The organism is Streptomyces sp. NPDC087310, assembly GCF_044744405.1.
Taxonomy (GTDB): Bacteria; Actinomycetota; Actinomycetes; order Streptomycetales; family Streptomycetaceae; genus Streptomyces.
The window spans coordinates 225,550-281,576 of record NZ_JBIUYF010000003.1 but is presented as its reverse complement, the minus strand read 5'-3'; the positions used below and the strand labels follow the sequence as shown (position 1 = coordinate 281,576).

Genomic DNA, 56,027 nt, shown 5'->3' with positions numbered 1-56,027 from the left:
TGCTCTCCCCCGGCCCCGGCACCCCCGAACAGGCCGGTGTCTGCGTCGAGATGGTGCGCCACTGCGCCGCGACCGGCCTGCCCGTCTTCGGCGTCTGCCTCGGCATGCAGTCGATGGCCGTGGCGTACGGAGGGGTCGTCGGCCGGGCCCCCGAGCTGCTGCACGGCAAGACGTCGCTCGTCACGCACGAGGGCAAGGGCGTCTTCGCCGGACTGCCCTCGCCGTTCACGGCGACCCGCTACCACTCGCTCGCGGCCGAGCCGTCCGAGCTGCCGGCCGAGCTGGAGGTCACGGCGCGGACGGAGGACGGGATCATCATGGGCGTACGCCACCGTGAACTGCCCGTCGAGGGCGTGCAGTTCCACCCGGAGTCGGTCCTCACCGAACACGGCCACCTGATGCTGGCCAACTGGCTGGCGCAGTGCGGTGATCCGGGCGCGGTGAACCGCTCGACGGGACTGGCGCCGGTGGTGGGCAAGGCGCTCGCGTGACCGCACTGCGCCCCGAACACGACGCCGGTTACGGGGGCGCGTACGGCCCGGACGGGTATGACGGGTTCCAGCCGGGCGTGTACGGGGACGCCCGCGCGTTCGAGGCGGCGGTGGACGGTCTCGCCGACCCGCTGAACGATCCGCTGCCGGGGCAGGAGGCCCCGTCTCCGGCCCCGTCTCCGGGCCCGTCTCCGTCCGGGCTCCGGCCGGAGAGACCGGAGCCGTCCCGCCCGCCGGCGCAGCGGCAGGGGCGGCACCGGGGGCCGCGGCGCGACGAACCGGCGGCGCCGGGCCCCGTACCGCCTCCTGCGAGCCCCGTACCGCCTCCTCCCGGTCCCGGGCCCGGCCCCGAGTGGTCAGGGGACCACTACCGGCAGTACGCGGCGGAGCCGCCGCAGGCGGTGCCGGCCCCCGCGGCGACGCCCATATCGACGGCCGCGGCGGCGGAGTTCGTGACGCAGCCCATGCCGGCGGTGGAACCGGGGCCCGCGCAGGGCCCGGGGCCGCTGCCGCCGGCCGTCACGGCACCGTCGGCGCCCGAGCCCCGTACGGGCGGCCGTGCGGAGCGCCGGAAGGCGGCGGCCAAGGGCGGCGGCAGGGGCCGTAGGCGCGCCGAGGCGCCGGAGGACGAGGACGGCCCCGGAAGCGGCGGGAACGAGGCGGAGCACGCGGCCTCGGGCCCCGCAGGGGCGGGGCTCTCCCGGCCGATCTCCGCGCCGCTCTCGCGGGTCGAGGCGCGGCGCGCGGCGCGCGCCCGCAAGGAGAGCCCCGCGGTGATCGCGAGCCGGGCGATCGGTGAGCTGTTCATCAGCTTCGGTGTGCTGATGCTGCTGTTCGTCGGGTACCAGCTCTGGTGGACGAACATCCAGGCCGGCCAGTACGCCGGCAAGGAGGCGGACAAGATCCAGAGTGGCTGGGCGGCCGGGCGGCAGCCCGGGGCCTTCGAGCCGGGGCAGGGCTTCGCCATCATGCACATCCCGAAGCTGGACGTCGTGGTGCCGATCGCGGAGGGCATCAGCAAGCCGAAGGTCCTGGACCGCGGCATGGTCGGTCACTACGCGGAGGGTTCGCTCAAGACGGCGATGCCCTCCGACAAGCAGGGCAACTTCGCGGTGGCCGGGCACCGCAACACCCATGGTGAGCCGTTCCGTTACATCAACCGGTTGCAGCCCGGTGACGAGATCATCGTCGAGACGCAGGACGCGTACTACACGTACGACATGGCCAGCATCCTGCCGCAGACGCCGCCGTCGAACGTCAGCGTGATCACTCCGGTGCCGCCGGGGTCCGGGTTCACGAAGCCCGGCCGCTACATCACCCTGACGACGTGCACCCCCGAGTTCACCAGTACCTACCGCATGATCGTGTGGGGCAAGATGGTGGACGAGCGGCCGCGCAGCAAGGGGAAGCCCGACGCGCTCGTCGGCTGAGGCCGGCGGCGCCCGCGGGGTTCCGAGCGGCCGGAATCACGACAGGGACGGGGACGGGCGCCGTGGCAGCGAGTACCGGGCACGAGGAACAGGCCGGCGCACCGTCGTCCCCGGACCCGGGCGAGGCGCCCGCCCCGGGGCGAGCGCCTCGGGACCGACGCCCCCGGGGCCGTATCGCCGCCGCCGTCAGCGTCTTCGGCGAACTGCTCATCACGGCAGGGGTGGTGCTGGGCCTCTTCGTCGTCTACTCGCTGTGGTGGACGAATGTGCTGGCCGACCGTGCGGCGGGAAAGCAGAGCGACGACGTACGGCACAACTGGGCGCGCGAGGCGACCGGTGGCGGCGGCCCCAAGAGCTTCGACCCGGCGGACGGCATCGGCTTTCTGCATGTCCCGGCGATGGACAGCGGCGAGGTGCTGGTGAAGAAGGGGACGAACACGTCCCTGCTGAACGACGGCGTCGCGGGGTACTACACGGACCCGGTCAAGTCGGCGCTGCCCTGGGACGAGCAGGGGAACTTCACGCTGGCGGCGCACCGGGACGGGCACGGGGCGCGGTTCCACAACATCCACAAGATCAGGACGGGTGACGCGGTCGTCTTCGAGACGCGGGACACCTGGTACGTCTACAAGGTCTACAAGGAGCTTCCGAAGACCTCGAAGTACAACGTGGAGGTGCTGATGCCGGTGCCGAAGGAGTCGGGGAAGACCAAGCCGGGCCGCTACCTGACGCTGACGACCTGCACGCCCGTCTACACGTCGGACTACCGCTACATCGTCTGGGCCGAGCTGGAGCGCACGGAAAAGGTCGACAAGGAGCGCACACCCCCGCCGGAGCTGCGCTGACGGCCGGATCCCTGGAGTCCCGGAAGGGCACGGTCACGGTCACGGGAATGCCCCGGCACCCATGTGGGTGCCGGGGCATTCCGTTGAGCTGATCCGAGTCGATCCGAGCCGAGTCCGGCCGGTGCGGGCCGGGGCTCGGGGCCGGGGGGTCAGGGGTTACGAGTTCTCGGGTCGGAAGGGGACGTTGGACGGGCTGCCGAAGCCGAAGAAGCCTCCGCCGTCCCCGTCGTCGTTGTTGTCGCCGTTGTTGCCGTTCCCATTCCCGTTGCCATTGCCGTTGTTCTGGCCGCCGAAGGTGGTCAGGGTGACCGTGTCGCCCTTGTTCACTTCCTGGCCGGGGCGTGGGTCGCTGCTGATGACGATGGCGTTGTCGTCGCCGGACGAGCCGTTCGCGAGCGCGACGTTCAGGCCCTGGCCCTGGAGGGTGCCCCTGACCTCGCCGAGCCGCTTGCCGGTGAGGATGTCCGCGGGGATGGTCACCTTCTCCTGCTGCGGCCCCTTGGAGACGTCCAGGGTGACGGTGGCGCCCTGGGCGGCCTTGGTGTCGCCCGCCGGGTTCTGCTTGACGACGGTGCCCGCCGGCTGGTCGGAGTCGACCGGGTTCCGTACGACCACGAATTCGAGCGTCTTGAGCTGCGCCTCCGCCGTGTCCACGGACTGGGTGGTCACGTCGGGGACGGGGATCAGGGTGTTCGTCGCGATCGTCAGGGTGACCGTGGAGTTCTTCTCGGCCTGGGAGTTGCCCGCGGGATCCTGGGAGAGCACGGTGCCGGAGTCCCGGTCGGACTCCTCCTCCTTGTAGTCGACCTTGAAGCCCTTGTTCTCCAGTTGGACGGTCGCCTTGTCCTTCTGCTTGTCGGTGACGTCCGGGACCTCGATCTGCGGCGCGCCCTCGGAGACGACGACCTGGATCGTCTCTCCCTTGTCCATCTGCTGCCCGCTCTCGGGCGTCTGACTGCAGATGGAGCCCTTGGGCTGCTCGCAGCGCTCCGCGCCCGACTGTGTGACCTTCACGGAGGTGTTCTCCGCGAGTTTCTCCGCCTCGGCGAGGGGCTTGCCGACGAGTTGCGGGGCCGAAACCTGGCCCTTCGACTCGCCGCCGTTGCCGTCGAAGATGTACTTGCCGATGAGGATCGCGCCGACCAGGACCAGGACGCCGGCGACGGCGAGCAGGATGGTCGACGTGTTCGACTTCTTCGGCTGCTGGCGGCGGCGCGCGGGTCGGTCGTCGTATCCGCCGAAGCCGCCGTCGTCCGGGTTGACCGGCGGGAGCATCGAGGTCTGGCCGGCCGGGTCGCCGGCGCGCATCGCCGTGGTCGGCTGGTCGGCGCCGTAACCGCCGCCGTAGCCGACCGCGCCCATGGCGGCCGTGGCGGCGACGGGCTGGCCGTCGAGGCATGCCTCGATGTCGGCGCGCATCTCGTCGGCGGACTGGTAGCGGTAGTCCGGGTCCTTGACGAGGGCCTTGAGCACGATCGCGTCCATCTCGGGCGTGATCTCGGGGTCGAAGACGCTGGGCGTCTGCGGCTCTTCCCGTACGTGCTGGTAGGCGACCGCGACCGGGGAGTCGCCGATGAACGGCGGCCGGACGGTGAGGAGCTCGTAGAGCAGGCAGCCGGTGGAGTAGAGGTCGGAGCGTGCGTCGACCTGTTCGCCCTTGGCCTGCTCGGGGGAGAGGTACTGGGCGGTGCCGATGACGGCGGAGGTCTGGGTCATCGTCATGCCGGAGTCGCCCATGGCGCGGGCGATGCCGAAGTCCATGACCTTGACCTGGCCGGTGCGCGTCAGCATGACGTTGGCCGGTTTGATGTCGCGGTGGACGATCCCGTTGCGGTGCGAGTACTCCAGCGCCTGGAGGATGCCGACGGTCATCTCCAGGGTGCGCTCGGGCAGCAGCCTGCGCCCGGAGTGCAGCAGCTCGCGGAGGGTGGAGCCGTCGACGTGCTCCATCACGATGTACGGGAGGGAGACGCCGTCGACGTAGTCCTCGCCGGTGTCGTAGACCGCGACGATCGCCGGGTGGTTCAGCGAGGCCGCGGACTGGGCCTCTCTGCGGAACCTGGCCTGGAAGGACGGGTCGCGGGCCAGGTCGGCCCGCAGGGTCTTGACGGCTACGGAACGGCCGAGCCGGGTGTCATGGGCGAGGTAGACCTCTGCCATGCCACCACGACCGAGCACCGAGCCCAGTTCGTACCGGCCGCCGAGGCGACGCGCCTCTTCCATAACGTTCCAGCCCTCTCCGTCAGTCCCGACCGCACCGGCGAGTGGTCCGGCGGTGTGCTGTTCGCGCCTACGCTACCGGGCACGCCGTATGAGGTTGGCCCGTAACGGTGAGCTGATATACGACCGGTATCGCATTGTGCGGGTATGGACGTGCGTCGTGACGGGCGTCACTTCTTGCTGTCGATGACCGCCTTCATCACGTCCTTGGCGATGGGGGCCGCGAGGCCACCACCGGAGATGTCGTCACGGCTGGCATCGCTGTCGGCGACGACGACCGCGACGGCAACCGGGGAGCCGTCACCCGACTTGGCGTACGAGATGAACCACGCGTACGGGTTCTTGCTGTTGTTCTCGCCGTGCTGGGCGGTGCCGGTCTTCCCGCCCACTGTGACGTTCGGGATCTTGGCATTGGTTCCCGTGCCCTCGTCGACGACGGTCTCCATGATGCTCTGGAGCTTCTGGGCGTTCTCCTGCGAGAGGGGCCGGCTCATCTCCTCGGGCTCGGTCTTCTCCAGCACGTCGACGCTGGGCGACTCCAGGCGGTCGATCATGTACGGCTTCATCAGCTTGCCGTCGTTGGCGACCGCGGCGGCGATCATGGCCATCTGGAGGGGCGTGGCGCGGGTGTCGAACTGGCCGATGGAGGAGAGCGCCGTCTGCGAGCTGTTGATGTCCTCGGGGAAGACGGAGGCCGCGGCGCGGACGGGGACGAACTGCTCCTCGTTGAAGCCGAACTTCTTCGCGGTCTCCAGCATCTTGTCCTTGCCGAGGTCCGAGCCCAGCTTGCCGAAGACGGTGTTGCAGGAGTAGCGCAGCGAGACCCGCAGGGTGGCGTTCTCGCAGGGGATGTTGCCCTCGTTCGGGAGCGGCCTGGTGGTCCCGGGCATGATCCAGGGGAGCGGGGTCTCGGTGGGGGCGTCGACGTCGGTGACCTTGCCGTGCTCCAGGGCGGCGGCGGCGGTCAGCACCTTGAAGGTGGAGCCGGGCGGGTAGGTCTCGCGCAGCGCCCGGTTGAGCATCGGGTCGTCGGGGTTCTTCTTCTTGTCGAGGGAGACCCATGCCTCGGAGTCCTTCTCCGTACGGCCGGCGAAGGTGGCCGGGTCGTAGCTGGGGGTGGAGGCCAGCGCGAGGATCTTGCCGGTCGCCGGGTCGATCGCGGCGACGGCGCCCTTCTTCTTGCCGAGGCCCTCGTAGGCGGCCTTCTGGGCGGCGCCGTTGAGCGTCGTGACGACGTTGCCGCCCTTCTTCTCCTCGCCCGTGAACATGCCCATGGTGCGGTCGAAGAAGAGCCGGTCGTCGTTGCCGGTGAGGACGCCGTCCTCGATGGACTCGATCTGGGTGGCGCCGAACGCCTGCGAGGCGTAGCCGGTGACGGGCGCCCACATGGGGCCGTCGGTGTAGGTGCGCTTGTACGTGTAGTACGTGTCGTCGGTCTCGGCGGAGCCGGTTATGGGCTTGCCGTCGACGATGATGTTGCCCCGTGCGTTGCTGTACCGCTCGATCTGTACGCGCTTGTTGTAGTCGTGGGTGCTGAGCTCGTTCGAGCGTACGAAGCCGAGCCAGTTCTCCCGGATCAGCAGGGCGAGCATGAGGAGCCCGCAGAAGATGGCGATACGGCGCAGGGGCTTGTTCACGGTCGGACCACCTGGGTCATCTCGGCGTCGGGGGACGGGGCGGGGGCCGGTGCGGGTCGGCGCGCGGTGTCGCTGATGCGGATGAGGATGCCGATCAGGGCCCAGTTGGCGAGGACGGAGGAGCCGCCGTACGCGACGAACGGCATGGTCATACCGGTCAGCGGGATGAGTCCCATGACGCCGCCGGCGACGACGAAGACCTGGATGGCGAAGGCGCTGGAGAGCCCGATGGCGAGGAGCTTGCCGAAGGGGTCGCGGGCGGCGAGGGCGGTGCGTACGCCGCGCTCCACGATCAGCGCGTAGATCATCAGGACGGCCATGGTGCCGGCCAGGCCCAGTTCCTCGCCGATGGTGGTGAGGATGAAGTCGGCGTTGGCGGCGAAGCCGATGAGGTCGGAGTTGCCCTGGCCGAGTCCGGTGCCGAGGGTGCCCCCGGAGCCGAAGGAGAGCAGGGCCTGCCCGATCTGCTCGCAGGCGCCACTGGTCTCGTAGCAGGCGAAGGGGTCGAGCCAGGCGTTGACGCGGGACTGGACGTGCGACTCGAACGAGGCGACGCCGACGGCCCCGCCGACCGACATCAGCAGGCCGAAGACGATCCAGCTCGTCCGCTCGGTGGCGACGTACAGCATCACCACGAAGAGGCCGAAGAAGAGCAGGGAGGTGCCGAGGTCGGTCTCGAAGACCAGGATGAGGATCGAGACGGCCCAGATGCCGAGGATCGGTCCCAGGTCGCGGCCCCGGGGCAGGTAGAGGCCCATGAAACGGCGGCTGGCGAGGGCCAGGGCGTCTCTTTTGACCATCAGGTAGCCGGAGAAGAAGACCGCGATGATGATCTTCGCGAACTCGCCGGGCTGGAGGGAGCCGAGGCCGGGGAGGGTGATCCAGATCTTGGCACCGTTCTTCGCGGGGAAGAACATCGGCAGGATCAGCAGGAAGAGCGCGACGGCCATCGAGATGTACGTGTAGCGCTGCAGGACGCGGTGGTCCTTGAGCAGGATCAGTACGGCGACGAAGAGCGCGACGCCGATCGCGGAGTTGAGGAGCTGCCCGGGGGCGGACGGGTTGAAGACGCCGGACTTGGTGGCGATCTTGGCGAGCTGGATCAGCCGGGGCGACTGGTCCAGGCGCCAGATCAGCACCAGCCCGAGGCCGTTGAGCAGCGTCGCCAGCGGCAGGAACAGCGGATCGGCGTACGGGGCGAACTTGCGCACCACGAGGTGCGCGACGCCCGCGAGCAGGCTGAGTCCGGCCCCGTATCCGAGCATCCCCGCGGGAATCTTGCCGTCGATGGCCAGCCCCACGTTCAGATACGCGAACACGGGGATGGCGACGGCGAAGGCGAGCAGGGCGAGCTCGGTGTTGCGGCGGCTCGGTGCTTCGATCGCGCCGATGGTGGTCGTGTTGGTGACAACGCTCATGGTGGTGAAGGGCCCCCTACGGCCGGCTACTGCTGCTTTCCGCAGTTCGAGGCCACTTTCTGCTCCTCTTCCGAGAGGCTGGGGCCTGGAGTGGGAGTCGCGGCTTTCGGGTGGACGGTGGTGGACAAGGCGACGGACGTACCGGTCGTACCGCCGGCCTGTCCCTCACCCGTGGCCACATTGGCCTCTTTGTCGGCCGTACGGCGCTGCTCTTCCTTCTTGCACGCCGAGACCTGGGTGGCGAGTTCCTTGATCTTCTTCTGGCCGTTGGCGAGGCTGGCCTCGGCGATGGTGTCCTCCACCTGCTTGCGCTGGTACGGAGGGAGGTACTTGAGTTCGATCTCGGGGTGTTCCTTCTCGACCTTCGAGAGGGAGAGCCAGGCGAGGTCCTGGCTGATGCCCCGGTAGAGGGCGACGTGCTGCTCGCTGGCGCCGACGTAGTACTGGGTCTGGGTCCAGCGGTAGCCGCCGTACAGACCGCCGCCGACGACGGCCAGCGCGAGCACGGAGTAGAGCGATCTCTTGATCCACCGGCGGCGCGGGCGCTCCTTGGTGTAGCCGTCCGCACCGTCGTCGTAGGCGCCGAAGCTGTCGGAGCCGTTGCCGGGCGGCACCGCGCCGTACCCGTACTCGGTGTCGTCGCCGCTGCCGGGCGGGCCGAAGCCGCCCGCGCCCTGCGGGGGTACGGAGCGGCCGAGGCCGGCGGCGCGGCCGGCCGGGGTCTGCATCGCCGCGGCGTTCTCGGCGGAGCTCAGCGGGAGCTGGTTCTCGGCGACGGCGCCGACGACGACCGGGGTGTCGCTGAGCTGGTTCGCCATGGTGTCGGTGGACTCGACGTCCAGGACGTCGGCGACGATGCAGGTGATGTTGTCGGGTCCGCCGCCGCGCAGGGCGAGCTGGATCAGGGCCTGGATGGTCTCCTGAGGGCCCTGGTAGCTGGCGAGGGTCTCTTCCATCGTCTGGTGCGAGACAACGCCGGAGAGGCCGTCCGAGCAGATCAAGTAGCGGTCGCCGGCGCGGACTTCCCGGATGGAGAGATCGGGCTCGACATGGTCGCCGCTGCCCAGCGCGCGCATCAGCAGGGAGCGCTGCGGATGGGTGGTGGCCTCTTCCTCGGTGATCCGGCCCTCGTCGACCAGCCGCTGCACCCAGGTGTGGTCCTGGGTGATCTGGGTCAGTACGCCGTCGCGCAGGAGGTAGGCGCGCGAGTCGCCGACGTGTACGAGGCCGAGCCGCTGGCCGGTCCACAGGAGGGCGGTGAGCGTGGTGCCCATGCCCTCCAGTTGCGGGTCCTCCTCGACCATGACGCGGAGCTGGTCGTTGGCGCGCTGCACCGCCGTACCGAGCGAGGTCAGGAGGTCGGAGCCCGGGACGTCGTCGTCGAGCTGCACGAGCGTGGAGATCACCTCGGACGAGGCGACCTCGCCGGCCGCCTGGCCGCCCATGCCGTCGGCGATGGCCAGCAACCGGGGGCCGGCATAGCCGGAGTCCTCGTTCCCCTCCCGGATCATTCCTTTGTGCGACCCGGCGGCGAAACGCAGAGACAGACTCATGCGCACCTCGCCCGTCGGCTCGCCGGTCGACTGTCGCGCCAGCCGGTCTCGAGCCACACTGCCCACCCTCCGGTCGGGAGCCTGCTGCGGTCCGCTGTGGGGACCGCCGTGGCTCGCTCGCTCCGCTCGCTCATTGTCGTACTACTTCCGCAGCTCGATGACGGTCTTTCCGATGCGGATCGGAGCGCCCAGTGCGATCGGCTGCGGGGTCGTGAGCCGGGTCCGGTCGAGATACGTGCCGTTGGTGGACCCGAGGTCCTCGACGATCCATTGACCGTCACGGTCCGGGTAGATCCTGGCATGCCTGCTGGACGCGTAGTCGTCGTCCAGCACGATGGTCGAGTCGTGGGCGCGGCCCAGCGTGATCGTCTGTCCCTGGAGAGCCACCGTGGTGCCGGTGAGGCTGCCCTCGGAAACGACCAGCTTGGTGGGGGCTCCCCTGCGCTGCCTGCCTCCCTGCTGTTGCTGCTGGCGCTGCTGGGGCGGCGCCGCGGACTGGCGGGCCTGCTGCGGACGGGCGTCTGCGTTGCGGCGTGAGCCGCGCTGCGTGACGCGTGTTCCGAACAAGTCGCTGCGGATGACCTGTACGGCCACGATCACGAACAGCCACAGAACGGCCAGAAAACCTAGCCGCATGACCGTCAGGGTCAGCTCTGACATTGCCCCCGCTTCACCCTTCGGCTTGCCTGAAAACGATGGTGGTATTGCCCACGACGATCCGCGAGCCGTCGCGGAGCGTAGCGCGGGTGGTGTGCTGTCCGTCTACCACGATGCCGTTGGTGGACCCGAGATCCTGGATCGTGGAGGGCGTTCCGGCCCGGATCTCGCAGTGCCTGCGCGAGACTCCGGGGTCGTCGATCCGTACGTCGGCGTCGGTGCTGCGGCCCATGACGAGGGTGCTGCGGGAGATCTGGTGGCGGGTGCCGTTGATCTCGATCCAGCGGCGCGTCTGGCCCTGCGGCAGCGCTCCGGGGCCCGGGCCCGCGGGCCTGCCACCGTGGCCGCCGGGGCTTCCGGGCGGCGAGGAGGCGGGCATCGGGGGCACGGCGGAGGGCGGGTAGCCGTAACCGCCGGGGGCACCCCGGGGAGGCGAGGAGGGGGCCGCGGGACCGGAGTGGCCGACGGGGCCCGCCGGGCCGCGGTCGGGGCCGTCCTGTGACGTACTCGACGCCAGGGTCCGGCTGCGCACCCGGTACAGACCGGTGTCGAGGTCCTCGGCCTTCTCCAGGTGGACCTTGATCGGCCCCATGAACGTGTACCGCTGCTGCTTCGCGTAGTCGCGCACCAGCCCGGACAGTTCGTCGCCGAGCTGGCCGGAGTACGGGCTGAGCCGCTCGTAGTCGGGCGTGCTCAGCTCCACGATGAAGTCGTTGGGGACGACCGTCCGCTCGCGGTTCCAGATCGTCGCGTTGTTGTCGCACTCGCGCTGGAGGGCACCCGCGATCTCGACCGGTTGGACCTCGGACTTGAACACCTTCGCGAAGGTGCCATTGACCAAACCTTCGAGACGCTGTTCGAAACGCTTCATGACTCCCATGGGGCACCTCCTCCGTCGTTGCCGTCCTGGTACTGCTTACTGATCGTATCCACGCGTCGGGAAATCGGCTGGTTCCCCTTGTCTGCCCCGTCGATGAGTGTCACCTCTCACACGGATCGTAGAGGCGGGCAGAGCCCAGTGTCCCGCACCCCGGGTGCACACAGGAGGAGTGGGTGGCGGCCGTCGTCCGTTCCCTGTTCCGAGGTCGGATCGTCGAAACAAACGGATGTGATTCCACCCCCTGCGGCGTGCTAATCTTCTCGATGTCGCCAGGAGCGCACACCAGCGGAACACAGCAGGTGAAGCACCGGACGGCACACCCAATGCGCGGGTGGCGGAATAGGCAGACGCGCTGGATTCAGGTTCCAGTGCCCGAAAGGGCGTGGGGGTTCAACTCCCCCCTCGCGCACAGCGGGTAGTCAGTGACTACCCACAGCGGATTGGTCGAACCCCCGCTCCGGAGATCTTCCGGAGCGGGGGTTCTTCTGTATGTCCGCTGCACGTTCGGTGCGTGTCCGGCCAGGGGGCTCCGGGGGTTCGGGGGCTTCGGAGCGCCCGGTCGGTGTGACGCAGGTTACGGGCGGGAGGCCGGCCCGGGGGGGCTCCGGAGGTGATCCGGGCGTGATCCGGGCGTGATCCAGGGTTTTCCACAGGGGCGGGCGCCTGTTCGGATCCGGCGGTACGGTCGTGAGCGGTTGATCTCGCACGACGAGTCGCACGATGAGTCGCACGAGGAGTCATGACTCACGACGAGTACGGGGGAGGCGGCGCGCCATGGGCGATGTCGGGTCGGGGACGGCAGCCGGATCGGTACGCATTCCGCCGGTGCCGGGGTTCGCGCCGCGCGCGGCCTCGGGCGGGGCGGACGGCGCGCGGACGCCGAAGGAGCGGGGGCGCGCGCTGCGGGAGCGGGTGCCGCGGTCCTGGCACGCCGCGTCGGGCCCCGTGGCGGGGCGGCCGGACGCGGTGCGGGCCGTGGAGGAGTCCAGCCGCGGCCGGGTGGCGCGGCTGACTCCGATACGGGTGGGGCGGATGGCCGCGACCCCCTTCGCCTTTCTGCGCGGCTCCGCCGGACTGATGGCCCATGACCTGACGGGCACGCCGGTCACCGGTGTCGGCGCGCAGATCTGCGGCGACGCGCACGCGGCCAACTTCGGCCTGTACGGGGACGCGCGCGGCCGGCTCGTCATCGATCTCAACGACTTCGACGAGACCGTCGTCGGCCCCTGGGAGTGGGACCTCAAGCGGCTCGCAGCCTCGCTGGTGCTGGCCGGGCGGGAGGCCGGCGCGGACGAGGACATCTGCCGCAGCGGGGCGTACGACGCGGTGGGGGCCTACCGGCGCACCATGCGGCTGCTGGCGAAGCTGCCGGTGCTCGACGCGTGGAACGCGATCGCCGACGAGGAACTGGTCTCCCACACGGACGCCCGCGACCTCGCCGGCACGCTGGAGCGCGTCTCGGAGAAGGCGCGCAACAACACGAGCGCGCGGTTCGCGGCCCGGTCGACCGAGGCGGTGGACGCCGAGGACGGCGAGAGCGGGCAGGGCGCCGCCGGGCGGCGCTTCGTGGACGCGCCGCCCGTGCTGCGCCGCGTGCCCGACGAGGAGGCCGCGGCCGTGGCCGCCTCGCTGGAGGAGTATCTGGCCACCCTCTCGGCGGACCGGCTGCCCCTGCTCGCGCGGTACGCGATCCACGACGTGGCATTCCGGGTCGTCGGCACCGGCAGTGTCGGGACTCGTTCGTACGTGGTGCTCCTCCTGGACCACCGGGGCGAGCCGCTCATACTCCAGGTGAAGGAGGCGCGGCCCTCCGCCCTGCTGCCGCATCTGCCGGCCGTCGGCTTCGAGCGGCCCGAGGTGGCGCACGAGGGGCGGCGCGTGGTGCTCGGCCAGAAGCGGATGCAGGTGGTGAGCGACAACCTGCTGGGCTGGACGACGGTCCTGGGCAGGCCCTACCAGGTGCGGCAGTTCCGGAACCGCAAGGGCAGCGTGGACCCGGCGGCGCTCCCCGCCGACCAGGTCGACGACTACGCGCGGATGACCGGAGCGCTGCTCGCCAGGGCCCACGCGCACAGCGTGGACCCGCGTCTGATCGCCGGGTACTGCGGTAAGAACGAGGAGCTGGACGAGGCCGTGGCGGAGTTCGCGGTGGCGTACGCGGACCGTACGGAGGCGGACCACTCGGAGCTGGTCGCGGCGGTGCGCGGCGGGCGGATCTCCGCCGAACTGGGGGTCTGAGCGGCTGGTACGGGCTCTCCGGGGCGTGGGAGGGGCGGGGCCCGCTCGATCCGCCCGTAGGCTGGACGAGTGATGCACGACGCCCCTGGGGAGCCGACGATCCGTAACGACGACGAGCAGGACGTACGAGCCGTGCCTGACGCCACCGAAGCGTCCGACACGCGGCCCGAGGCGCGCCTGGAGCGGGCCGTGCGCGCCGCAGAGCAGGCGCTGATCGAGTTCGAGATCGCCCTGGAGACGTTCCGGATCGAGGTCGACAACTTCTCCCGCCTGCACCATCAGCGGCTCGGCCCGATGTACGCCCGGCTCGACGAACTGGACGCGCTGATCGCGGAGGCCCGCGCCGCCCGCACGGGCGATCCGGAGGATCTGCGCAAGGCGCGGGAGGCCCGGGCGATGGTGCAGCCGATGCCGGGCGTGGAGGAGCTGTTCCACGATTGGCTCGATTCCGACGGTCTGTCGCCGGAGGCGTCGGCGATGCTGACCGATCGGCCCGTACGGCCGCCCAAGCGGGTCCGGCCGAGCGACGAGGCGCGCAAGCTCTACCGCGATCTGGTGCGCAAGTCGCACCCGGACCTCGCGCAGGACGACGAGGAGCGCGCGCGCCGTGAGGAATTCCTCACGCGGGTCAACTCCGCCTACGGGCGCGGGGACGAGGCGCTGCTGCTGGAGCTGGCCGCCGAGTGGGCGGCGGGGCCCGCGCCGCGGCCGGTGGAGCTGAGCGAGAGCGAGGAGCTGTACGCCCGGCTGGAGTGGCTGGCGCAGCGCAAGGAGGCGTTGACGCTGGTCGCCCATGAACTGGAGCAGGGCGCGATCGGCGCGATGCTCAGGATGGCGCCCGACGATCCGGACCGGCTGCTGGAGGAGATCGCGGAGCAGCTTCTCGCGGAGGTCTCGGGGCGTGAGGCGGAGCTCGCCAAACTGGTGGAGTAGATTTCCCGGGCCCGGGCCCGGGCCCGGGTCCGGGTCCGGCTATGACGGCCGGCCACGGCGCCCGGTCCCGTGCCGGTTCAAGTCCGGTTCCGTACGAGAGAAGGCAATCCCCATGAATTTCGCCCCGCTGCCCTCGGTCGACGCCGCGGCGGTACCGGCCGACGGTCTGGTGCTGGACGTCCGTGAGGCCGACGAGTGGGCGGCCGGTCATGTCGAGGGCGCGCTGCATGTCCCGATGAGCGACTTCGTGGCCCGCTTCGGCGAGGTCACGGAGGCGGTCGCCGACGGGCGCAAGGCGTTCGTGATGTGCCGGGTGGGCGGCCGTTCCGCACAGGTCACCCAGTATCTGGTGCAGCAGGGGATCGACGCGGTGAACGTGGACGGCGGCATGCTCGCCTGGGACGGCGCCGGGCGCCCGATGGTCGCCGACAACGGCACCCCGGCGTTCGTCCTCTGACCGACGCGGCGGCCCCGGCTCAGCGGTCGAAGTCCAGCTCCACCTCCGCGGTCGCCGGGTGGGACTGGCAGGCCAGCACGTACCCCGCGTCCGTCTCCTCCGGTTCGAGCGCGAAGTTGCGGTCCATGGTGACCTCGCCCGAGACCAGGAACGCCCGGCAGGTGCCGCAGACCCCGCCCTTGCACGCGTAGGGGGCGTCCGCGCGGCTGTGCAGCACCGTCTCCAGCAGGGACTCGCCCTCCCGTACCGGCCAGGTGCCCGAACGGCCGGCCAGGGTCGCGGTCAGGGTGCTGTCCGCGGCGGCCCTGGCGCCGCGCGCGGCCGGTGCCGCGGCGGCCGACGGCGACTCGTCGACGTGGAAGATCTCCTGGTGGATACGGCCGCGCTCCACCCCGAGGCCGCGCAGCGCCCGTTCCGCGCCGGAGACCAGGCCGAGCGGGCCGCAGAGGAACCAGCCGTCGATGTCGGCCACCGGGAGCAGCGCGGGCAGCAGTCCGGTCAGCCGCTCGCGGTCCAGCCGGCCGGACGGCAGCCCCGCCTGCCGCTCCTCCCGGGAGACGACCGTGACGAGTTGGAAGCGGTCGGGAAAGCGGTCCTTGAGGTCGGCGACCTCCTCCAGGAACATCGTGGACGCCACGGTGCGGTCGCTGCGCACCAGACAGAACCGGGCCGTGGGCTCCCGTATCAGCAGGGTGGCCGCGATGGAGAGCACCGGGGTGATGCCGCTGCCCCCGACGATCGCCGCGAAATACCCGGCGCGGGGCTCCAGGACGAAGCGGCCGGTCGGCTCCATGACCTCGACCGTGTCGCCCACGGCCAGCTCCTTGAGGGCGTACGTCGAGAACTCTCCGCCCTCGACCAGCCGGATGCCCACCCGCAGGGCGGGGTCCGGGCCGGCGGGGGCGCAGATCGAGTACGTACGTCTGATCTCCTCGCCGCGCTCGGTGCGGCGGCGCAGGGCGATGTGCTGGCCCGGGGTGTGCCGGAACGCCTCGTGGAGCTCGGGAGGGACGGCGAGGGTGACGGCCACCGCGTCGTCCGTGAGCGGTTCGACCTCGCTGACCCGGAGCGGATGGAACATCTACAACTCCTTGAAGTGGTCGAACGGTTCGCCGCAGGCCGTGCAGCGGCGCAGCGCCTTGCAGGCGGTGGAGGAGAACCGGCTGAGCAGTTCGGTGTCGGTCGAGCCGCAGTGCGGGCAGCGCAGGGCGAGCGTCAGCGGCACCGGACCGCCGGCGCGGCCCGGTGTGGCGCCCGGGCGGGGCGGGGCTATGCCGGACTCGGCGAGTTTGCGGCGGCCCTCGGCGCTGATGTCGTCCGTCGACCAGGCCGGGGAGAGGACCGTGACGACCGAGACGTCCGGCACCCCGTGGTCGTGCAGGACGCGCTCGATGTCCGAGGACATCGTTCCGATGGCCGGGCAGCCGGTGTAGGTGGGGGTCAGCTCCACGCGGACCCGTCCGGGGCCCGCGAGGTGGAGGCCGCGCAGCACGCCCAGCTCGGCCAGGGTGAGCACCGGCAGCTCGGGGTCGGGCACGGCGCCGGCGAGGGCGCGCAGCTCCTCCTCCAGCGCCGTCGTGCCCGCCGGTGCCGCCGGGGCGTGGTCGCTCACCATGACGCCCCCGGGTGGCTGCGGTGGAGGTGCTGCATCTCGGCGATCATCCGTCCGAACGGCTCCGTGTGCAGCCCCTGCCGGCCCGCGCCCGTCGTCCAGGCGCCGGAGCGGGGGCCGTCCGGTACGGAGAGGGTCGCCCGGTGCAGCACATCGGTGACGGACGCGAGCCAGCTCTCCTCCAGCGCCTGCCAGTCGACGTCGAGCCCCGCGAGGCCGCCGGATCCGTCAGGTCCGTCAGGTCCGTCGGATCCGTCAGGTCCGTCGGGTCCGTCGGCGGGCTGGAACATCTCGCCGGTGAACCGCCAGAGCGCCCGGCAGCCGCGCTCCATCCGCTCGTGGCTCTGCGGCGTGCCGTCCCCGAGCCGCAGGGTCCAGTGCTCGGCGTGGTCCTGGTGGTAGGCGACCTCCTTGACCGCCTTGGCCGCGAGCGGGGCGAACTCGCTTTCCCCGTCCGCGAGTTGCCGGTACAGGAAGAGCTGGTAGGTGGAGAAGTAGAGCTGGCGGGCGATGGTGTGCGCGAAGTCGCCGTTCGGCTGCTCGACCAGGTGCAGGTTGCGGAACGCGCGCTCCTCGCGCAGATAGGCGAGCTCGTCCTCGTCCCCGACGAGGGAGAGCAGGAACCGCGCCTGGCCCAGCAGGTCCAGCGCGATATTGGCGAGCGCGACGTCCTCTTCGAGGACGGGGGCGTGGCCCGCCCACTCCCCCAGCCGGTGCGAGAGCACCAGTGCGTCGTCGCCGAGCGCGAGAGCCGCCGCCGCGTTCACCGCCCCGGGGGCCCGCCGGGGCGCCGGGGCGCCGGTCGTCGCCGGTACGCCGGTCACAGGTGCTTCACCCCTTCAGGGATCTCGTAGAAGGTCGGGTGCCGGTAGGGCTTGTCGGCGGACGGGGCGAAGAACGGGTCCTTCTCGTCCGGCGAGGAGGCCGTGACCGCCGAGGACTCCACCACCCAGATCGAGACGCCCTCGCTGCGCCGGGTGTAGAGGTCCCGCGCGTTGCGCAGGGCCATCTCCGCGTCCGGCGCGTGCAGGCTGCCCGCGTGGGTGTGCGAGAGCCCGCGGCGGGAGCGCACGAAGACCTCCCACAGGGGCCAGTCGGCCGTGTCGCTCATGCCGTCGCCTCCATCCGTGCCGCCCCGGGGCGGTGCTTCGCCGCGTACGCCGCGGCGGCTTCCCGTACCCACGCGCCCTGCTCGTGGGCGCGGCGGCGCTGGGTGATCCGCTGCTCGTTGCACGGCCCGTTGCCCTTCAGCACCTCGTGGAACTCCGCCCAGTCGATCGCCCCGAAGTCGTGCCGTCCCCGCTCCTCGTTCCACCGGAGGTCCGGGTCGGGGAGGGTCAGGCCGAGGGCCTCGGCCTGCGGGACGCAGATGTCGACGAAGCGCTGCCGGAGCTCGTCGTTGGAGTGCCGCTTGATCTTCCAGGCCATGGACCGCGCCGAGTGGGCCGACTCGTCGTCCGGCGGGCCGAACATCATCAGCGACGGCCACCACCAGCGGTCCACCGCGTCCTGGGCCATGGCGTGCTGCGCGTCCGTCCCGTTGCTCAGGGCGAGCAGCAGCTCGTACCCCTGCCGCTGGTGGAAGGACTCCTCCTTGCAGATCCGGACCATCGCGCGGGCGTACGGGCCGTACGAGCAGCGGCACAGCGGGACCTGGTTCGTGATCGCCGCTCCGTCCACCAGCCAGCCGATCGCGCCGACGTCCGCCCAGGTCAGGGTGGGGTAGTTGAAGATCGACGAGTACTTCTGGCGGCCGCTGTGGAGCTTGTCGAGCAGCTCGTCACGGCCCGTGCCCAGCGTCTCGGCCGCGCTGTAGAGGTACAGGCCGTGTCCCGCCTCGTCCTGGACCTTGGCCATCAGGATCGCCTTGCGGCGCAGCGAGGGCGCACGGGTGATCCAGTTCGCCTCCGGCTGCATGCCGATGATTTCGGAGTGGGCGTGCTGGGCCATCTGGCGGACCAGCGACGCGCGGTACGCCTCGGGCATCCAGTCGCGCGGCTCGATGCGCTCGTCGGCGGCCACGGCCGCGTCGAACGCCGCCTCGAAGGACTCCGCCGTCCTTCCCATCGTCGCCTCCTCGGCTGTCCCCGCGGTCCCCGTGGTCACTGCCGTCATCCGGACCCCCTACCGACCGATCGTTCGGTTCATGGACTTCAATGGTGGGTCGGCGGCCCGTAGGGTGTCAACCCTGTGGATAACTGACCGGAGTACGACGGGGATCGGGGCGGGATGGATTCGTACGACGACCAGGGCGGGAAAGCCGGTCCGCCACCCGGGGCCGGGATATCCGGCCTCTCCTTCCGCTACCAGGTGGTGGCCGCCGTGTCACTCGCGGTCATCGGGCTGCTGGCCTGCGCGCATGTCGCGATGGTGTTCCTCCACGTCGCCCCGTCCAACACGCTCACCAAGCAGTACGGCAAGGCCGTCGACGGCTGGGTCTACCCCGAGTTCGAACAGAACTGGAAGCTCTTCGCGCCCAACCCCCTCCAGCAGAACATCGCCGTCGAGGTGCGCGCCGAGATCGAGTCCGACGGCCCCGCGCGCAGGACCAGCGAATGGATCGATCTCTCCGCGGAGGACGGCGCCGCCATCCACCGGAACGTGCTGCCCAGCCATGTCGACCAGAACGAGCTGCGCCGGGGCTGGGACTTCTTCGTCGGATCGCATGACAATCAGAACCGCCCGAACGGGCTGCGCGGCCAGCTCTCCGAGAGCTACATCCGCCGGATCGTGATGCTGCGGCTGGCCGACCACGATCTGGGCGGGCCGGTGGTACGCATCCAGGTCAGGTCGGCCACCACGGCCGTCCCCTCGCCGCCCTGGGGCACGGAGAAGATCAGCACGCGCCCGTCCTACCGGGTCTATCCCTGGTGGACGGTGAACGCCACGGATCTTCCCGGCGGCGTACGGAACGGCCGTGCGGAGGCGCACCGGTGAGTGAACAGCCCGAACAGCCCGAACAGCCGGAGCAGCGCGAGCAGCCGGAGCAGCGCGAGCAGCCCGGCCAGTCCCAGCAGCCGGAGCGGTCGCAGCGGTCCCTGGAGCCCGAACGGTCCGAACGGTCCGAGGAGCCCGTACCGCCGGAGCAGCCCGTACCGCCGCCCGCCGGCCAGCCGTCCGCGCCGCCCCGGGGCCCGCGCCCCGATCCCTGGCCCACCGTGCGTCCCGCCCCGCGCCCCGCCGCGCCCGCGCGCCCGGCGCGCCCTTTCGACCAGCGGGCGGCGGGCGCGCTCCAGCGCGTCACGGCCGCCGCACTCGGCCCCTACCAGAGCGCGGTCATACGGATCGGCTTCGCCGGCACCTGGCTGCTCTTCCTGCTGCGCGAGGTACCGCACCGCCGTGAGCTGTACGGCCCCGACGGGCCCTGGAGCTGGGACATGGCCCAGCAGCTCATCGCGAAGAACAGCGCCTTCTCCGCGCTGATGTGGTCGGACAGCGTGGTGTGGTTCGAGATCGTCTTCGCCGTCGCGGTCCTGTCCAGCGCGCTGCTGATGCTCGGCTGGCGGACCCGCACCATGTCCGTGCTCTTCATGTTCGGGGTGCTGTCGCTCCAGAACCGCAGCATCTTCATGGGGGACGGCGGCGACAACGTCATCCACCTCATGGCGATCTATCTCGTGCTGACGCGCTGCGGGCAGGTCTGGTCGCTCGACGCCCGGCGCGCCGCCCGCGTGGCGACTGCGGCGCGTGCGGCGAAGACGGCGGGCGCCGCCGCTCCGGCCGTACGGGACCGGGTCGGCCCCGTCCTCTGGACCGTCACCGGTACGGCCCTGCTCATCGGCACGCTCACCGACCGGATCCAGATCGAGAGCTGGCTGCTGGTCCTGTTCTGGGGGGCCTGGGCGGGTCAGGGGCTCTGGTGGGCCGTGAACCGCCGCGCGCCCCAGGGTGAGCCGCGCGCGCTGCTCGACGTGCTCGCCAATCTGCTCCACAACGCCACGCTCGCCGTGATCATGGCCGAGGTCTGTCTCGTCTACGCCACCGCCGGCTGGTACAAGATCCAGGGGTCGCGCTGGCAGGACGGCACCGCGCTGTACTACCCGCTCAAGCTGGACTACTTCGCGCCCTGGCCCGCGCTCTCCGACCTCTTCGCGTCCAGCGCGCTCATCGTGATGGTGCTGACGTACGGCACGGTCATCGTGCAGGTCGCCTTCCCGTTCACGCTCTTCAACCGGCGCGTCAAGAACGTCCTGCTGGTCGCGATGATCCTGGAGCACGCGGGGATCGCCGTACTGCTCGGGCTGCCGTTCTTCTCGCTCGCCATGATCGCCGCCGACGCCGTGTTCCTGCCGACGGTCTTCCTGCTGTGGCTCGGCGGCCGGGTCACCGGAGTGCGCGACCGGCTGCTCGGCCGGCTGCCGGGCCGGGCCCGCCCCCGCGCCGAGGCGGCCCCGCCCGGGCAGCGGCGGGAGAGCTCCGAGCAGCCACGTACCCTCGTGTAGGTGATCAGCGAGACATCGGACGAGGGCCTGGAGCCGGTCCAGTACGACGAAGGCTACGGACCCCCGGTCGGTGTCGGACCGCACCGCGAGCCCTGGCCCCAGGGCGAGCGGTACGACCCGGAGCTGCTGGCGGCCGGCGACCGGCGCAACGTGGCCGACCAGTACCGGTACTGGACCCGCGAGGCGATCGTCGCCGACCTCGACACCCGGCGCCACGACTTCCACGTGGCGGTGGAGAACTGGAGCCACGACTTCAACATCGGCTCCGTGGTCCGCACCGCCAACGCCTTTCTCGCCAAGGAGATCCACATCGTGGGCCGGCGGCGCTGGAACCGGCGCGGCGCCATGGTCACCGACCGGTACCAGCATGTGCGCCACCATCCCGGTACGGAGGAGCTGACGGCCTGGGCGGCGGCCGAGGGGCTGCCGATCATCGGGATCGACAATCTGCCGGGCGCCGTCGCGCTGGAGCGCACGGAGCTGCCGCGCCGCTGCGTGCTGCTCTTCGGCCAGGAGGGTCCCGGCCTGACCGAAGAGGCCCGTGAGCACGCCACGATGGTCTGCTCGATCGCCCAGTTCGGCTCGACGCGCTCGATCAACGCGGGAGCCGCCGCTGCCATCGCCATGCACGCCTGGATCCAGCGGTACGCGGACATCCCGGCGCCGCCCGCGCCCTGATCCGGCCCGACCCGAACGGAACGGCTCAGGACGGCCGGCGGACCTCCACCGTGCGGAAGCGGTTCGCCACGAACGCCGCGTCGCACAGCGCCGCGTTCGCCGCCGGGTTGCCGCCCGAGCCGTGGAAGTCCGAGAACGCCGCCGTCTGGTTCACGTACACCCCTCCCGTGAGGTTGAGCGAGAGCTGCGCGGACTCCTCCAGACAGACCTCCTCAAGCGCGTGCTCCGTCTCCGGGGACGTCGTGTACCCGCCGACCGTCATCGCGCCCTGATGGCGCACCGTGCGCCGCAGCAGCTCCAGCGCGTCCTGCGTCGAGTCCACGGCGACCGCGAAGGACACGGGGCCGAAGCACTCGGTGAGGTACGGCACCTCCTCGCCGCCCTCCCACGCCTTCTCCCAGACCTTGCGGGCGCCGTCCGCCTTCACGATCGCGGGCGTACGGACCACCGCGTCCGGGAAGTCCGGATGGGCGATCTCGCGTGAGGCGAGCGCGATGTCCCCGAGCCCGTCGGCCGCCTCCAGACGGGCCCTCACCCCGGGGTTGACCAGCGCGCCCAGCAGCGCGTTGGCCCGGGTGTCGTCGCCCAGCAGCCCGGCCACCGAGGCCGCCAGGTCGGCCACCACCTCGTCGTACGCCTTCTCGCCCGCGTCCGTCGTGATGCCGTCCCGGGGGATCAGCAGATTCTGCGGCGTCGTGCACATCTGGCCGCTGTAGAGCGACAGTGAGAAGGCGAGGTTGGAGAGCATCCCCTTGTAGTCGTCCGTGGAGTCCACGACGACCGTGTTGACGCCCGCCTTCTCCGTGTACACCTGCGCCTGGCGCGCATGGGCCTCCAGCCAGTCGCCGAAGGCGGTCGACCCCGTGTAGTCGATGATCCGGACCTCCGGGCGGACGGCCAGGGTCTTGGCGATCCCCTCGCCGGGCCGCTCCACCGCCAGCGCCACCAGATTCGGGTCGAAGCCCGCCTCGGCGAGCACCTCCCGGGCCACCCGTACGGTGAGCGCGAGCGGCAGCACCGCGCGCGGATGCGGCTTGACCAGCACCGGGTTGCCGGTGGCCAGGGAGGCGAACAGCCCCGGATAGCCGTTCCACGTGGGGAAGGTGTTGCAGCCGATCAGCAGCGCGACCCCGCGCGGCACGGCGGTGAAGGACTTCCGCAGCTCCAGCGGGTCCCGCTTGCCCTGCGGCTTGGACCACTCGGCCGACGCGGGCGTACGCGTCTGCTCCTGGTACGCGTACGCCACGGCCTCCAAGCCGCGGTCCTGGGCGTGCGGACCGCCCGCCTGGAACGCCATCGTGAACGCCTGGCCGCTCGTGTGCATCACCGCGTGCGCGAACTCGTGGGTCCGCGCGCTGATCCGCGCCAGGATCTCCAGACAGACCAGGGCGCGGGTCTCGGGGCCCGCCGCGCGCCACGCGCCCATGCCCGCGCGCAGGGCGGGCAGCAGGACGTCCGGGTCCGCGTGCGGGTACTCGATCTCCAGGGCCGGCCCGTAGGGCGAGACCTCGCCGCCGGTCCAGCCGTCCGTACCCGGCTGGTCCAGCTCGAAGCGGGTCCCGCGCAGCGCCTGGAAGGCGGCGAGCCCGTCGGCGGGCGCGCTCTCGCCGTACGCCTTGGGGTGCTCGGGGTGCGGGGACCAGTAGCCGCGGGACCCGACCGTCTCAAGGGCCCGGTCGAGCGTGGGCCGGTGCTTCTCGGCGAGCTGCTGGGGGCTGAGCTGGGCGGCCATCGTGGACCAACTCCTCATCGAGTTCATCGGACATGCGGGACATGCGAGGACGTGCGCGGGCGGAGAAACGGAGGCGGCGGACGGGGGCAGGGAACGGGGCGGGGGCATGGACCGGCGGACAGAGTTAGAGTAACCGAACGATCGGTCGGGATAAGGGGATCCGGGCGATCCTGTGGACAACCGACGACGAACCGGGCGGACAGCGGTCGCCTCCCCGGCACCGCGCGCCCCACCGATACGGGAGGATTGCGGCCATGACAGCAATCGAGCCGGGCCGCGTCGTCGCGGTCGCGGGCACCGGCACGATGGGCCAGGGCATAGCCCAGGTGGCGCTGGTCGCCGGCCACCCCGTACGGCTCTACGACGCCGTGCCGGGCCGTGCGGGACAGGCCGCCGCCACCATCGCGGGACGCCTGGACCGGCTGGTCGCCAAGGGCCGGCTCGACCCGGCGGCCCGCGACGCCGCGGTGGCCCGGCTGCTCCCCGCCGCGGACCTCGCCGAACTGGCCGACGCCGCGCTCGTGATCGAAGCCGTCCTGGAAGAGCTCTCCGCCAAACGGGAGCTGTTCGCCGCGCTGGAGGACGTCGTCGCCGACGACTGCCTGCTCGCCACCAACACCTCCTCCCTCTCCGTCACGGCCGTCGCGGGCGCGCTGCGCCTGCCGGGACGCCTCATGGGGACGCACTTCTTCAACCCGGCGCCCCTGCTGCCCCTCGTGGAGGTCGTCAGCGGCTTCGCGAGCGCCCCGGACGCCGTGACCCGCGCGTACGAGACCGTGCTGGCCTGGGGGAAGACCCCGGTGCGCTGCGCCGATACGCCGGGCTTCGTCGTCAACCGCGTCGCACGCCCCTTCTACGCGGAGGCGCTGCGGGTGTACGAGGAGGGCGCCGCCGACCCCGCCACCATCGACGCGGTCCTGCGTGAGAGCGGCGGCTTCCGGATGGGCCCCTTCGAGCTGACCGATCTGATCGGCCAGGACGTCAACGAGGCCGTCACCCGCTCCGTGTGGGAGTCCTTCTTCCACGACCCGAAGTTCACCCCCTCGCTCGCCCAGCGCAGGCTGGTGGAATCGGGCCGGCTCGGCCGTAAGACGGGCCAGGGGTGGTTCCCGTACACAGAGGGCGCCGCCACGCCCCTACCGCGCACCGAAGGGCCGTGCGAGGCCCCGGACGCGGTCGGCGTGCACGCGGATCTCGGGCCCGCCGCCGTCCTGCGCGAGATGATCGAGGAAGCGGGCGTCAAGGTCACCCGCGACCGCACCCCGCACGTCTCCGACGGCTTCCTCGCCCTGCCCGGTGGTACGGCGCTGCGCCTCACCGACGGATCGAGCGCCACGGGCGACCCCTCCGGGCCGTGCATCCACTTCGACCTCGCGCTGGACTACCGCTCCTGTACGCGCGTCGCCCTCGCGCCCGGGGCCGACGCCGACCCCGGGGACCTGCGGGCGGCCATCGGCCTCTTCCAGCGGCTCGGCAAGCGGGTCAGCGTCGTCGACGACGTCCCCGGCATGATCGTCGGCCGTACCGTCGCCCTGCTGATCGACCTCGCCTGCGACGCCGCCGCCCGCGGGGTGGCGAGCGCGCGGGACATCGACACGGCCATGAAACTCGGCGTGAACTACCCTGGCGGACCCGGCGAGTGGTGCGACCGGCTCACGGCGTGGTGGGCCAGGTCCTTCCTGTCGGCCCTGGACGGCGCGTATCCCGGCGGCCGTTACGCCCCGTCCACGGCGCTGACCCGCCGCGCCGACACCGAAGCGAAGCAGGGGCGTTCATGACCACCGCCAAGCGCGACACCTACACACCCGAGACCCTGCTGGCCGTGGCCGTCCGCGTCTTCAACGAACGCGGCTACGACGGCACCTCCATGGAGCACCTCTCCAAGGCGGCCGGGATCTCCAAGTCCTCCATATACCACCATGTCGTCGGCAAGGAGGAGCTGCTGCGCCGGGCCGTCAGCCGCGCCCTGGACGGCCTCTTCGGCATCCTGGAGGAGGACGGCGCGACACGTGGCCGGGCCGTCGTCCGGGTCGAGTACGTCACCCGGCGCACGGTCGAGGTGCTGATGGCCGAGCTGCCCTATGTGACGCTGCTGCTGCGGGTCAGGGGCAACACGGGGACCGAGCGCTGGGCGATGGAACGGCGCAGGGAGTTCGACCAGCGCGTCGCCGGCCTCCTCAAGGCCGCCGCCGCTGAGGGGGACCTGCGGGCCGACCTGGACACCAAGCTGGCGACCCGGCTGCTCTTCGGCATGGTCAACTCCCTGGTCGAGTGGTACCGGCCGCACGCGGCCGGCGGCTACGACCACGACCAGGTCGCGGACGCCGTCGTACGGCTGGCCTTCGACGGGCTGCGCGCCTCCTGACGGGCGGGCCGGCCACCTTCCGGCTGGGCACCTCCCGGTTGCGTACCTCCCGGCCGCGCGCCTCCTGAGGGACACGCCTCAGGGAGGCGGCGCGCTCCCCGGGTCCAGGTCCGTCTCCTCGAACACCAGCAGCGTGCGGGTCGAGAGCACCTCCGGAATCGACTGGAGCCTGGTCAGGACCAGTTCCCGCAGCGTCCTGTTGTCCGGGGTGTGCACCAGCAGCAGGACATCGAAATCGCCGCTGACCAGCGCGATGTGGGTGGCGCCCGGCAGCTCCTGAAGCTGCTCGCGCACCGTGCGCCAGGAGTTCTGGACGATCTTCAGCGTGATGTACGCGGAAGCCCCCTGACCGGCGCGTTCATGGTCGACCCTGGCGCTGAAACCGCGGATCACCCGGTCGTCGATCAGCCGGTTGATCCGCGCGTACGCGTTGGCCCGCGACACATGGACGCGCTCGGCGACCGACCGTATCGAGGCGCGGCCGTCCGTCTGGAGAATGCGCAGGATGTCCCGGTCGATGGCGTCCAGCGGGCGCGGCGGCTGCTCCTGCGCGGCGGACCGTTCCGTGCCGTCGGCCATTTGTTCAGCTCTCCTGTCTCCCGGACTCCCCGCCATGGACGGCCTGCGTCCATCCCAGGCTGTGGAGAACCGTTTGTCCACAGGCTGGAGGCGTGTGTAGCCAAAATGGCCCGACGACCGAACAATCGGTAGGGAGGCGGCGCCGCGATCCGGCGCTCCCGCCCGTTCGCCCCGACGAGGAGGTGCACGCGTGAAGAAGAGCAGCACGCCGGTCCAGGAACTGCCCGCCGCCGCGGCCCGTCCACCCGCCCCGCCGCCGGCCTGGCAGCCGCGGACCGATCCCGCACCGCTGCTCCCCGACCCCGAGCCGTACCGCGTACTGGGTACGGACGCCGCGGCCGGGGCCGACCCCGCGCTGCTGCTGCGGCTCTACGCCGAGCTGGTCCGCGGCCGCAGGTTCAACGCGCAGGCCACGGCCCTGACCAAGCAGGGCAGGCTCGCCGTCTACCCGTCGAGCACCGGTCAGGAGGCGTGCCAGGTCGCCGCCGCGCTCGCCCTGCGCGACCAGGACTGGCTCTTCCCCAGCTACCGCGACACCCTCGCAGCGGTGGCGCGCGGGCTCGACCCCGTCCAGGCGCTGACGCTGCTGCGCGGCGACTGGCACACCGGGTACGACCCGCACGAGCACCGGATCGCCCCGCTCTCCACGCCGCTCGCCACCCAGCTTCCGCACGCGGTGGGGCTGGCGCACGCGGCCCGTCTCCGGGGGGACGACGTCGTCGCGCTCGCCCTGGTCGGTGACGGCGGCACCAGCGAGGGCGACTTCCACGAGGCGCTGAACTTCGCCGCCGTATGGCGCGCTCCGGTCGTCTTCCTCGTCCAGAACAACGGCTTCGCGATCTCCGTGCCGCTCGCCAAGCAGTCCGCCGCGCCCTCCCTGGCCCACAAGGCCGTCGGGTACGGCATGCCGGGCCGCCTGGTCGACGGGAACGACGCGGTCGCGGTGCACCGGGTGCTCGACGAGGCGCTGGGCCGCGCCCGGCGCGGCGGGGGCCCCACGCTGGTCGAGGCCGTCACGTACCGCATCGACGCCCATACGAACGCCGACGACGCGACGCGCTACCGCGAGGGGGGCGAGGTGGAGACCTGGCGCGCGCACGACCCGGTGCGGCTGCTGGAGCGCGAGCTGACGGCGCGCGGGGTGCTCGACGAGGACGGCATCACGAAGGCCGCCGAGTCCGCCGAGACGATGGCGGCGCGGCTGCGCGACCGGATGAACGCGGATCCGGTGCTCGACCCCATGGACCTCTTCGCGCACGTCTACGCGGAGCGGACGCCGCAACTGCGGGAGCAGGAGGACCAGCTCAGGGCCGAGCTGGCCGCCTCCGCCGAGTCGACGGCCGCCGCCGAGTCGGCCGTCGAAGGGTCCGGTGATCCGCGATGACCGGCACAGGCACCGGCACCGTCGTGGAGAAGGCCGTCGCCGCGAAGCCCGCCACGATGGCGCTGGCGCTCCAGCGCGCGCTGCGCGACGCGATGGCCGAGGACCCGGCGGTCCATGTCCTCGGGGAGGACGTGGGCACGCTCGGCGGGGTCTTCCGGATCACCGACGGGCTCGCGGCCGAGTTCGGCGACGAGCGCTGCACGGACACCCCGCTCGCCGAGGCGGGCATCCTGGGGACGGCCGTCGGCATGGCGATGTACGGGCTGCGGCCGGTCGTGGAGATGCAGTTCGACGCCTTCGCCTATCCGTCGTTCGAACAGCTCATCAGCCATGTCTCGCGGATGCGCAACCGCACGCGCGGCGCGCTGCCGCTGCCGATCACGGTGCGGGTGCCGTACGGCGGCGGGATCGGCGGCGTCGAGCACCACAGCGACTCCTCCGAGGCGTACTACATGGCGACCCCCGGCCTCCATGTCGTCACGCCCGCGACGGTCGAGGACGCCTACGGGCTGCTGCGGGCCGCCATCGCCTCCGACGACCCGGTGGTCTTCCTGGAGCCGAAGCGGCTCTACTGGTCGAAGGCCGCGTGGTCGCCGGACGCGCCGGCCGCGGTCGGGCCGATCGGGCGCGCGGTCGTCCGCCGGCGGGGCTCCAGCGTCACGCTGCTCACGTACGGCCCCTCGCTTCCGGTCTGTCTCGACGCGGCGGAAGCGGCCCGCGCCGAGGGCTGGGACCTGGAGGTCGTCGACCTGCGCTCGCTGGTGCCGTTCGACGACGAGACGGTGGCGGAATCCGTGCGCCGTACGGGCCGGGCGGTCGTCGTCCATGAGTCCACGGGCTTCGGCGGGCCGGGCGGGGAGATCGCCGCGCGGGTCACCGAGCGCTGCTTCCACCACCTGGAGGCGCCGGTGCTGCGGGTGGCCGGATTCGACATTCCGTATCCGCCGCCCATGCTGGAGAGGCACCATCTTCCGGGAGTGGACCGGGTGCTGGACGCGGTTGCGCGGCTCCAGTGGGAGACGGAGAGCTGATGGCGCAGGTGCTGGAATTCAAACTGCCTGACCTCGGTGAAGGGCTGACCGAGGCGGAGATCGTCCACTGGCTGGTGTCGGTGGGGGATGTCGTCGCCGTCGATCAGCCGGTCGTCGAGGTCGAGACGGCCAAGGCGATGGTCGAGGTGCCCTGCCCCTACGGGGGTGTGGTGACGGCGCGCTACGGCGAGGAGGGCACGGAGCTGCCGGTCGGGGCGCCGCTGCTGACCGTCGCGGTGGGCGCGTCCGCCCCGGCCGACGGGCCGGAGCCCGACTCCACCGCGCCCCCGACCCCTGGCCCCGCTGCGGCTCCGGTGGCCGAACCCGCGCCGTCCCCGTCCCCGTCTCCGTCCCCGGCTCCGTCTCCGTCCAGGGACGGGGCGTCGGGCAATGTGCTCGTCGGGTACGGCACGGGCGCGCCGGTGGCCCGCAGGCGCCGGGTCCGGCCGCAGCGGAACGGGGACCGTACGGCCCCTCCCGCCGGTACCACCGCGAACGGGACGGCCGGGCCCGTCCCGGTGGTCTCGCCGCTGGTGCGCAGGCTCGCCCGCGAGCACGACCTCGATCTGCGCGCGCTCACGGGCACGGGCCGGGACGGACTGATCCTGCGCTGCGACGTCGAGCGGGCGATACGGGACGGCGCCACGGCGTCCCCGGCCGCGCCGCAGCGGCCCGCACCGCACGTGCCCGACCGCGCGCAGGCTTCTCCGCTGCCGTCCGGCGCCACGAGGGTGCCGCTGCGGGGCGTACGGGGCGCGGTCGCGGACAAGCTCGTCCGCAGTCGGCACGAGATCCCGGACGCCACCTGCTGGGTCGACGCGGACGCCACGGAGCTGCTGGCCGCCCGTACGGCGATGAACGCGGCGGGAGGGCCCAAGGTCTCGCTGATCGCGCTGTTCGCCCGGATCTGCACGGCGGCCCTCGCCCGGCACCCCGAGCTGAACTCCACCGTGGACACGGCGGCCCGGGAGGTCGTGCGGCTGCCCGCGGTGCATCTCGGTTTCGCCGCGCAGACCGACCGCGGGCTGGTCGTCCCCGTCGTACGGGACGCGCACACCCGCTCCGCGGAGTCGCTGAGCGCCGAGTTCGCCCGGCTCACGGAGGCGGGCCGGTCCGGCGCCCTGACGCCGAAGGATCTGTCCGGCGGCACCTTCACGCTCAACAACTACGGGGTGTTCGGCGTCGACGGCTCCACCCCGATCATCAACCACCCCGAGGCCGCGATGCTCGGCATCGGCCGGATCGTGCCCAAACCCTGGGTCCACCAGGGCGAGCTGGCGGTGCGTCAGGTCGTCCAGCTCTCGCTCACCTTCGACCACCGGGTCTGCGACGGCGGTACGGCGGGCGGCTTCCTGCGCCATGTGGCGGACTGCGTCGAACAGCCGGCGGTGCTGCTGCGCACGTTGTGACGGGGCCGCCTCCGAAGAAGGGGCGGCCTCGGGTGCTTCGAACCGGCGATCACGGCACATAATGCAGCCATGACCGCGTATGACGCCATCGTGCTCGCCGGAGGCGCCGCCAGACGGCTCGGCGGGGTCGACAAGCCCGGTGTGCGGGTCGGCGGCCGGGCGCTGCTCGACCGGGTGCTCGCCGCCAGCGACGGAGCCGCCGACACGGTGGTCGTGGGCGGCCGGCGCCCCACGGCCCGGCCGGTGCGCTGGACCCGCGAGGAGCCGCCCGGCGGCGGTCCGCTCGCCGCGCTCGACGCCGGGGTGCGGTCCATGAGGACCGACACGGAGACCGTGCTCGTCCTCTCCGCCGACCTGCCCTTCCTCTCCCGGTCGGCGGTGCGCCGACTGCTCGGGACGCTCGTCGGCAGCGGCGTGGAGGCGGCGCTGCTCACCGACGCCGACGGCCGGGACCAGCCGCTGGTCGCCGCCTACCGTGCCGAGCCGCTGCGCCGCGAGATCGCCCTGCTCCGTACCGAGTACGGCAGCCTCGCCGGGCTGCCCCTGCGGCTGCTCGTGGACGAACTCGAACTCGCCTGGGTCGAAGCGGAGCCCCTCGCCTCCTTCGACTGTGACACCTGGGAAGACATCTCCACGGCGCGAGCCCGGATCAGGGAGCATGGGACCGTGCTGGACGAATGGATCACCGCAGTCAAGGACGAACTCGGCATCGAGCTGGACGTCGACACGTCCGCCCTTCTCGACCTCGCCCGCGACGCCGCGCACGGCGTCGCCCGGCCCGCCGCGCCGCTGACGACCTTCCTGGTCGGGTACGCGGCGGGCAAGGCCGGGGGAGACGGGCCCGAAGCCGTCGCGGAAGCGGCCCGCAAGGCCGAGGCGCTGGCCCTGCGCTGGGCGGCCGAGGCGGAGGCGGAGGCCAAGGCCGAGGCGAAGGCCAAGGGGGCCGACGCAGGATGACCGCCCATGACCGCAAGGCCGACGGGACCACGGCGGGCAACGGGACCGGGACGGCCGGTGGGCGCGGTGGGCTGGAAGGGATCGACGGCATCGACGGCATCGACGACGTGCTGGCCCTCGTCGGCCGAAGCCCGGCCGGTCCGGGCGCGCGCCACGGCACCGGCCGGGGCGCGGGCACCGGCAGCGGTCCCGCCGCGTCCGGCCGGCACGGCGCCCTGGCGTGGTCCGACGCCCGCGCGCTCGCGGCCCGCTCCGGGCGGGCCACGGCACCGGACGGAACGCCGTCCGCGCGGGCCCGCCGGGTCCCCCTCGACCAGGCCCTCGGCCTGGCACTCGCCGAGCCGCTGGCCGCGCTGACCGACCTGCCGTCCTTCGACACCTCGGCCATGGACGGCTGGGCGGTCTCCGGGCCGGGCCCCTGGTCCGTACGGAACCGCGGCGACGGCGGCGACGGAGACGACGACGGCCCCGGCCCCGGTCTGCTCGCCGGGCACGCCACGGCCGCGCCGCTCCCCGACGGTTCGGCGGTACGGATCGCCACCGGCGCCCGTGTCCCGCCCGACGCGACCGCGGTGATCCGCAGCGAACACGCCCGTACCGACGGCGCCGGACATCTCCACTCCGAACGCCCGGTGATCCAGGGCCAGGACATCCGGCCGCGCGGCCAGGAGTGCCGCTCCGGCGAGCATCTGCTGCCGGCCGGCTATGTGATCACCCCCGCCGTGCTGGGGCTCGCGGCGGCGGCCGGGTACGACGAGCTGCCCACCGTCCCGCGCCCGCGCGTCGACGTGCTGGTCCTCGGCGACGAACTGCTCGCCGAAGGGCTCCCCCGCGACGGACTGATCCGGGACGCCCTCGGCCCGCTGATCGCCCCCTGGCTGTGCGCCCTCGGCGCGGAGGTCACCGCCACCCGCCGGCTCGGCGACGACGCCGAGGCGCTGTACCGCGCCGTCTCCGCGTCCACCGCGGATCTCGTCATCACCACGGGCGGTACGGCGGCGGGACCGGTCGACCATGTCCATACCGTGCTGCGGCGGACAGGCGCCGAACTGCTGGTGGACGGGGTCGCCGTACGCCCCGGTCACCCCATGGTGCTGGCCCGGCGAGCCCCCGGACGGCTGTTCATCGGGCTGCCCGGCAACCCCCTCGCCGCGGTCTCCGGGCTGCTGACGCTCGCCGAGCCCGTGCTCTGCGCGCTGGCGGGGCGGGCGCCCCGGACGCCGTACCACGTACCCGTACGGGACGCGGTGCACGGACATCCGTCCGACACCCGGCTCGTCCCCTTCGTCCACCGGGACGAAGGGCTCGTACCGTTGCGATTCAACGGTCCGGCCATGCTGCGCGGTATCGCCGCCGCGGACGGGCTCGCGGTGGTGAAGCCCGGTGGTGCGCGGCCGGGCGACGATCTGGAAGTTCTCGACCTGCCGTGGAACGCCATGGCAACGGTCGACGGAGGGTGTTTCACGTGAAACTTCCGGGCCAGGACGCGATGGCCAGACGCGCGGACGAGTATCTGGTCACCGCTCGGGTGAAGCTGCCGCGCCGCAAGACCGTACGGCCGCTGCGGCAGGTCAGCCGACGGCTGCTGATGGCGCTGTTCGTCCTCGCGCTGACGGTCTTCCTCGTCTACATCGACAACGAGGGCTACCACGACAACGCGGACGACTCGGTCGACTTCCTCGACTCCGTCTACTACGCGACCGTCACGCTCTCCACGACCGGGTACGGCGATATCGTCCCGTACAGCGACACCGCGCGGCTGGTGAACGTCCTGCTCGTGACCCCGCTGCGGGTCTGTTTTCTCATCATCCTGGTCGGAACCACTCTTGAGGTCCTCACGGAGCGCACCCGTGAGGAGTGGCGGCTGAACCGCTGGAGGTCCAACTTGCGTGATCACACCGTCATCGTCGGCTACGGCACCAAGGGGCGCTCGGCGATGCAGACCCTCTGCGCCACGGGTCTGAAGAAGGAACAGATCGTCATCGTCGACCCGTCGAACAAGGTGATCGAGGCGGCCAACGCGGAGGGGTTCGTGGGGGTCGTCGGCGACGCGACCCGCAGCGATGTGCTGCTGCGGGCCGAACTCCAGCGCGCCCGCCAGATCGTCATCGCCACCCAGCGCGACGACACGGCGGTCCTGGTGGCCCTGACCGCACGGCAGCTCAACCGGGGCGCGAAGATCGTCGCCGCGGTGCGCGAGGAGGAGAACGCGCCGCTGCTGCGCCAGTCCGGCGCGGACGCCGTGATCACCAGCGCGAGCGCGGCCGGCCGGCTGCTCGGGCTCTCCGTGCTCAGCCCCAGCGCGGGCACGGTGATGGAGGATCTGATCCAGCAGGGCAGCGGCCTCGACCTCATCGAACGCCCGGTGATAAAGGCCGAGGTGGGGCGGAGCGTACGGGAGACGGACGACCTGGTCGTGAGCGTGCTGCGCGGGCACCGGCTGCTCGGTTACGACGACCCCGCCGCGAGCCCGCTCCAGCTCACCGACCGGCTGATCACCATCGTCCGGGCCACCAGCCCCACGGAGTCCGGCCTCGCCAACTGACCTGGCCCGCAACCGACCTGGCCACCAACCGACCTGGCCCGCAAGGACCCGGCCACCAACCGACCTGGCCACCAACTCCACCGGCCGACCTCGCCGCTCCGCCCGGCGCTCAGGAGTAGCCTCGCGGCCATGCATGCGATCACGATTCCGGAACCCGGTGGCCCCGACGCGCTCGTATGGGCCGAGGTGCCCGATCCCGTAGCCGGTGAGGGCGAGGTGCTCGTCGAGGTGGTGGCGAGCGCCGTCAACCGCGCCGATCTGTTGCAGCGCCAGGGCTTCTACGATCCCCCGCCCGGCGCCTCCCCGTACCCGGGCCTGGAGTGCGCGGGCCGGATCACGGCGCTGGGGCCCGGTGTCGCCGGGTGGGCCGTCGGGGACGAGGTGTGCGCGCTGCTGGCCGGCGGCGGCTACGCGGAGCGGGTCGCCGTACCGTCGGGGCAGCTCCTGCCCGTACCGGAGGGGCTGGACCTGGCCACGGCCGCGGCGCTGCCCGAGGTCACCTCGACGGTGTGGTCCAACGTGTTCCTGATTTCCCACCTGCGGCCGGGCGAGACGCTGTTGGTGCACGGCGGCGCCAGCGGGATCGGCACGATGGCGATCCAGCTCGCCAAGGCGGTGGGCGCGCGGGTCGCGGTCACCGCGGGCGGCCCCGACAAGCTGGCGCGCTGCGCCGAGCTGGGCGCGGACATCCTGATCGACTACCGCGAGCAGGACTTCGTCGAGGAGATCCGCAAGGCCACCGAGGGCGCGGGAGCGGATGTCATCCTCGACATCGTCGGCGCCAAGTACCTGGAGCGGAACGTGAAGGCGCTGGCCGTCAACGGCCGGCTCGCGGTGATCGGTCTCCAGGGCGGGGCGAAGGGCGAACTCAATCTGGGCGCCCTGCTGGGCAAGCGCGCCGCCATTACCGCGACGTCGCTGCGTGCCCGTCCGCTGGCCGAGAAGGCGTCCATCGTCGCGGCCGTACGGGAGCATGTCTGGCCGCTGATCGCGGACGGGCGGGTCCGGCCGATCGTGGATCAGACGCTGCCGATGGAGCGGGCCGCCGACGCGCACCGCGCGCTGGAGAGCGGTACGCACATCGGCAAGGTGCTGCTCCTCGCCTCCTGAGCCGGAGGCTCCTGGGAACAGGGGCCCTGAGAGCAGGGGCCCTGAGAGCAGGGGCCCCTGAGAAACAGAGGCTCCTGAGAAACAGAAGCTTCTGAGAAAAGGGGCGCGGTCCGGCGCACCCTAGGTGGGCCGGACCGCGCCATCCCTGTCACATGATGCTTCGCGGAAGCCGTCGACGGTTCTACGGATCTACAGATACGGGCCCGAGCGGATCGCGCCATGGCCCTGGTCGCCCTCGTCCTCCGGGACGGAGCCCGGCGGCAGCGCGCGCCGCATCTGCTCCAACTGGGCCCTGGCCGCCATCTGCTGGGCGAACAGCGCCGTCTGGATCCCGTGGAACAGACCCTCCAGCCACCCCACCAACTGGGCCTGCGCGATCCGCAGTTCCGCCTCGGAGGGGATCGCCTCGTCGGTGAAGGGGAGCGAGAGCCGCTCCAGCTCCTCCACCAGCTCGGGGGCGAGCCCGTCCTCCAGCTCCTTCACCGAGCCGGCGTGGATCTCCTTGAGCCGTACCCGGCTCGCCTCGTCCAGAGGAGCCGCCCGCACCTCCTCCAGAAGCTGCTTGATCATGCTGCCGATGCGCATGACCTTCGCGGGCTGTTCCACCATCTCCGTCACCGGGATCTCACGCGCCTCGGCGTCGGCCCCGCCGCCGCCGAGCGCCATCCCGTCCTGTCCGACCACCAGGACATGGGGGCTCTCCTGCGACCGTTCGTTCCTCGGCATCTCCATGCGGCCCATTGTCTCGCACAAGTGCGTCACCACGAGGCGTGCCCCCGTACGAAGACGGATCGTCTTCGTACGGGGGCACGGTCCCGCGGGGCACGGTCCCGGCGGTCCCTGGGGCACGCTTCCGGGGCCGGGAGGCCCCACAACCGTGCCCCACGGGTGTTCCCGGCGGGCACCGGGCCGTTACGTGGCGGCCCTGCGGCCCAGCGTCCGGTGTGAACGGGTGACCAGCGCCGCCAGGAGCGCCGCGCCCAGCGGGACGGCGACCAGCAGGGCGGCCACCGTGGCCCACGGGACGACGATGGGCACGAACGGCGGCGAGGTCGAGCCGAGGCCCTGGTCCAGCGCGTCCTGGTACCAGGTCTCCTGCGCGCGGCGCTCGGTCAGCAGCAGCCCGATGGCGGGCAGCACCCCGGCCGCCGAGCCGAGGAGGACCCCCATCACCGCCACCACCCCGCACTGGAAGCCGCTGAGTGTCCTGCGGACCCGGGCAGGGGCTCCGACCGCCGCGAGCGTCTTCAGATCGGCCTCGGCGTCGGCCTGGGCGAGCCCGGTGGCGATACCGGCGGCGCCGATGGTGATCAGACCGGCGAAGACGGTCAGCGCCAGCAGCACGATGCCGGTCTCGGCGCTGTACCCCTTCTCGATCCGCAGGTTGACCTCGGTGCCGGTCTTGTCGATCTCACCGTCCAGCTTCTGCTGCTGGGCGCCGGTCGGCAGGGAGGTGGTCGAGTAGTACGCGCCGAACGGGACGGTGCCGAAGCCCGCTGCCTTCGCGGTGGCCGGGGTAATGATCATGGACAGGCCGTATGCGTTGGTGCCTTCGGGGGCCTGGTGCGCCGTGAACGACTTGATGTCGCCCGGCGGCTCCTCGTCCGCCTCCCGTGCCTTGTCCGCGGCCTTGACATCGGTGATCGCACGGATGTCGATCTTGCCGTCCTTGTTGACGTTCCGCTTGTCGAACGACACGGCCTTGCCCTCGGCGAGCGCCTTCCCGGCCTCCGGGTCCTTGATGCCGAGGACCTTCAGCACCTTGGCGTCGCCGACCAGCACGCCGTAGTCGGCATAGCTGTAGACCTCGTTGTCCTTGCAGCGCCAGTCCTTGCCGAGTTTGCGGCGTTCGGCCGTGGTGAGATCCTCGCCCCCGTCGCCCTCCTTCCACAGCGGGCACTGGTTGGCCTCGGGCACGATGACCTCGTACTGCCCGCAGCCCTCCTCGTCGCTGTACATCTCGCAACTGGGCTTGCCGACGTTGACGCGGTCCACATCGGCCCGGACGTCGACGGGGAGGGTCTGCTGGACCGCCTGCCGCACGGTGGGCACATCCCGGCCGCCGGCCTCGGTGATCATGACGGAGACCGCGCCGTGCGGCAGCTCGGGCACGTACTCGGCCCTCTGCTGGGCGTCGCTGCTCGCGGTGTACGTGGAGACCGCGACGGTGCCCGCGACGGCGGCCAGTACGGCGGCCACGGCGGGGGCCGTGCGTCCCCGGTTACGTACGGAGTCGCGCAGCGCCAGCCGCGGCGAGAGCGGCAGCCAGCGGCCGATCCGGCCGAACAGCCCCACCAGGGCCGGGGTCAGCGCGACCACGCCCAGTTCGGCGAGGGCGCTGCCGGCCGCGACGATGGCGAACTGGTCGGTCATCAGCGACCCGTACAGCGCGATCGCCGCGCCGATCGCGACCGCGACCAGCCCCACGATCGGCAGCACCCGGTTGGACCTGCGGACCCCACGGCGGCCGGTGAGCGAGGCCAGAACGGTCTGCCGGGAGGAGGTGATGGCCGGGACGATCGCGGCGAGCAGGCCGGTCAGTACGGCGAGCAGCGCGATACCGCCCAGTTCCAGCGGCCGGATGTCGAAGCTGCCGAACCGCTTGCCGAGGTAGTCCTCAAGGAGGGGTTGCAGGGCGAAGGTCAGGCCGATGGCGAGGACCGTACCGACGACCGCCGAGGCGACACCGATCACCAGACCGCCGCCGAGGACGATGGCCCTGACGTGGTGCCGGTCGCCGCCGTTGGCGCCGACCAGGCCGAGCTGGCGGCGCGAGCGCCGGGCGCCGACGGCGAAGGCGGGGCCCGCCAGCAGGCAGATCTCCAGCATCGCGAGGCCGACGACGGTGCCGATCGCGGCCAGCTCGGCGGTCTGGGCCATGTCGCTCTGCTCGTAGTCGCCCCAGCCGTCCTGCTGGTACAGGGCGACATCGGCGCGGGCCGGCGGGTCCAGGACCACGGCGCGCGAGACCACCAGGACACCCTTGGCGTTGATCTCCTGGACCATGTTCCACGTGAAACCACCGGAGCCGGACCCGGACCCGGAGCCGGACCCGGCCAGGTTGACCAGATACGTGCTGCGGCTGCTCGTACCGGGCAGGTCGTCGGCCTTCAGCGCCTTGTCGAGCGGGGCCAGCAGTGCACCGGGAAGCGCGTTGACCTGGTCCGCCTTGAGGTCGCTCGGCAGCTCGTACGAGCCGACGATCCGGTACTCGGCGTCGAACCCACGGGCGGTGAGCTTCGAACCGATCCGCAGACCGCTCGCCTCCAGGAAGTGGGTGGTCGCCGCGACCTCGCCGCCCTTCTCCGGGAACCGGCCCTCGCCGAGGCGCATGATGCCCCGCGCCATCGGGTCCGTGGCCTTCAGCTCACGGATCTCGGCGTGCAGCAGCCCGTGGGTGGTGCGGAGCTTCCCGGAGCCGACGGCGTCCTCCAGGACGGTGGCGCCCGCCGGGATGGCCTTCTTGACGTCGGTGGGGCCGTCGGGCCACGGCTCGTCGTCGAAGTCCCCCTTCGGCTGGTAACCGTCGGCCTTGGGGGTCTGCATGACGGGTACGCCGCCGTACTCGGGGTCGGAGAACCGGGCGTCGGCGCCGCCCAGATCCCGTTCCACGGCCTCCGCGGCGGAGAGTTCCGAGCTGCGGATGGTCAGGTCCAGGGCGCTCACGCCGAGGATGGGCAGCGCGATCATGGCCAGGACGAGGAAGCTGCGTCCCTTGTAGCGCCAGGCGTCGCGGCGGGCGATACGCAGTGCGGCCCGCCAGGAGTGGTACCAGGTCCTCACAGCTCGGCCGCCTGGCCGGAGAGGAGCGACTCCGCGTCGCTGCGCAGGGTCTGGTCGACGACGGCGCCGTCCCGCAGGAAGACCACGCGGTCCGCCCAGGCGGCGAAGCGCGGCTCGTGGGTGACCAGGATGCCGGCGGCGCCCGCGTCGCAGCGGGCGCGGAGCAGGCCGAGCACGGCTTCGCCGGTCTCGGAGTCGAGTGCGCCGGTCGGCTCGTCCGCGAGGACGAGGCGCCGGTCGCCGACGAGCGCGCGACCGAGGGCGACGCGCTGCTGCTGGCCGCCGGACATCTCGTCGGGGAAGCGGTCGGCGAGCTGTTCGAGGCCCATCTCCGCGAGGGCGGCGAGCGCCTCGACGCGTGCCTTGCGGGCGGAGACGCCGTCCAACTCGCGCGGCAGGGCGATGTTCTCGGCGGCCGTGAGGGCGGGGATCAGGTTGTAGTCCTGGAAGACATAGCCGACGCTGCGGCGGCGCAGGGCCGCGAGCTTCTTGCGGTCGACGGTGGTGATGTCGGTGCCCTCGACGATCACGCGGCCGGAGGTGGGTATGTCGAGGCCGCCCGCGATCGTCAGCAGGGTGGACTTGCCGGAGCCCGACGGGCCCATGACGGCGACGAGTTCGCCGGGGAAGACATCGAGGTTGATCCCGCGCAGGGCGTGCACCTCGGTGGCGCCGCTGCCGTGGACGCGGGTCAGATCCTGGAGCTGCAGAACGGGGCTCTGGGCGGAGCCGGACCGGGACGGGGGCGCCGGGGGTGTACTGAGTTGCTGCTGTGGCTTCTGTGACTGCTGATGCTCATGTGACTTGCGGGCCATGAGGGTCCCCCCTATGGGATGTACGTGGATGGAGGAGTGGTTCCGTGCGATGCGGGGGCGCGGTGAGCGCGCGCATGCGCTGGGCGCGGTACGTACGCGCGGGACGGGCGTGGTGCGGTGCCGCCGGGACCGTGAGCGCGATCGTTCGGTCCGGCCCGGCCGGATCCGGCGGGACGCGGGCGGGGGTGCGTCCCGCCGGATCCGGCCGGGAGGCGGAGCCGGCGGTCGGCCGCCGGGATCGGCGGCCGGCAGGCGGTGGTGTCAGCGACCGCCGGACCGGTGGGGCCCCTTCACGGGCGTCCGGCCGGAGGGCGCACCGGACGCGGCACCCGACGCGGCACCGGACACCGTGCCGGACGCGCCGTCCGGCGGATCGTCCGTGGGTGTGCCCGAGGGGGTGCCCGTGGCTCCCCCCGCAGTCAGGGCCTCGCGCACCGGCACCATCGAGAGCCGGATCAGCCGGGACTCGCAGTGGTCGAGCCAGCGCGCCTCGGCCTCCGTCTGGAAGATGAGCTGTTCCAGGACGAGCAGCCAGGCCACCTCGTCCCGGTCCGTCGGTACGGCGTCCAGCGCCTGCGCCTTGAGCCGGGTGTAGTCCTGCATCGCCTTGATGGTGTGGCGGCGCTGCGACTGGATGACCTCCCGGATGTCGACACCCGGCGCGCCCACCGCCATGGCGAGCTTGATCGCCAGCTCGTCGCGGGGCGGGCTGGCCCGGTCGACCGGCGTACGGAACCAGGACTTCAGCTCCGTACGGCCGGCGGGCGTGATCACGTAGAGCGCGTGCCCCGCCTCGTCCTCGCCGTCCTGGGAGACCATGCCGTCACGTTCCAGACGGCTGAGGGTGGTGTAGACCTGCCCGACGTTGAGCGGCCAGGTGGAACCCGTGCGTGACTCGAACTCCGTGCGGAGCTGAGAGCCGTAGCGCGGGCCACGTTCCAGGAGGGCGAGAAGCCCATGGCGAATCGACATACTCAGTATGTATACCGAGTATGTCGTGGCCCGCAAGCTACCTGAGGGGGACGCTATAAGTACGCCGTAAGGACTACACGGCTGTCAGGGGCGCGCCGGAGAAGCGCTCCGGAAGCGCCAGGAAAGAAAGAACGCGCAGGTGGCGAGGGGGTCAGTGGCGGCGGAGCCGCAGGCCGAGAAAACCGAGCCCCAGCCCGATCAGCGTGATCCCGGTGCCCAGGGTCAGTACGGAGACGGGCCGCCGTGACGCGTTCGTGACAAAGGCCGTGCCCCGCTCGCGGGCCGTGTCGGGGGCCGGGGACCGGGGCGCCGAGGATGTCTCGGGGATCGGCGCGACCGCCTCGGGGAGCGCCTCGTCCTCCCCTGCCGCCTCTTCCTCGTCGTCCTCCCGGGGGGTCCGCGCGGGCCGGTCCGGCCGCGCGCGTGAGGGCGACGCGGAGGGGGACGCCGGCGCCTTGCCGGAGGGGCGGGCGGCGTCGGCGGACGGTGCCGCGGAGGTGGCGGGGGCGGGCGTGGCCGGCGGCTCCTTGCCGGGGCGTGTGGCCGCCGCGCTCGCACCGGTCTGCGGATCGCGCCCCGTACCGCCCGTACCGCCCGTCCCGCTGCCCGCGTCGTTCCCGGGGTCGTTCTCGTGGTCGCTCCCGGAGTCCGTGCCCCCGTCGCTCTCGGCGCCGACCGCCGGCCCCGCCTCCTCGGGCCGTACGACCTGGCCTCCCGTCGGCCTGCCCGGCCGGGGGCGCCCCTCGCCCGCGGGACGTACCGCCGACGGCGCGGCGGGCTCCGGCTCCACCACGGACGTCCCGGGCGCCCCGGGCGGCCCGGACTCCTCGGCGTATGCGACGGGCGCGACGGGTGCCACCATCAGCAGCGCCGCGACGGCGACCGCGGCCACGCCCGGGAGGTGGAACGAGGGAGTCGAACTCACCGACTCAGCGTCACATGGGACACCGGAACCGGCATCTCGGACGTTTCGTACAAACCGTCGCGGAACGAGAGGGACCTACGTGACTAGCCCGCGTCCCCCGTGGAGATCGTCAGCTCGAACTGCTGCTCCTCGGGCAGGACCGCCGAGCCCGGTTCGGGGTACTGGCTGATCACGATGTCCTCGGCCTGCGCCCCGTCGTCCTTCTTCTTCGGCTCCGACCAGGTCCAGCCCGCCTTACGCAGGCAGTCCTTCACCGAGATGATGTCCTTGTACCGCAGGTCGGGGGCGAGCACCTTCGACGGGTCCAGGCTGTCCTCGGACGCGTCCGTGCACTTGTCGGAGTCGATCGTCCGGTTCCGCTCCGGGTCCCGGTGGTCCGCCGACACCGGTGCGCTGCTGGTACCGGCGACCGGGTCGGTCTTCTCGTCGTCCGAGCCGCCGTTCATCGAGAGGGCGGTGATCAGGCCGCCTATCGCCAGGATCGCGACCGCGATCGAGCCCACGACCACCGGGGTGTTCCGCTTGCCGCCCCCGCTGCCGCCACTGCCCGCACCGGAGCCGGAGGAGCCGTGCGGGGAGACGCTGTACCCCTGCGGCGCGGTCGGCGCGGGGGTCGAGTACGCCGGGGACGCCTGCGGATAGCCGTAGCCCGCGCTCTGCGCGTGGACCGGCGGCGGGGTCTGCACGGGGCCGTACGGGGAGGCAGGGGCGGGCGTCGGCGCGCCGTACGGGTTCGGCTGGTACGGCGTCTGTACGCCGCCCTGCGCGCCCTGCGCGGTCACCTGGCCCGACTGGTCCACCGGCGGGAAGACCGCCGCGCCCACGCCCGAGCCGCTGGTGTGCTGCGGGGCGCCCGGCACGATCGCGGGGGCGCCCGGCTGCCCGGCCGTCAGGACGCGCGCGCACTCGTCGCGCATCGCGTCCGCGCTCGGGAAGCGCTCGTTGGGGTTCTTCTTCAGCGCCCGCGCGACCAGCGCGTCCATCGCCGGTGTGACCGACCGGTTGATGCTGGAGGGCGCGACCGGCTCCTCCTGGACGTGTGCGTATGCGATCGCCAGCGGTGAGTCCGCGTCGAACGGCAGCCGGCCCGTCAAAAGCTGGAAGAGCATGATCCCGACCGAGTACAGGTCGGAGCGGGCGTCGACGCCGCGTCCCAGCGCCTGCTCGGGCGAGAGGTACTGCGGCGTACCGACGACCATGCCGGTCTGCGTCATCGACGTGACACCCGACTGCATGGCGCGCGCGATGCCGAAGTCCATCACCTTCACGACACCGCGCTTGGTGATCATCACATTGCCGGGCTTGATGTCCCGGTGGACCAGGCCCATCTCGTGGCTGGTCTCCAGCGCGGCCAGCACATCGGCCGTCACCTTGAGCGCCTTGTCGGCCGGCATCGCACCGTACTGCCCGATGTCCTGCTGGAGCACGGAGCCGAGCGGATGCCCCTCGACGTACTCCATGACGATGTACGGCATCACGGCGCCGTCGAGGGTGTCCTCGCCGGTGTCGAAGACGGAGACGATGTTGGTGTGCGACAGCTTGGCCACGGCCTGGGCCTCGCGGCGGAAGCGCTCGCGGAAGGACTGTTCGCGCCCCAGCTCGGTGTGGAGTGTCTTGATCGCGACCTGGCGGTCGAGCGCCGAGTCGTACGCGAGATATACGGACGCCATCCCGCCCTCGCCGAGCAGATCGCGGAGCTGGTACCGGCCGCCCGCGACCGAACCGCCCGCATAGCGGCCCCGTGCGCCGTCGTGGCTCATGACTGTGCTCCCCCTCGGCGCGCGTGGACGCGGTCGTGCTCGCGCGGCGTTCTCGCGGCGATACCGGCAGTACCCGCGACAACGGCGATACTGGCGCGGTGATCCCTTATTACTGGCCAAGTTTGCCGTAGGGCACTGACACGTCAAGCCGGGTGCCCGTTCCGTGACCGTAGACACAGCAAGCGTCTCGGAAGCGTTACAGGAACCGCACGTAATTTGCATGGGCAGCGCGGCAACGGGTTTCATGACCGGTCCATCCTGGACCGGCGTGTCACCGGGAGGCTGTAGCGTGAGGTGCCATAGCCACCCCTGAGCAACCCTCCCAGGTCCCCAACACGCAGACACACAAGCTTCACAGAGATCCTGAGACCCACAGACCACCCGCGGACCGCGCGCGCGGCCACCACGCGGACAGACACGACGGCGAGGACTGATGGCACCCGAACCCGAAGCAGGCGGCGGAGTGCCGGATGCGGCGGACTCCTGGGGCGACAACGGATTGGTCGGCGGGATGGTCGGCGACGGCCGCTACCGCATGACCCATCGCCTCGGCCGCGGCGGCATGGCCGAGGTGTTCGCGGCCGAGGACGTACGGCTCGGGCGCATCGTCGCCGTGAAGCTGCTCCGCGCCGATCTCGCCGAGGACCCGGTCTCCAAGGCCCGCTTCACGCGTGAGGCGCAGTCGGTCGCCGGCCTCAACCACCACGCGGTGGTGGCGGTGTACGACTCGGGCGAGGACACCGTCAACGGGCAGACCGTGCCGTACATCGTGATGGAGCTGGTCGAGGGCCGCACCATCCGCGATCTGCTCGTCAGCGCGGAGGCCCCGCCGCCCGAGCAGGCGCTGATCATCGTCTCCGGTGTGCTGGAGGCGCTCGCCTACTCGCACCAGCACGGCATCGTCCACCGCGACATCAAGCCGGCGAACGTGATCATCACCGACGCGGGCGCGGTCAAGGTGATGGACTTCGGCATCGCGCGCGCCCTGCACGGCGCGCAGTCGACGATGACCCAGACCGGCATGGTCATGGGCACGCCGCAGTACCTCTCGCCCGAGCAGGCCCTCGGCAAGGCGGTCGACCACCGCAGCGACCTGTACGCCACGGGCTGCCTGCTGTACGAACTGCTCGCCCTGCGGCCCCCGTTCACCGGTGAGACCCCGCTCTCCGTGGTCTACCAGCACGTCCAGGACATCCCCGTGCCGCCCTCCGAGGTCGCGGACGTGGCGCCGCCGGAGCTGGACGGTCTGGTCATGCGTTCGCTCGCGAAGGAGCCGGACGACCGGTTCCAGAGCGCCGAGGAGATGCGCGGGCTCGTCCAGTACGGCCTGCAGATGATCCAGCAGCAGGGCAGCCACACCGGAACGTGGAACACCGGCCCCGTCGACGCCCACATGATGGGCGGCAACACCCCGGCGATGGGGATGTCGGCGACGACGGCGATGGGCCACCCGCCGGGCGCCGAGACCGCGCAGGGTCCGATACTGCCGCCGATGAACCCGAACGACGGCGGTTACGACGGCGGCCACCACGGCAACGGCGGCGGTCGCGGCAAGCTCTGGCTCTTCGTCGCGCTCGCGGTGATCGCCGTCATCGCGGGGGTCGCGTTCGCGGTGAACAACATGGGCGACACGGACACCGGCAAGGACACCAAGAACCCGACGACGAACTCCCCGAGCCAGGAGGAGACGAGCCCGAGCCCGTCTCCCTCCGAGTCGGAGTCCTCGCAGGACAGCGATACGGAGACGTCCACGGGCGGCAACGAATACCCGAGCTACGAGGAGACCCGGAAGCCGTCCTGGTCGCCGAGCCCGTCGCTGGAGCCGTCGGACGACACACCGAGCTCCCCCGACCCGGGCACGGGGGACGCAGGGACGACCGAGGGCGGGGGCGGCACCGACCCGTCGAGCGACCCGTCCACCGGGCCGACCGGCAACGACGACACCGAGCTGCCCGGCGGTCCCGGGTCGGTCACGACCGGGGTGACCGGCGATACGGGCACCTCCACCGGCGCGGACGCGGGCGCCGACGCGGGCGGCCAGGGCTGAGACGGCGTGACGGGGCCGGCCGCCGATGCGGCCGGCCCCGTCGGCGTTCGGTCGCGGTGGCCGCTCCCGGGCCGGCCCGCGCGGCCGGTCCCTGCGGCGGTCAGTCCGTGAACGCGTCGCGGACCGCCTCGTACTCCCGCGTCCACCAGACCGCGAGGGCCGACACCGCGGCGAACAGCGGGTCGGCCCTCCGGTCGTCCAGCATGTAGCGCCACCGCAGTATCCAGAAGTCGTTGAGCCGCTCCCACCAGACCCGGTGGACCGCCGCGGCCAGCTCGCAGGCGTCCGCCCCGGCCGCCCGGCGGTAGGCCCGCGCGTACGCCCGTACCTTGGCCAGCTCCAGTTCCCCCGTCGGCCGGACGAAGAAGATCGCCGCCGCCCGTACGGCCTCCTCGGCGCGCGGCTGGACGCCGAGCCGGTCCCAGTCGACGATCGCGGCCGGCTCCGCCCCCCGGTAGAGCAGGTTCAGCGGATGGAAGTCGCCGTGCACCCACCCCGTCGCCGGCTCGGTGCCGGGCGGCGGGCGGCGGTGGGCATGGCGCTCCAGCAGCTCCCTGCGCTCCACGAGCCGGTGCTCGGCCAGCGAGTCGAAGACGTCGCGGTGGGCCCGGCCGCGCGCCAGGACGAGGAGTTCGTCGATGAGCGCGAAGGTGTCGGCGGGGTCCGGGCTGAGATACGCGAGCGCCGCAGGATCCGGCTCCATCACCCGCTCCAGGCAGGTGTGCACCAGCCCGAGCAGCCCGCCGAGGCGCCGCGACGCGCGGGCGGTGAGCTGCGCGCCGTCCCGGTGGCTGCCCTCGACCCAGGGGTGCAGCGCGTAGCAGCGCCCGCCGATGACGGCGACGGTGTCCCCGTCCGTGGACTCGACGGGCGGCGCGACGGGCACGCCGAGCGTCTGGAGCCGCTGCGTGGCGCGGTGCTGGTGGGCGATGGCCTCGTGGTCGCCGTCGAGGTGGTGCTTGAGGAAGTACGCGCCGCGGGTGGTGCGGAGCCGGTAGCCGCGGTTGAGGAGCCCTTGGGCGACGGGTTCGCACGACAACGGGTCGCCGGTGTTCCGGTAGCGGCGGAGCAGCAGCCGGACGGGCGGGGCCGGGAGGTGGGGGGTGGTACGAGGGGCGGGAACAGGGGTGGTGCGGGGGGCGGAAACGAGGGCGGTAACGGGCGGAGCTGTGTGGCTGGCACGAGCGGCGGCGGGCCGGGGGATGACGGCGGTCGCGGCAGGCGCAGCGAGTTCATATGAGCGCGGCACTTGTCAGATGTTAGATCACGCAGCGTGTTGACTCCGTCGCTCGTCGGCACAGTCGAGCGTGTGTACGGTTATGAACTGGGGTGTAAGCCGCATATAGACCGGATCGAACGGTTCGCCGTCCACATGGTGAGGTCCGGCGCCAAACATTTCGATTTCCGAGGGGGTCGGCTCGATGAGCTCGGCCGTTCCGGTGAACTGGACCGACCAGAGGTCGTCCCCGCCGCTGCCGTAGTTGTCCGCCCCGTACGCCACCACCCCGCCGCCGCACGCCTGGTGGTATCCGTGCCCCGCGTGCATTCTCAGGAGGACCGAGCCCTCCGTCACCACATGGCGGGCCGGAGCCACGAACGGCATGGCCCGCATGCTCGTCGCCACGCGTCCGTACGGCACGCGGCTGAGCAGGTCGATGGCGCGGAGTTCCTCGGTGGACATGCCGTCCACTCTCCGTCGTCGAGGCCGCCTCCACCAGGGGAGACGGCCCCTGAACCATGGGACGTTGGTCCCGATTAGGACCCGGTGCGCCGCGGTACGAGGGGACGACGGCGCGGCAGTACGGAGAGGCCGTGGCGCCGCGGCAGTACGGAGAGGTCGTGGCGCCGCGGTACGAAGAACCCCGTGCGCCAGGGAGCCGTGGGCCGGCGGCCCCGGGTCAGCGCTTCTCGGCCTGGAGCCGGGCCACGTACGCCGCAGCCTGCGAGCGCCGCTCCATCCCCAGCTTGGAGAGCAGGCTGGAGACATAGTTCTTGATCGTCTTCTCGGCGAGGTGGAGCCGCTCGCCGATCGCCCGGTTGGTCATCCCCTCACCGATCAGATCCAGGATCCTGCGCTCCTGGTCGGTGAGGCCGGACAGCTTGTCGTCCGCCTTCGGGCCGTTCCCCGTACGCAGCCGCTCCAGCACCCGCGCCGTCGCCACCGGGTCGAGCAGCGACCGGCCCGCCGCCACGTCCCGTACGGCCGTCAGCAGTTCGTTCCCCCGGATCGCCTTCAGTACGTAACCCGAGGCGCCGGCCATGATCGCGTCGAAGAGCGCCTCGTCGTCCGCGAACGACGTGAGCATCAGGCACTTGACGGACTCGTCCTTGGATCTGACCTCCCGGCAGACCTCGACGCCGCTGCCGTCGGGGAGCCGTACGTCCAGCACCGCAACGTCGGGGCGCGTCGCCGGAATGCGGGCGATCGCGTCGGCCGCCGTGCCCGCCTCGCCCACCACCTCGATGTCGTCCTCGACCGAGAGGAGTTCGAAGACTCCCCGGCGGACCACTTCATGGTCATCAAGCAGGAATACCCTGATTTTTCCTTCTTCGTGCACAGAATTCAGTCTCACACACTCACCCCTTCCCTGCCGCTGATCAGCGGGATAACGTGCCGTTGTTCCGGCGGCCTGCGAGGCTGTGACCAGTGGTTGTTCCAGACTTTGCCGATTTACTTGGAAATCCAAGCAAAATTGCAGGTCAGATGGGGTTTCGCAGTAATGCTGCCCACTGGGTAACGTGCCTGTGACAGGGCGCTCGCCGGGGCACCTGTCACGTCTGTCCCGACCTGGTCGCACCCACCCGCGTGCGCCTGGTGGTACAGGCGAGCCGCACTGGTTCCCGGCGGATCCCGGGGGCCGGACAGACGGAGGAGCACGCACGTGACCGTGGAAAGCACTGCCGCTCGCAAACCGCGACGGAGCAGCGGTACCGGTACCAAGCGCGCGAGCGCGAAGAAGACGGCCAAACCGCAGCCTTCCGGGCCGGATTCCCCGCCGCACGCCGGGCCGGGTTCCGAGCCGCAGCTCGTCCAGTTGCTCAGCCCCGAGGGCGAGCGCCTGGACCACCCCGAATACTCGGCCCTCATCGCCGACATCACCCCCGAATCCCTGCGCGGGCTCTACCGGGACATGGTCCTGACCCGCCGCTTCGACGCCGAGGCCACCGCCCTCCAGCGCCAGGGCGAGCTGGGACTCTGGGCGTCGCTGCTGGGCCAGGAGGCCGCGCAGATCGGCTCGGCGCGCGCGCTGCGCGACGACGACTACGTCTTCCCGACCTACCGCGAGCACGGCGTCGCCTGGTGCCGCGGGGTCGACCCGACCAAGCTGCTGGGCATGTTCCGCGGGGTGAACCACGGTGGCTGGGACCCCAGCACGAACAACTTCCACCTCTACACGATCGTCATCGGCTCGCAGACCCTGCACGCCACCGGCTACGCCATGGGCGTCGCCAAGGACGGCGCGGACTCCGCCGTGATCGCGTACTTCGGGGACGGCGCCTCCAGCCAGGGCGACGTGGCCGAGTCGTTCACCTTCTCCGCCGTCTACAACGCGCCGGTCGTCTTCTTCTGCCAGAACAACCAGTGGGCGATCTCCGAGCCCACCGAGAAGCAGACCCGGGTGCCGCTCTACCAGCGCGCACAGGGGTACGGCTTCCCCGGCATCCGCGTCGACGGCAACGACGTCCTGGCGTGCCTGGCCGTGACCCGGTCCGCGCTGGAGCGGGCGCGCCGGGGCGAGGGGCCGACGCTGGTCGAGGCGTTCACGTACCGGATGGGCGCGCACACCACCTCCGACGACCCGACGAAGTACCGCGCGGACGAGGAGACGGAGGCGTGGGAGGCCAAGGACCCGATCCTGCGGCTGCGCCGGTACCTGGAGCGTGAGGGCCAGGCGGACGAGGCGTTCTTCGCGGAGCTGGACGAGGAGAGCGAGACCCTCGGAAAGCGGGTACGTGACGTGGTACGGGCGATGCCGCAGCCGGACTCCATGGCGATCTTCGACCATGTCTACGCCGACGGGAACGCGCTCGTGGACGAGGAGCGGGCGCAGTTCGCGGCGTACCAGGCGTCGTTCGCGGATTCCGGGCCCGCGGGTTCCGCCGAGGGGGACAACTGATCATGTCGGCATCCGTACAGACCGCGGCGCCGAACGGCGTGCAGAAGCTCCCGGTCAAGAAGCTCCCGATCGCGAAGGCGATCAACGAGTCGCTGCGCACAGCGCTCGAAACCGACCCCAAGGTCCTGATCATGGGTGAGGACGTCGGCAAGCTCGGCGGCGTCTTCCGCGTCACGGACGGCCTCCAGAAGGACTTCGGCGAGGGCCGGGTCATCGACACCCCGCTCGCCGAGTCGGGCATCATCGGCACGGCCATCGGACTGGCCCTGCGCGGCTACCGCCCGGTGGCGGAGATCCAGTTCGACGGGTTCGTCTTCCCGGCGTACGACCAGATCGTCACGCAGCTCGCGAAGTTGCACGCCCGCTCGCTCGGCAAGATCAAGATGCCGGTCGTGATCCGTATCCCCTACGGCGGCGGCATCGGCGCGGTCGAGCACCACAGCGAGTCGCCGGAGGCGCTGTTCGCGCATGTGGCGGGGCTGAAGATCGTCTCGCCGTCCACGGCGTCGGACGCGTACTGGATGATGCAGCAGGCCATCCAGAGCGACGACCCGGTGATCTTCTTCGAGCCGAAGCGCCGCTACTGGGACAAGGGCGAGGTCAACACGGAGGCCATCCCCGGCCCCCTCCATGGGGCAACGGTCGCCCGGGACGGCACGGACCTCACCCTGGTGGCGTACGGCCCGATGGTGAAGGTCTGTCTGGAGGCCGCGTCGGCCGCGGCCGAGGAGGGCAAGTCGCTGGAGGTCGTCGATCTCCGGTCGATGTCGCCGATCGACTTCGACACGGTCCAGGCGTCGGTGGAGAAGACCCGCCGGCTGGTCGTCGTGCACGAGGCGCCCGTCTTCTTCGGTTCGGGCGCGGAGATCGCCGCCCGCATCACGGAGCGGTGCTTCTACCACCTGGAGGCGCCCGTCCTGCGCGTCGGCGGCTACCACGCGCCGTATCCGCCGGCCCGGCTGGAGGACGAGTACCTCCCGGGCCTGGACCGGGTGCTCGACGCCGTCGACCGCTCGCTCGCGTACTGAGGAGTGCCGTGACCATGACTGCTGAAACCTCCGCCCGGTACCGGGAGTTCAAGATGCCCGACGTGGGCGAGGGGCTCACGGAGGCGGAGATCCTCAAGTGGTACGTACAGCCGGGCGACTCCGTGACGGACGGCCAGGTCGTGTGCGAGGTGGAGACGGCGAAGGCGGCCGTCGAGCTGCCCATCCCGTACGACGGGGTGGTGCGCGAGCTGCGCTTCGAGGAGGGCACCACGGTGGACGTGGGCGCGTCCATCATCACGGTGGACGTGGCGCCGGGGAGCGACGGGGAACCGCCCGCGTCGGCCCCACCGGCTTCTTCAGCTCCTGAGAAGGCGCAGAAGGAGCCGGAGGCCCCGGACGCGGCCCCCGCGGGCAGCGGCCGTACGCCGGTGCTGGTCGGCTACGGGGTGGCCGAGGCGTCGACGAAGCGCCGCCCGCGCAAGGGCGGCATTCCGACGGCCGCCCAGCCCGCCCAGTCCGCCCCGGTGCCTCCGGTGGCTTCGGTGCCCTCGGTGCCGGAGCAGGTGAACGGCCACGCGAGCGCGGCGGCCTCCGCCCGCCCGCTGGCCAAGCCGCCCGTACGGAAGCTCGCCAAGGACCTCGGCGTGGATCTGGCGACGGTGACGCCGTCGGGCCCGGACGGGATCATCACCCGCGAGGACGTCCACGCGGCCACGGCCCCGGTACGGGAACGCCCCGAGGCCCCGGCTCCGTCCGTGCCGGTCTCCGCCCCGGCCCCGGTCCTCACCCAGGAGCCCGCGCCCGCGCAGCCCTCCGGCACGGCCAGGGAGACCCGTATCCCCGTCAAGGGCGTACGGAAGGCCACGGCCGCCGCGATGGTGGGCAGCGCCTTCACCGCGCCGCATGTCACGGAGTTCCTTACCGTCGACGTGACCCGCACGATGAAGCTGGTCGAGGAGCTGAAGTCCGACAAGGACATGGAGGGTGTGCGGGTCAGCCCGCTGCTCCTCGTCGCCAAGGCGCTTCTGGTCGCCCTCAAGCGCAACCCTGACGTCAACGCCGCGTGGGACGAGGCCCGTCAGGAGATCGTGCTCAAGCACTACGTCAACCTGGGCATCGCGGCGGCGACCCCGCGCGGTCTGATCGTCCCGAACATCAAGGACGCGCACGACAAGACGCTCCCCCAACTGGCCGAGTCACTGGGCGAGCTGATCGCCACGGCCCGCGAGGGCAGGACGACCCCGGCGGCGATGCAGGGCGGCACGGTGACCATCACCAACGTCGGCGTCTTCGGGGTCGACACCGGTACCCCGATCCTGAACCCGGGCGAGTCCGCGATCCTCGCGGTCGGCTCGATCAAGCCCCAGCCCTGGGTCCACAAGGGAAAGGTCAAGCCACGCCAGGTCACGACCCTGGCGCTCTCCTTCGACCACCGGCTCATCGACGGGGCGCTCGGCTCGATGTTCCTCGCCGACGTGGGGGCGGTCCTGGAGCAGCCGAAGCGCCTGATCACCTGGGCGTAGCGGGACGAGGAAAGGACGGCCGGACCTGGTGGTCCGGCCGTCCTCTCGTTGTCTGTGCCGTGTGCCGCCTTACCGCGTCGCTTCTAGTCGCGCTGCGCGTTCGACGGGAGCGTACGGAGCTTCATCGTCTTCGCGGTCGAGGCGCCGAAGCCGTGGTCGAGCATCTTCGCCGCGTCCTTGTAGCGGTCGGTGCCGTTCAGGACGACGCCGACGAGCGTCTTGCTGCCGCGCGTCGCGGCGAACACCAGGCAGGGCCCGGCGGCGGTGCCCGTACCGGTCTTGATGCCGATGGCGCCGCTGTAGGAGCCGAGGAGCTGGTTGGTGTTGTACCAGGTGTACGTGCGCGTGCCGCCGTTCGCGGCCGGGGCCGCGGCCTTGTACGACGTGGCCTTGACGACCGCGCGGAAGTTCGCGTTCTTCATGGCGTACTGCGCGATCTTCGCCAGGTCGCGCGGCGTCGTGTAGTTGTTGCCGCCGCCGGAGATCCCGTCGAAGGAGTCGAACTTGGTGTTGGTGAGCTTCAGTTCCTTGGCCTTCGCGTTCATCTTCGCGATGAACGACTTCGTACGGGCCGCGTTGGTGGAGCCGGTGCCGTACGTGTCCGCGAGGGCGTACGCCGCGTCGCAGCCGGAGGGCAGCATCGTCCCGTACAGCAACTGACGGACGGTGAGCTTGTCCCCGGTACGCAGGTCGGCGGTGCTCGCGCCCTCCTTGGCGACGTAGTCGCGGTACGCCTGCTTGACGGTCACCTTGCGGTTGAGGTCCACGCCCTTGGTGCTGAGCACCACGGCGGCCGTCATGATCTTCGTCGTGCTCGCCATCTGGCGCCGCGTGTCGGCGGCCTTGCTGTAGACCGTGGCGCTGGACGCGTTGTTCAGGACGAACGCGCCCTTCGCGGAGACGGTCGGGGCCGCCGCGGCGGCGGGGGCGGTGGTCGCCGCCTGCGCGGGCGCCGACAGGGCGGAGACGGAGAGCAGGGCGCCGGCGCTGAGGGCGATCACGGCGGATCTGCGCACGCCCGGGTGGGTGGATATCAAGGAAACACTCCGAGTTCGCGGATGCGGTGAAATGCAGTGAGTGCTGTGAAGTGCGGTCAGGTGCGGTCAAGTGCGTCTGGAAGGCGACGAAATGGGGCCGCTCTGGGCTCCGATCAAGGAAGGGGTCCGTAGAGGAGACCTGTGAAGGCGCCGGAAAGATGCACGGATCCAGGTAATCATTTCGGAAAAGATGATCAGCGCCCGCGTCCCGCAGTGATCGCCCCGTCGTGATCACCTCGCAGCAGTGATCGCCTCAGAGGCGGGATGTGAGGCGGGCCGCCGAGGCGATCGTGGCGCGCGCCTCGTGCTCGTTCAGGCCCGTGCGGACGGCAGCGTCGACCAGCGCCTCCGCGAGCGCGTCGCCGAAGCCGTGCTCGTACGCCCGGCAAGCGGCCCAGAACAGCCGGGTGTTGCGCTGCCCCTCGTGCGCGGCGAGCACGAACTGCACCAGGCCGTGGCCGCGCGCGGGCCGGTCCTGCGCGTGGCGGGGCCCGGCCGGGGGTGTGAGCAGCCGTAGCAGGGCGCGCGGGCAGGGCGCGGGCGCGAGTCCCGCCGTCCCCGGGGCGAGCCGGTAGGCGCCGCGCGCGGTGACCGAGCCGGGGCCCACGAGGTAGCCGCCCGCGCCGCGCACGTCGATACCGGGCGCGAGCCGGCCGGCGGAGTTGGGCACGACGACGTTCGGCGGGCCGGTCAGCCAGATGTGCCGGCCGCCGCTGGGCGTCAGAACGACCACCGTCTCCGGCAGCGTGAAGAGGTGCTGGAAGGCGAGGTGCTGGAGCGCGGCCACGGAGTCCGGCGCGGGACCGCGCAGCGGATCCCGTACGGGGCCCCGTAGGGGATCGGAGGCGGCGGCCCCGGCGGCGGCCCCGTGCGCCGGGCCGATGTCGAGGTCGATGCCGATGAGCTGGTGCGGCGGCCGCCCGCAGGCGATGCCGTACCCCGTGGCCCAGGGCGCGGCGGCGAACAGCGCGCGCACCTCCGCCGGGTCGGTGGTGGCGTCGTGCACGCCGTGGCCGGGACGCCCGCACTCACCGCGGCAGAGGCTCGGCTCGGGCCCGCCCCGGTGCGGTGAGCGCAGGGCGGGGAGCTTGGTGGGGGACAGGGGGATGACGGGGAGCCCGCGCTCGGCAGCGGACAGCGCGTGCGCGAGGGCCAGGGTGGCGGTGTGCCGGACGGTGGTGGCCATGGATCCATGTTCGTACAAGCGTTCGAAGAAAGGAAGGGGGGAGTGGGAGAGGGTGGCCGGGGGACGGGACGTAACGGTTGATTTCGATGCCGGGGCGAAGGGTCTCCGGGAGGTCCGCCGAAAACGCTTCACCCCTTGCGACGGAAGGTGCGTGGGCCCGCGCCCTCCCGGATCGGCCCTGCGTGCGCGGGGTGGGATGGGGCTTTGGGGGCGCATTGGGGGTTTATCGACTTGTCCTCACGCTTGCGGGGGAATCGATTCCTCCGGGGTGGTTCCGGGGGGATTCGGTGGGCAATTCTGAGGTCGCGACGTCGCCAGCACCACCGGGTCGGTCGGCCAACCGCCCGGGTTCGAAATGCACTTCCCGCCGTACTTCTGGTTCCTGGAGGAAATGACATGGCAAGCTTCCGTACCGCTCGTGCCTTCGCCGCTGTCGCCGCGCTGCCCCTGGCCGCCGCGCTCTTCACCGGGGTGGCAAGCGCCGACAACGGCGCCCTCGCCAACGACGGATCGAACGCCAGCGCGGCGTCGATCAGCGGCAGCGGGGTGGGCGGTCACAACTTCGGCAACTCGACGACCACACAGCAGGTGGCGTCGGGTGCCGGGGCGTCCAACCAGAACAACACCGCGAGTGTGGTGGGCTCGGGCTTCACCTCGATCGATCAGTCGAACGAGAACATCTCGGTAAATTTCACCCACCTCTGGTGGTGAACGCGGCCCGACGGGGGGCGTGACTGAGGGGTGAACGACGTCCTGCGCGGCGGTGCTTCGGCACCGTCGCGCAGCCGTATGTCCGGCGCCATGTCCGGCGCCATGCCTGGCGTCGTGTCGGGCGTCATGTCGGGCCCCGTACCCGGGCCGTGCGAGGCGGCGCGCGGGGGCGGCCCCTACAGTCCGCGCGCGCCGTTCTCCACCTTCAGGAGGTGGAGTGGCCCCCACCCCTACACCCTGAGGCGGACATGGCTTCGGGACCTGGGGCCGATCCCCCGGGCAGGCCCCGCTCCTAGCGTGGAGCCATGACCACGACTGTCTGCCCGAGCGCTTCCACAGCCGCCAAGCCGGCCGCCAAGCCGGCCGCCAAGTCGGCCGCGCAGTACTCGCCGTACGTCACCCACGCGCCGTATCCGCCCTACACGTCGTTCTCGTCGTACGTACGGGCGCGGGGGCCCGTGCTGCTGCGTACGGCACGCTCGCTCACCGCCAACCCCTCCGACGCGGAGGACCTGCTCCAGACGGCGCTCACCAAGACCTATGTCGCCTGGGACCGGATCGAGGACCACCGGGCCCTGGACGGCTACGTCCGCCGGGCCCTGCTGAACACCCGCACCTCGCAGTGGCGCAAGCGCAAGGTCGACGAGTTCGCCTGCGAGGAGCTGCCCGAACCCGCGGGCGTGCCGGAGCCCGACCCCGCCGATCGTCAGGTGCTGCACGACGCCATGTGGCGCGCGGTGATGAGACTCCCCGACCGTCAGCGGGCCATGGTGGTCCTGCGGTACTACGAGGACCTCAGCGAGGCCCAGACCGCCGAGGTCCTCGGCGTCTCGGTCGGCACGGTCAAGAGCGCCGTGTCCCGCGCGCTCGGCAAACTCCGTGAGGACCCGGAACTCTCCCCCGCACGCTGACGATCCGGACAGATCCCCCTCAGGGGATGGTCGGGGGGTGGTCAGGGGAAGGTCCGGGGGAGGACCGGGGCGATCCGCCGGTAGGCCGGGCGGTCCGGGGTAGTGACATACCAAGCGGTACGCGCGCAGAATCTCGGCAGCGAAACATCGCCGCGACGAGTCGTCACGCGACGAGACACGCGCCGCGACGCCAACGCCCACCGGGAGGACGCCGTGCTGAGCACCATGCAGGACGTACCGCTGACTGTGACCCGCATCCTGCACCACGGGATGACCATCCATGGAGCGTCACAGGTCATCACCTGGACCGGTGGGAGCGAACCGCAGCGCCGCAGCTTCGCCGAGGTCGGCGGGCGCGCGACCCAGCTCGCCGGCGCCCTGCGCGACGCACTCGGCGTCACCGGCGACGAACGGGTCGCGACCCTCCTGTGGAACAACTCGGAGCACGTCGAGGCGTACTTCGCGATCCCCGCCATGGGCGCGGTCCTCCACACGCTCAACCTCCGCCTCCCGCCCCAGCAGCTCGTCTGGATCGTCAACCACGCCGCCGACCGCGTGGTGATCGTCAACGGCTCGCTCCTCCCGCTGCTCGCCCCGCTCCTCCCGCACCTGCCCACCGTCGAACACGTCGTCGTCGCGGGACCCGG

The 56,027-nt window shown here is 71.7% G+C and carries 49 protein-coding genes and 1 tRNA gene (2 of these 50 only partly in view); 26 read left to right on the top strand and 24 right to left on the bottom strand.

Annotation, left to right across the window (positions count from 1 at the left end):
• From ACIO3P_RS11805 to ACIO3P_RS11795, 3 genes are all read left to right on the top strand, one after another.
• Window positions 1–491, top strand: the 3' portion of a protein-coding gene (locus tag ACIO3P_RS11805; protein ID WP_329828242.1) for an aminodeoxychorismate/anthranilate synthase component II. 148 nt of this gene lie to the left of the window's left edge; 491 of the gene's 639 nt are visible here — the last part of the coding sequence; its start codon lies off the left edge, out of view; the stop codon is at window positions 489–491.
• Entirely contained in the window at window positions 488–1,921 is a 1,434-nt protein-coding gene (locus ACIO3P_RS11800) for a class E sortase (protein WP_401849074.1), read from the top strand. Before ACIO3P_RS11805 ends, ACIO3P_RS11800 begins: the two co-directional genes overlap by 4 nt.
• 62 nt (window positions 1,922–1,983) lie before the next feature.
• Window positions 1,984–2,766, top strand: coding sequence for a class E sortase (locus ACIO3P_RS11795; RefSeq protein WP_329828246.1), 783 nt, complete (start codon window positions 1,984–1,986; stop codon window positions 2,764–2,766).
• A gap of 156 nt (window positions 2,767–2,922) precedes the next feature.
• Here the strand turns inward: ACIO3P_RS11795 and pknB are convergent, their stop codons facing one another.
• The 6 genes from pknB to ACIO3P_RS11765 all read right to left on the bottom strand — a co-directional run bounded on the left by pknB (window position 2,923) and on the right by ACIO3P_RS11765 (window position 11,131).
• Entirely contained in the window at window positions 2,923–4,989 is a 2,067-nt protein-coding gene (gene pknB / locus ACIO3P_RS11790) for a Stk1 family PASTA domain-containing Ser/Thr kinase (RefSeq protein ID WP_401849073.1), read from the bottom strand.
• Window positions 4,990–5,156: 167 nt separating this feature from the next.
• Window positions 5,157–6,623, bottom strand: a complete 1,467-nt coding sequence (locus ACIO3P_RS11785) for a peptidoglycan D,D-transpeptidase FtsI family protein (RefSeq protein ID WP_401849072.1) — start codon at window positions 6,621–6,623, stop codon at window positions 5,157–5,159.
• On the bottom strand, window positions 6,620–8,041 hold the full coding sequence (locus ACIO3P_RS11780) for an FtsW/RodA/SpoVE family cell cycle protein (RefSeq protein ID WP_401793623.1): 1,422 nt from the start codon (window positions 8,039–8,041) through the stop codon (window positions 6,620–6,622). Before ACIO3P_RS11780 ends, ACIO3P_RS11785 begins: the two co-directional genes overlap by 4 nt.
• 26 nt (window positions 8,042–8,067) lie before the next feature.
• Window positions 8,068–9,594: a PP2C family serine/threonine-protein phosphatase gene (locus ACIO3P_RS11775; protein WP_329828251.1), complete on the bottom strand. Its 1,527-nt coding sequence runs from the start codon at window positions 9,592–9,594 to the stop codon at window positions 8,068–8,070.
• A 141-nt stretch (window positions 9,595–9,735) separates the two neighbouring features.
• Entirely contained in the window at window positions 9,736–10,254 is a 519-nt protein-coding gene (locus ACIO3P_RS11770; protein ID WP_329828253.1) for an FHA domain-containing protein, read from the bottom strand.
• Between the two features lie 10 nt (window positions 10,255–10,264).
• On the bottom strand, window positions 10,265–11,131 hold the full coding sequence (locus ACIO3P_RS11765; protein ID WP_329828255.1) for a DUF3662 and FHA domain-containing protein: 867 nt from the start codon (window positions 11,129–11,131) through the stop codon (window positions 10,265–10,267).
• A gap of 325 nt (window positions 11,132–11,456) precedes the next feature.
• On the opposite strand from ACIO3P_RS11765, the gene ACIO3P_RS11760 reads away from it, so the two are divergent.
• The 4 genes from ACIO3P_RS11760 to ACIO3P_RS11745 all read left to right on the top strand — a co-directional run bounded on the left by ACIO3P_RS11760 (window position 11,457) and on the right by ACIO3P_RS11745 (window position 14,759).
• Window positions 11,457–11,540 (top strand) — tRNA-Leu (locus ACIO3P_RS11760).
• 365 nt (window positions 11,541–11,905) lie between these two features.
• Window positions 11,906–13,369, top strand: a complete 1,464-nt coding sequence (locus ACIO3P_RS11755) for a DUF2252 domain-containing protein (protein ID WP_401849071.1) — start codon at window positions 11,906–11,908, stop codon at window positions 13,367–13,369.
• 72 nt (window positions 13,370–13,441) lie between these two features.
• Complete coding sequence (locus tag ACIO3P_RS11750) at window positions 13,442–14,302, top strand: J domain-containing protein (RefSeq protein ID WP_401793630.1); 861 nt, start codon at window positions 13,442–13,444, stop codon at window positions 14,300–14,302.
• A gap of 112 nt (window positions 14,303–14,414) precedes the next feature.
• A complete protein-coding gene (locus ACIO3P_RS11745; RefSeq protein WP_329828260.1) occupies window positions 14,415–14,759 on the top strand; it encodes a rhodanese-like domain-containing protein in 345 nt (114 codons plus the stop codon).
• Window positions 14,760–14,778: 19 nt separating this feature from the next.
• Here ACIO3P_RS11745 and ACIO3P_RS11740 read toward each other — a convergent pair whose 3' ends face one another.
• From ACIO3P_RS11740 to paaA, 5 genes are read right to left on the bottom strand one after another with little or no spacing between them, the layout of a single operon-like run.
• Window positions 14,779–15,840 carry a 2Fe-2S iron-sulfur cluster-binding protein gene (locus tag ACIO3P_RS11740; protein WP_329828262.1) on the bottom strand — a complete coding sequence of 354 codons (1,062 nt, stop codon included), beginning with the start codon at window positions 15,838–15,840 and terminating at the stop codon, window positions 14,779–14,781.
• A complete protein-coding gene (paaD, locus tag ACIO3P_RS11735; RefSeq protein ID WP_329828263.1) occupies window positions 15,841–16,374 on the bottom strand; it encodes a 1,2-phenylacetyl-CoA epoxidase subunit PaaD in 534 nt (177 codons plus the stop codon).
• Window positions 16,368–17,195 carry a 1,2-phenylacetyl-CoA epoxidase subunit PaaC gene (gene paaC, locus ACIO3P_RS11730; protein ID WP_401849069.1) on the bottom strand — a complete coding sequence of 276 codons (828 nt, stop codon included), beginning with the start codon at window positions 17,193–17,195 and terminating at the stop codon, window positions 16,368–16,370. The genes paaD and paaC overlap by 7 nt, the downstream gene beginning before the upstream one ends.
• Entirely contained in the window at window positions 17,192–17,482 is a 291-nt protein-coding gene (gene paaB, locus ACIO3P_RS11725) for a 1,2-phenylacetyl-CoA epoxidase subunit PaaB (protein WP_329828264.1), read from the bottom strand. The genes paaC and paaB overlap by 4 nt, the downstream gene beginning before the upstream one ends.
• Window positions 17,479–18,486 (bottom strand): 1,2-phenylacetyl-CoA epoxidase subunit PaaA, encoded by a 1,008-nt coding sequence (gene paaA / locus ACIO3P_RS11720; protein WP_401849068.1) that lies wholly within the window; start codon window positions 18,484–18,486, stop codon window positions 17,479–17,481. The genes paaB and paaA overlap by 4 nt, the downstream gene beginning before the upstream one ends.
• Before the next feature lie 114 nt (window positions 18,487–18,600).
• Between paaA and ACIO3P_RS11715 the strand changes: the two genes are divergently transcribed.
• From ACIO3P_RS11715 to ACIO3P_RS11705, 3 genes are all read left to right on the top strand, one after another.
• Window positions 18,601–19,308 (top strand): DUF5819 family protein, encoded by a 708-nt coding sequence (locus ACIO3P_RS11715; RefSeq protein WP_329828266.1) that lies wholly within the window; start codon window positions 18,601–18,603, stop codon window positions 19,306–19,308.
• A 221-nt stretch (window positions 19,309–19,529) separates the two neighbouring features.
• A complete protein-coding gene (locus tag ACIO3P_RS11710) occupies window positions 19,530–20,813 on the top strand; it encodes an HTTM domain-containing protein (RefSeq protein WP_401849527.1) in 1,284 nt (427 codons plus the stop codon).
• Entirely contained in the window at window positions 20,814–21,491 is a 678-nt protein-coding gene (locus tag ACIO3P_RS11705; RefSeq protein WP_401849066.1) for a TrmH family RNA methyltransferase, read from the top strand.
• A gap of 25 nt (window positions 21,492–21,516) precedes the next feature.
• Here ACIO3P_RS11705 and paaN read toward each other — a convergent pair whose 3' ends face one another.
• On the bottom strand, window positions 21,517–23,223 hold the full coding sequence (paaN, locus tag ACIO3P_RS11700; RefSeq protein WP_401849065.1) for a phenylacetic acid degradation protein PaaN: 1,707 nt from the start codon (window positions 23,221–23,223) through the stop codon (window positions 21,517–21,519).
• Window positions 23,224–23,477: 254 nt separating this feature from the next.
• Here paaN and ACIO3P_RS11695 point away from each other — a divergent pair, with 254 nt between their 5' ends.
• Both ACIO3P_RS11695 and ACIO3P_RS11690 read left to right on the top strand, forming a co-directional pair.
• Window positions 23,478–25,001 (top strand): 3-hydroxyacyl-CoA dehydrogenase, encoded by a 1,524-nt coding sequence (locus ACIO3P_RS11695; RefSeq protein WP_401849063.1) that lies wholly within the window; start codon window positions 23,478–23,480, stop codon window positions 24,999–25,001.
• Window positions 24,998–25,588, top strand: coding sequence for a TetR/AcrR family transcriptional regulator (locus ACIO3P_RS11690; RefSeq protein WP_329828270.1), 591 nt, complete (start codon window positions 24,998–25,000; stop codon window positions 25,586–25,588). Before ACIO3P_RS11695 ends, ACIO3P_RS11690 begins: the two co-directional genes overlap by 4 nt.
• Before the next feature lie 78 nt (window positions 25,589–25,666).
• On the opposite strand, the gene ACIO3P_RS11685 is transcribed toward ACIO3P_RS11690, so the two are convergent.
• Entirely contained in the window at window positions 25,667–26,167 is a 501-nt protein-coding gene (locus tag ACIO3P_RS11685) for an Lrp/AsnC family transcriptional regulator (RefSeq protein ID WP_329828271.1), read from the bottom strand.
• A gap of 190 nt (window positions 26,168–26,357) precedes the next feature.
• Between ACIO3P_RS11685 and pdhA (ACIO3P_RS11680) the strand changes: the two genes are divergently transcribed.
• The 7 genes from pdhA (ACIO3P_RS11680) to ACIO3P_RS11650 all read left to right on the top strand — a co-directional run bounded on the left by pdhA (ACIO3P_RS11680) (window position 26,358) and on the right by ACIO3P_RS11650 (window position 34,603).
• Complete coding sequence (gene pdhA, locus ACIO3P_RS11680; protein ID WP_401849061.1) at window positions 26,358–27,551, top strand: pyruvate dehydrogenase (acetyl-transferring) E1 component subunit alpha; 1,194 nt, start codon at window positions 26,358–26,360, stop codon at window positions 27,549–27,551.
• The gene (locus ACIO3P_RS11675) at window positions 27,548–28,582 is read left to right on the top strand and encodes an alpha-ketoacid dehydrogenase subunit beta (RefSeq protein WP_401849059.1); all 1,035 of its coding nucleotides are present in this window, start codon (window positions 27,548–27,550) and stop codon (window positions 28,580–28,582) included. Before pdhA (ACIO3P_RS11680) ends, ACIO3P_RS11675 begins: the two co-directional genes overlap by 4 nt.
• Window positions 28,582–29,991 (top strand): dihydrolipoamide acetyltransferase family protein, encoded by a 1,410-nt coding sequence (locus ACIO3P_RS11670; protein ID WP_401849057.1) that lies wholly within the window; start codon window positions 28,582–28,584, stop codon window positions 29,989–29,991. The genes ACIO3P_RS11675 and ACIO3P_RS11670 overlap by 1 nt, the downstream gene beginning before the upstream one ends.
• A 69-nt stretch (window positions 29,992–30,060) precedes the next feature.
• A complete protein-coding gene (locus ACIO3P_RS11665; RefSeq protein WP_401849055.1) occupies window positions 30,061–30,948 on the top strand; it encodes an NTP transferase domain-containing protein in 888 nt (295 codons plus the stop codon).
• On the top strand, window positions 30,945–32,417 hold the full coding sequence (locus ACIO3P_RS11660) for a molybdopterin molybdotransferase MoeA (protein ID WP_401849053.1): 1,473 nt from the start codon (window positions 30,945–30,947) through the stop codon (window positions 32,415–32,417). Before ACIO3P_RS11665 ends, ACIO3P_RS11660 begins: the two co-directional genes overlap by 4 nt.
• A gap of 20 nt (window positions 32,418–32,437) precedes the next feature.
• Window positions 32,438–33,493 carry a potassium channel family protein gene (locus ACIO3P_RS11655; RefSeq protein WP_329828342.1) on the top strand — a complete coding sequence of 352 codons (1,056 nt, stop codon included), beginning with the start codon at window positions 32,438–32,440 and terminating at the stop codon, window positions 33,491–33,493.
• A 129-nt stretch (window positions 33,494–33,622) separates the two neighbouring features.
• Window positions 33,623–34,603: an NAD(P)H-quinone oxidoreductase gene (locus ACIO3P_RS11650; RefSeq protein WP_401849051.1), complete on the top strand. Its 981-nt coding sequence runs from the start codon at window positions 33,623–33,625 to the stop codon at window positions 34,601–34,603.
• 189 nt (window positions 34,604–34,792) lie between these two features.
• On the opposite strand, the gene ACIO3P_RS11645 is transcribed toward ACIO3P_RS11650, so the two are convergent.
• From ACIO3P_RS11645 to ACIO3P_RS11620, 6 genes are all read right to left on the bottom strand, one after another.
• Entirely contained in the window at window positions 34,793–35,335 is a 543-nt protein-coding gene (locus ACIO3P_RS11645; protein WP_329828279.1) for a bacterial proteasome activator family protein, read from the bottom strand.
• Window positions 35,336–35,515: 180 nt separating this feature from the next.
• A complete protein-coding gene (locus ACIO3P_RS11640) occupies window positions 35,516–38,386 on the bottom strand; it encodes an ABC transporter permease (protein WP_401849050.1) in 2,871 nt (956 codons plus the stop codon).
• Window positions 38,383–39,201 (bottom strand): ABC transporter ATP-binding protein, encoded by an 819-nt coding sequence (locus ACIO3P_RS11635; RefSeq protein ID WP_401849048.1) that lies wholly within the window; start codon window positions 39,199–39,201, stop codon window positions 38,383–38,385. The genes ACIO3P_RS11640 and ACIO3P_RS11635 overlap by 4 nt, the downstream gene beginning before the upstream one ends.
• A gap of 261 nt (window positions 39,202–39,462) precedes the next feature.
• Window positions 39,463–40,173, bottom strand: a complete 711-nt coding sequence (locus ACIO3P_RS11630) for a PadR family transcriptional regulator (protein ID WP_401849046.1) — start codon at window positions 40,171–40,173, stop codon at window positions 39,463–39,465.
• Between the two features lie 151 nt (window positions 40,174–40,324).
• Entirely contained in the window at window positions 40,325–41,098 is a 774-nt protein-coding gene (locus ACIO3P_RS11625) for a hypothetical protein (RefSeq protein ID WP_401849044.1), read from the bottom strand.
• A gap of 83 nt (window positions 41,099–41,181) precedes the next feature.
• Window positions 41,182–42,858, bottom strand: coding sequence for a protein kinase (locus ACIO3P_RS11620; RefSeq protein ID WP_401849043.1), 1,677 nt, complete (start codon window positions 42,856–42,858; stop codon window positions 41,182–41,184).
• A 433-nt stretch (window positions 42,859–43,291) separates the two neighbouring features.
• On the opposite strand from ACIO3P_RS11620, the gene ACIO3P_RS11615 reads away from it, so the two are divergent.
• Window positions 43,292–44,905 (top strand): protein kinase, encoded by a 1,614-nt coding sequence (locus ACIO3P_RS11615; protein ID WP_401793681.1) that lies wholly within the window; start codon window positions 43,292–43,294, stop codon window positions 44,903–44,905.
• Window positions 44,906–45,005: 100 nt separating this feature from the next.
• Here the strand turns inward: ACIO3P_RS11615 and ACIO3P_RS11610 are convergent, their stop codons facing one another.
• The 3 genes from ACIO3P_RS11610 to ACIO3P_RS11600 all read right to left on the bottom strand — a co-directional run bounded on the left by ACIO3P_RS11610 (window position 45,006) and on the right by ACIO3P_RS11600 (window position 47,463).
• On the bottom strand, window positions 45,006–45,944 hold the full coding sequence (locus ACIO3P_RS11610) for a phosphotransferase (protein WP_401849041.1): 939 nt from the start codon (window positions 45,942–45,944) through the stop codon (window positions 45,006–45,008).
• A gap of 225 nt (window positions 45,945–46,169) precedes the next feature.
• On the bottom strand, window positions 46,170–46,586 hold the full coding sequence (locus ACIO3P_RS11605; RefSeq protein WP_329828286.1) for a pyridoxamine 5'-phosphate oxidase family protein: 417 nt from the start codon (window positions 46,584–46,586) through the stop codon (window positions 46,170–46,172).
• Between the two features lie 217 nt (window positions 46,587–46,803).
• A complete protein-coding gene (locus tag ACIO3P_RS11600; RefSeq protein ID WP_401794053.1) occupies window positions 46,804–47,463 on the bottom strand; it encodes a response regulator in 660 nt (219 codons plus the stop codon).
• A gap of 324 nt (window positions 47,464–47,787) precedes the next feature.
• Between ACIO3P_RS11600 and pdhA (ACIO3P_RS11595) the strand changes: the two genes are divergently transcribed.
• Genes pdhA (ACIO3P_RS11595) through ACIO3P_RS11585 form a run of 3 tightly spaced genes read left to right on the top strand, consistent with a single transcriptional unit; the run spans window position 47,788 to window position 51,535 of the window.
• Window positions 47,788–49,023: a pyruvate dehydrogenase (acetyl-transferring) E1 component subunit alpha gene (gene pdhA, locus ACIO3P_RS11595; RefSeq protein ID WP_329828287.1), complete on the top strand. Its 1,236-nt coding sequence runs from the start codon at window positions 47,788–47,790 to the stop codon at window positions 49,021–49,023.
• 2 nt (window positions 49,024–49,025) lie between these two features.
• Window positions 49,026–50,051, top strand: a complete 1,026-nt coding sequence (locus ACIO3P_RS11590) for an alpha-ketoacid dehydrogenase subunit beta (RefSeq protein WP_401793687.1) — start codon at window positions 49,026–49,028, stop codon at window positions 50,049–50,051.
• Between the two features lie 14 nt (window positions 50,052–50,065).
• Window positions 50,066–51,535: a dihydrolipoamide acetyltransferase family protein gene (locus tag ACIO3P_RS11585; RefSeq protein WP_401849039.1), complete on the top strand. Its 1,470-nt coding sequence runs from the start codon at window positions 50,066–50,068 to the stop codon at window positions 51,533–51,535.
• 83 nt (window positions 51,536–51,618) lie between these two features.
• Here ACIO3P_RS11585 and ACIO3P_RS11580 read toward each other — a convergent pair whose 3' ends face one another.
• Window positions 51,619–52,551, bottom strand: coding sequence for a D-alanyl-D-alanine carboxypeptidase family protein (locus ACIO3P_RS11580; RefSeq protein WP_401849037.1), 933 nt, complete (start codon window positions 52,549–52,551; stop codon window positions 51,619–51,621).
• 274 nt (window positions 52,552–52,825) lie between these two features.
• Window positions 52,826–53,758, bottom strand: a complete 933-nt coding sequence (locus tag ACIO3P_RS11575; protein ID WP_401849036.1) for a bifunctional DNA primase/polymerase — start codon at window positions 53,756–53,758, stop codon at window positions 52,826–52,828.
• Between the two features lie 396 nt (window positions 53,759–54,154).
• Between ACIO3P_RS11575 and ACIO3P_RS11570 the strand changes: the two genes are divergently transcribed.
• The 3 genes from ACIO3P_RS11570 to ACIO3P_RS11560 all read left to right on the top strand — a co-directional run.
• A complete protein-coding gene (locus tag ACIO3P_RS11570) occupies window positions 54,155–54,469 on the top strand; it encodes a hypothetical protein (RefSeq protein ID WP_329828293.1) in 315 nt (104 codons plus the stop codon).
• Window positions 54,470–54,774: 305 nt separating this feature from the next.
• Window positions 54,775–55,380 (top strand): SigE family RNA polymerase sigma factor, encoded by a 606-nt coding sequence (locus ACIO3P_RS11565; RefSeq protein WP_401849034.1) that lies wholly within the window; start codon window positions 54,775–54,777, stop codon window positions 55,378–55,380.
• Between the two features lie 213 nt (window positions 55,381–55,593).
• Window positions 55,594–56,027, top strand: partial view of a long-chain fatty acid--CoA ligase gene (locus ACIO3P_RS11560; RefSeq protein ID WP_329828295.1) — the start only. It continues 1,249 nt past the right edge of the window; only the first 434 of its 1,683 coding nucleotides appear in the window; it begins with the start codon at window positions 55,594–55,596; the stop codon falls past the right edge of the window.

Bases quoted from the DNA above. Each gene is read 5' to 3' on its own strand.
- ACIO3P_RS11670 (WP_401849057.1), top strand. From the start codon at position 28,582: ATGGCGCAGGTGCTGGAATTCAAACTGCCTGACCTCGGTGAAGGGCTG.
- ACIO3P_RS11695 (WP_401849063.1), top strand. From the start codon at position 23,478: ATGACAGCAATCGAGCCGGGCCGCGTCGTCGCGGTCGCGGGCACCGGC.
- ACIO3P_RS11675 (WP_401849059.1), top strand. From the start codon at position 27,548: ATGACCGGCACAGGCACCGGCACCGTCGTGGAGAAGGCCGTCGCCGCG.
- ACIO3P_RS11660 (WP_401849053.1), top strand. From the start codon at position 30,945: ATGACCGCCCATGACCGCAAGGCCGACGGGACCACGGCGGGCAACGGG.
- ACIO3P_RS11770 (WP_329828253.1), bottom strand. From the start codon at position 10,254: ATGTCAGAGCTGACCCTGACGGTCATGCGGCTAGGTTTTCTGGCCGTT.
- ACIO3P_RS11750 (WP_401793630.1), top strand. From the start codon at position 13,442: ATGCACGACGCCCCTGGGGAGCCGACGATCCGTAACGACGACGAGCAG.
- paaA (WP_401849068.1), bottom strand. From the start codon at position 18,486: ATGACGGCAGTGACCACGGGGACCGCGGGGACAGCCGAGGAGGCGACG.
- ACIO3P_RS11615 (WP_401793681.1), top strand. From the start codon at position 43,292: ATGGCACCCGAACCCGAAGCAGGCGGCGGAGTGCCGGATGCGGCGGAC.
- ACIO3P_RS11585 (WP_401849039.1), top strand. From the start codon at position 50,066: ATGACTGCTGAAACCTCCGCCCGGTACCGGGAGTTCAAGATGCCCGAC.
- ACIO3P_RS11575 (WP_401849036.1), bottom strand. From the start codon at position 53,758: ATGGCCACCACCGTCCGGCACACCGCCACCCTGGCCCTCGCGCACGCG.
- ACIO3P_RS11780 (WP_401793623.1), bottom strand. From the start codon at position 8,041: ATGAGCGTTGTCACCAACACGACCACCATCGGCGCGATCGAAGCACCG.
- ACIO3P_RS11645 (WP_329828279.1), bottom strand. From the start codon at position 35,335: ATGGAGATGCCGAGGAACGAACGGTCGCAGGAGAGCCCCCATGTCCTG.
- ACIO3P_RS11620 (WP_401849043.1), bottom strand. From the start codon at position 42,858: ATGAGCCACGACGGCGCACGGGGCCGCTATGCGGGCGGTTCGGTCGCG.
- ACIO3P_RS11635 (WP_401849048.1), bottom strand. From the start codon at position 39,201: ATGGCCCGCAAGTCACATGAGCATCAGCAGTCACAGAAGCCACAGCAG.
- paaD (WP_329828263.1), bottom strand. From the start codon at position 16,374: ATGGTGAGCGACCACGCCCCGGCGGCACCGGCGGGCACGACGGCGCTG.
- ACIO3P_RS11655 (WP_329828342.1), top strand. From the start codon at position 32,438: ATGGCCAGACGCGCGGACGAGTATCTGGTCACCGCTCGGGTGAAGCTG.
- ACIO3P_RS11650 (WP_401849051.1), top strand. From the start codon at position 33,623: ATGCATGCGATCACGATTCCGGAACCCGGTGGCCCCGACGCGCTCGTA.
- pknB (WP_401849073.1), bottom strand. From the start codon at position 4,989: ATGGAAGAGGCGCGTCGCCTCGGCGGCCGGTACGAACTGGGCTCGGTG.
- ACIO3P_RS11685 (WP_329828271.1), bottom strand. From the start codon at position 26,167: ATGGCCGACGGCACGGAACGGTCCGCCGCGCAGGAGCAGCCGCCGCGC.
- ACIO3P_RS11590 (WP_401793687.1), top strand. From the start codon at position 49,026: ATGTCGGCATCCGTACAGACCGCGGCGCCGAACGGCGTGCAGAAGCTC.
- ACIO3P_RS11740 (WP_329828262.1), bottom strand. From the start codon at position 15,840: ATGTTCCATCCGCTCCGGGTCAGCGAGGTCGAACCGCTCACGGACGAC.
- ACIO3P_RS11565 (WP_401849034.1), top strand. From the start codon at position 54,775: ATGACCACGACTGTCTGCCCGAGCGCTTCCACAGCCGCCAAGCCGGCC.
- ACIO3P_RS11690 (WP_329828270.1), top strand. From the start codon at position 24,998: ATGACCACCGCCAAGCGCGACACCTACACACCCGAGACCCTGCTGGCC.
- ACIO3P_RS11630 (WP_401849046.1), bottom strand. From the start codon at position 40,173: ATGTCGATTCGCCATGGGCTTCTCGCCCTCCTGGAACGTGGCCCGCGC.
- ACIO3P_RS11605 (WP_329828286.1), bottom strand. From the start codon at position 46,586: ATGTCCACCGAGGAACTCCGCGCCATCGACCTGCTCAGCCGCGTGCCG.
- ACIO3P_RS11715 (WP_329828266.1), top strand. From the start codon at position 18,601: ATGGATTCGTACGACGACCAGGGCGGGAAAGCCGGTCCGCCACCCGGG.
- ACIO3P_RS11775 (WP_329828251.1), bottom strand. From the start codon at position 9,594: ATGAGTCTGTCTCTGCGTTTCGCCGCCGGGTCGCACAAAGGAATGATC.
- ACIO3P_RS11570 (WP_329828293.1), top strand. From the start codon at position 54,155: ATGGCAAGCTTCCGTACCGCTCGTGCCTTCGCCGCTGTCGCCGCGCTG.
- paaN (WP_401849065.1), bottom strand. From the start codon at position 23,223: ATGGCCGCCCAGCTCAGCCCCCAGCAGCTCGCCGAGAAGCACCGGCCC.
- paaB (WP_329828264.1), bottom strand. From the start codon at position 17,482: ATGAGCGACACGGCCGACTGGCCCCTGTGGGAGGTCTTCGTGCGCTCC.
- ACIO3P_RS11665 (WP_401849055.1), top strand. From the start codon at position 30,061: ATGACCGCGTATGACGCCATCGTGCTCGCCGGAGGCGCCGCCAGACGG.
- ACIO3P_RS11745 (WP_329828260.1), top strand. From the start codon at position 14,415: ATGAATTTCGCCCCGCTGCCCTCGGTCGACGCCGCGGCGGTACCGGCC.
- ACIO3P_RS11755 (WP_401849071.1), top strand. From the start codon at position 11,906: ATGGGCGATGTCGGGTCGGGGACGGCAGCCGGATCGGTACGCATTCCG.
- ACIO3P_RS11765 (WP_329828255.1), bottom strand. From the start codon at position 11,131: ATGGGAGTCATGAAGCGTTTCGAACAGCGTCTCGAAGGTTTGGTCAAT.